Source organism: Candidatus Brocadia sp. (assembly GCA_021646415.1).
Taxonomy (GTDB): Bacteria; Planctomycetota; Brocadiia; order Brocadiales; family Brocadiaceae; genus Brocadia.
Map to the genome: position 1 here is coordinate 1 of SOEU01000008.1, position 57,671 is coordinate 57,671.

Annotated in this window: 47 protein-coding genes and 1 tRNA gene; 18 read left to right on the plus strand and 30 right to left on the minus strand. The window is 41.9% G+C overall.

Features of this window, described 5'->3' with window-relative positions:
* Positions 1–232: 232 nt before the first annotated feature.
* From E3K36_07980 to purD, 3 genes are all read right to left on the minus strand, one after another.
* On the minus strand, positions 233–2,428 hold the full coding sequence (locus E3K36_07980; protein MCF6155178.1) for an ATP-dependent DNA helicase PcrA: 2,196 nt from the start codon (positions 2,426–2,428) through the stop codon (positions 233–235).
* Between the two features lie 303 nt (positions 2,429–2,731).
* Entirely contained in the window at positions 2,732–3,343 is a 612-nt protein-coding gene (locus tag E3K36_07985) for a class I SAM-dependent methyltransferase (protein MCF6155179.1), read from the minus strand.
* A 58-nt stretch (positions 3,344–3,401) separates the two neighbouring features.
* Entirely contained in the window at positions 3,402–4,679 is a 1,278-nt protein-coding gene (gene purD / locus E3K36_07990) for a phosphoribosylamine--glycine ligase (GenBank protein ID MCF6155180.1), read from the minus strand.
* 251 nt (positions 4,680–4,930) lie between these two features.
* Here purD and E3K36_07995 point away from each other — a divergent pair.
* Positions 4,931–5,007: transfer RNA gene (locus E3K36_07995), tRNA-Met, on the plus strand.
* An 80-nt stretch (positions 5,008–5,087) separates the two neighbouring features.
* Here the strand turns inward: E3K36_07995 and E3K36_08000 are convergent.
* The 4 genes from E3K36_08000 to E3K36_08015 form a co-directional block, all read right to left on the minus strand.
* Positions 5,088–6,665, minus strand: a complete 1,578-nt coding sequence (locus E3K36_08000) for an HDOD domain-containing protein (GenBank protein MCF6155181.1) — start codon at positions 6,663–6,665, stop codon at positions 5,088–5,090.
* Positions 6,666–6,833: 168 nt separating this feature from the next.
* Positions 6,834–7,565 (minus strand): response regulator, encoded by a 732-nt coding sequence (locus E3K36_08005; protein MCF6155182.1) that lies wholly within the window; start codon positions 7,563–7,565, stop codon positions 6,834–6,836.
* 3 nt (positions 7,566–7,568) lie between these two features.
* Positions 7,569–7,940 (minus strand): response regulator, encoded by a 372-nt coding sequence (locus tag E3K36_08010; GenBank protein MCF6155183.1) that lies wholly within the window; start codon positions 7,938–7,940, stop codon positions 7,569–7,571.
* Between the two features lie 96 nt (positions 7,941–8,036).
* Complete coding sequence (locus tag E3K36_08015) at positions 8,037–10,478, minus strand: response regulator (protein MCF6155184.1); 2,442 nt, start codon at positions 10,476–10,478, stop codon at positions 8,037–8,039.
* Positions 10,479–10,930: 452 nt separating this feature from the next.
* Here E3K36_08015 and E3K36_08020 point away from each other — a divergent pair, with 452 nt between their 5' ends.
* The 3 genes from E3K36_08020 to E3K36_08030 all read left to right on the plus strand — a co-directional run bounded on the left by E3K36_08020 (position 10,931) and on the right by E3K36_08030 (position 12,622).
* The gene (locus tag E3K36_08020; protein ID MCF6155185.1) at positions 10,931–11,656 is read left to right on the plus strand and encodes a hypothetical protein; all 726 of its coding nucleotides are present in this window, start codon (positions 10,931–10,933) and stop codon (positions 11,654–11,656) included.
* Positions 11,657–11,659: 3 nt separating this feature from the next.
* Positions 11,660–11,893 carry a hypothetical protein gene (locus tag E3K36_08025; GenBank protein ID MCF6155186.1) on the plus strand — a complete coding sequence of 78 codons (234 nt, stop codon included), beginning with the start codon at positions 11,660–11,662 and terminating at the stop codon, positions 11,891–11,893.
* 84 nt (positions 11,894–11,977) lie between these two features.
* A complete protein-coding gene (locus tag E3K36_08030) occupies positions 11,978–12,622 on the plus strand; it encodes a transposase (protein ID MCF6155187.1) in 645 nt (214 codons plus the stop codon).
* 484 nt (positions 12,623–13,106) lie between these two features.
* On the opposite strand, the gene E3K36_08035 is transcribed toward E3K36_08030, so the two are convergent.
* From E3K36_08035 to mutL, 9 genes are all read right to left on the minus strand, one after another.
* Positions 13,107–14,645: a VanZ family protein gene (locus E3K36_08035; protein MCF6155188.1), complete on the minus strand. Its 1,539-nt coding sequence runs from the start codon at positions 14,643–14,645 to the stop codon at positions 13,107–13,109.
* A 393-nt stretch (positions 14,646–15,038) separates the two neighbouring features.
* The gene (locus tag E3K36_08040; protein MCF6155189.1) at positions 15,039–16,055 is read right to left on the minus strand and encodes an SHOCT domain-containing protein; all 1,017 of its coding nucleotides are present in this window, start codon (positions 16,053–16,055) and stop codon (positions 15,039–15,041) included.
* Positions 16,052–17,410, minus strand: a complete 1,359-nt coding sequence (gene radA, locus E3K36_08045) for a DNA repair protein RadA (GenBank protein ID MCF6155190.1) — start codon at positions 17,408–17,410, stop codon at positions 16,052–16,054. Before radA ends, E3K36_08040 begins: the two co-directional genes overlap by 4 nt.
* 102 nt (positions 17,411–17,512) lie before the next feature.
* Entirely contained in the window at positions 17,513–19,993 is a 2,481-nt protein-coding gene (locus E3K36_08050) for an ATP-dependent Clp protease ATP-binding subunit (protein ID MCF6155191.1), read from the minus strand.
* Positions 19,994–20,000: 7 nt separating this feature from the next.
* Positions 20,001–21,068 carry a protein arginine kinase gene (locus tag E3K36_08055; protein ID MCF6155192.1) on the minus strand — a complete coding sequence of 356 codons (1,068 nt, stop codon included), beginning with the start codon at positions 21,066–21,068 and terminating at the stop codon, positions 20,001–20,003.
* Positions 21,055–21,555 (minus strand): DNA helicase UvrBC, encoded by a 501-nt coding sequence (locus tag E3K36_08060; GenBank protein ID MCF6155193.1) that lies wholly within the window; start codon positions 21,553–21,555, stop codon positions 21,055–21,057. The genes E3K36_08055 and E3K36_08060 overlap by 14 nt, the downstream gene beginning before the upstream one ends.
* 40 nt (positions 21,556–21,595) lie before the next feature.
* Positions 21,596–22,885, minus strand: coding sequence for a bifunctional hexulose-6-phosphate synthase/ribonuclease regulator (locus E3K36_08065; protein MCF6155194.1), 1,290 nt, complete (start codon positions 22,883–22,885; stop codon positions 21,596–21,598).
* A 30-nt stretch (positions 22,886–22,915) separates the two neighbouring features.
* Positions 22,916–23,281, minus strand: coding sequence for a 6-carboxytetrahydropterin synthase QueD (queD, locus tag E3K36_08070; GenBank protein ID MCF6155195.1), 366 nt, complete (start codon positions 23,279–23,281; stop codon positions 22,916–22,918).
* 174 nt (positions 23,282–23,455) lie between these two features.
* Positions 23,456–25,348, minus strand: coding sequence for a DNA mismatch repair endonuclease MutL (mutL, locus tag E3K36_08075; GenBank protein MCF6155196.1), 1,893 nt, complete (start codon positions 25,346–25,348; stop codon positions 23,456–23,458).
* 408 nt (positions 25,349–25,756) lie between these two features.
* Here mutL and E3K36_08080 point away from each other — a divergent pair, with 408 nt between their 5' ends.
* Positions 25,757–26,734 carry a hypothetical protein gene (locus tag E3K36_08080; protein ID MCF6155197.1) on the plus strand — a complete coding sequence of 326 codons (978 nt, stop codon included), beginning with the start codon at positions 25,757–25,759 and terminating at the stop codon, positions 26,732–26,734.
* Between the two features lie 216 nt (positions 26,735–26,950).
* On the opposite strand, the gene E3K36_08085 is transcribed toward E3K36_08080, so the two are convergent.
* Entirely contained in the window at positions 26,951–27,130 is a 180-nt protein-coding gene (locus E3K36_08085) for a hypothetical protein (protein MCF6155198.1), read from the minus strand.
* A 371-nt stretch (positions 27,131–27,501) separates the two neighbouring features.
* Between E3K36_08085 and E3K36_08090 the strand changes: the two genes are divergently transcribed.
* Both E3K36_08090 and E3K36_08095 read left to right on the plus strand, forming a co-directional pair.
* A complete protein-coding gene (locus tag E3K36_08090) occupies positions 27,502–28,047 on the plus strand; it encodes a hypothetical protein (GenBank protein MCF6155199.1) in 546 nt (181 codons plus the stop codon).
* Between the two features lie 147 nt (positions 28,048–28,194).
* Positions 28,195–29,469 carry a (Fe-S)-binding protein gene (locus E3K36_08095; protein ID MCF6155200.1) on the plus strand — a complete coding sequence of 425 codons (1,275 nt, stop codon included), beginning with the start codon at positions 28,195–28,197 and terminating at the stop codon, positions 29,467–29,469.
* A 956-nt stretch (positions 29,470–30,425) separates the two neighbouring features.
* Here the strand turns inward: E3K36_08095 and E3K36_08100 are convergent.
* From E3K36_08100 to E3K36_08110, 3 genes are all read right to left on the minus strand, one after another.
* Entirely contained in the window at positions 30,426–31,433 is a 1,008-nt protein-coding gene (locus tag E3K36_08100) for an aspartate-semialdehyde dehydrogenase (GenBank protein ID MCF6155201.1), read from the minus strand.
* Between the two features lie 132 nt (positions 31,434–31,565).
* A complete protein-coding gene (locus E3K36_08105) occupies positions 31,566–32,525 on the minus strand; it encodes a hypothetical protein (GenBank protein ID MCF6155202.1) in 960 nt (319 codons plus the stop codon).
* Positions 32,526–32,616: 91 nt separating this feature from the next.
* On the minus strand, positions 32,617–33,834 hold the full coding sequence (locus E3K36_08110) for an RCC1 repeat- and reductase domain-containing protein (GenBank protein MCF6155203.1): 1,218 nt from the start codon (positions 33,832–33,834) through the stop codon (positions 32,617–32,619).
* Positions 33,835–34,499: 665 nt separating this feature from the next.
* On the opposite strand from E3K36_08110, the gene hisD reads away from it, so the two are divergent.
* The 4 genes from hisD to E3K36_08130 are packed head-to-tail and all read left to right on the plus strand — an operon-like array spanning position 34,500 to position 38,688.
* Positions 34,500–35,813 carry a histidinol dehydrogenase gene (gene hisD, locus E3K36_08115; protein MCF6155204.1) on the plus strand — a complete coding sequence of 438 codons (1,314 nt, stop codon included), beginning with the start codon at positions 34,500–34,502 and terminating at the stop codon, positions 35,811–35,813.
* Entirely contained in the window at positions 35,810–36,904 is a 1,095-nt protein-coding gene (gene hisC / locus E3K36_08120; GenBank protein ID MCF6155205.1) for a histidinol-phosphate transaminase, read from the plus strand. The genes hisD and hisC overlap by 4 nt, the downstream gene beginning before the upstream one ends.
* 25 nt (positions 36,905–36,929) lie before the next feature.
* Entirely contained in the window at positions 36,930–37,520 is a 591-nt protein-coding gene (gene hisB, locus E3K36_08125) for an imidazoleglycerol-phosphate dehydratase HisB (protein ID MCF6155206.1), read from the plus strand.
* Positions 37,521–37,548: 28 nt separating this feature from the next.
* A complete protein-coding gene (locus E3K36_08130) occupies positions 37,549–38,688 on the plus strand; it encodes a cell surface protein (protein ID MCF6155207.1) in 1,140 nt (379 codons plus the stop codon).
* Between the two features lie 183 nt (positions 38,689–38,871).
* On the opposite strand, the gene E3K36_08135 is transcribed toward E3K36_08130, so the two are convergent.
* From E3K36_08135 to E3K36_08175, 9 genes are all read right to left on the minus strand, one after another.
* The gene (locus E3K36_08135) at positions 38,872–39,765 is read right to left on the minus strand and encodes a formate/nitrite transporter family protein (GenBank protein MCF6155208.1); all 894 of its coding nucleotides are present in this window, start codon (positions 39,763–39,765) and stop codon (positions 38,872–38,874) included.
* A 200-nt stretch (positions 39,766–39,965) separates the two neighbouring features.
* Positions 39,966–40,454, minus strand: coding sequence for a response regulator (locus E3K36_08140; GenBank protein MCF6155209.1), 489 nt, complete (start codon positions 40,452–40,454; stop codon positions 39,966–39,968).
* Positions 40,433–40,963 carry a hypothetical protein gene (locus E3K36_08145; protein ID MCF6155210.1) on the minus strand — a complete coding sequence of 177 codons (531 nt, stop codon included), beginning with the start codon at positions 40,961–40,963 and terminating at the stop codon, positions 40,433–40,435. Before E3K36_08145 ends, E3K36_08140 begins: the two co-directional genes overlap by 22 nt.
* A 51-nt stretch (positions 40,964–41,014) precedes the next feature.
* Positions 41,015–43,303, minus strand: a complete 2,289-nt coding sequence (locus tag E3K36_08150; protein MCF6155211.1) for a PAS domain S-box protein — start codon at positions 43,301–43,303, stop codon at positions 41,015–41,017.
* A 79-nt stretch (positions 43,304–43,382) separates the two neighbouring features.
* On the minus strand, positions 43,383–44,168 hold the full coding sequence (locus tag E3K36_08155; protein ID MCF6155212.1) for an HPP family protein: 786 nt from the start codon (positions 44,166–44,168) through the stop codon (positions 43,383–43,385).
* 129 nt (positions 44,169–44,297) lie between these two features.
* Positions 44,298–45,704 (minus strand): sigma-54-dependent Fis family transcriptional regulator, encoded by a 1,407-nt coding sequence (locus E3K36_08160; GenBank protein MCF6155213.1) that lies wholly within the window; start codon positions 45,702–45,704, stop codon positions 44,298–44,300.
* 10 nt (positions 45,705–45,714) lie between these two features.
* Positions 45,715–48,912, minus strand: a complete 3,198-nt coding sequence (locus E3K36_08165; GenBank protein ID MCF6155214.1) for a PAS domain S-box protein — start codon at positions 48,910–48,912, stop codon at positions 45,715–45,717.
* Positions 48,900–50,654, minus strand: coding sequence for a radical SAM protein (locus E3K36_08170; protein ID MCF6155215.1), 1,755 nt, complete (start codon positions 50,652–50,654; stop codon positions 48,900–48,902). Before E3K36_08170 ends, E3K36_08165 begins: the two co-directional genes overlap by 13 nt.
* Positions 50,655–50,676: 22 nt before the next feature.
* A complete protein-coding gene (locus tag E3K36_08175) occupies positions 50,677–51,960 on the minus strand; it encodes an argininosuccinate synthase (protein MCF6155216.1) in 1,284 nt (427 codons plus the stop codon).
* A gap of 228 nt (positions 51,961–52,188) precedes the next feature.
* On the opposite strand from E3K36_08175, the gene E3K36_08180 reads away from it, so the two are divergent.
* From E3K36_08180 to E3K36_08200, 5 genes are all read left to right on the plus strand, one after another.
* Entirely contained in the window at positions 52,189–52,413 is a 225-nt protein-coding gene (locus E3K36_08180; GenBank protein MCF6155217.1) for a hypothetical protein, read from the plus strand.
* A 438-nt stretch (positions 52,414–52,851) separates the two neighbouring features.
* Positions 52,852–53,460 (plus strand): hypothetical protein, encoded by a 609-nt coding sequence (locus E3K36_08185; protein ID MCF6155218.1) that lies wholly within the window; start codon positions 52,852–52,854, stop codon positions 53,458–53,460.
* Positions 53,461–53,548: 88 nt separating this feature from the next.
* Complete coding sequence (locus E3K36_08190) at positions 53,549–53,752, plus strand: hypothetical protein (GenBank protein ID MCF6155219.1); 204 nt, start codon at positions 53,549–53,551, stop codon at positions 53,750–53,752.
* Positions 53,745–54,188 carry an SIR2 family protein gene (locus E3K36_08195; GenBank protein MCF6155220.1) on the plus strand — a complete coding sequence of 148 codons (444 nt, stop codon included), beginning with the start codon at positions 53,745–53,747 and terminating at the stop codon, positions 54,186–54,188. The genes E3K36_08190 and E3K36_08195 overlap by 8 nt, the downstream gene beginning before the upstream one ends.
* A gap of 97 nt (positions 54,189–54,285) precedes the next feature.
* The gene (locus tag E3K36_08200) at positions 54,286–54,570 is read left to right on the plus strand and encodes a tetratricopeptide repeat protein (protein ID MCF6155221.1); all 285 of its coding nucleotides are present in this window, start codon (positions 54,286–54,288) and stop codon (positions 54,568–54,570) included.
* A 727-nt stretch (positions 54,571–55,297) separates the two neighbouring features.
* Here the strand turns inward: E3K36_08200 and E3K36_08205 are convergent.
* Positions 55,298–55,579 carry a hypothetical protein gene (locus E3K36_08205; protein ID MCF6155222.1) on the minus strand — a complete coding sequence of 94 codons (282 nt, stop codon included), beginning with the start codon at positions 55,577–55,579 and terminating at the stop codon, positions 55,298–55,300.
* A gap of 1 nt (position 55,580) precedes the next feature.
* On the opposite strand from E3K36_08205, the gene E3K36_08210 reads away from it, so the two are divergent.
* Positions 55,581–56,390 carry a site-2 protease family protein gene (locus E3K36_08210; GenBank protein ID MCF6155223.1) on the plus strand — a complete coding sequence of 270 codons (810 nt, stop codon included), beginning with the start codon at positions 55,581–55,583 and terminating at the stop codon, positions 56,388–56,390.
* Positions 56,391–56,395: 5 nt separating this feature from the next.
* Positions 56,396–57,481 carry a tRNA 2-thiouridine(34) synthase MnmA gene (mnmA, locus tag E3K36_08215; protein ID MCF6155224.1) on the plus strand — a complete coding sequence of 362 codons (1,086 nt, stop codon included), beginning with the start codon at positions 56,396–56,398 and terminating at the stop codon, positions 57,479–57,481.
* Positions 57,482–57,671: the final 190 nt, after the last annotated feature.

Below are 57,671 nucleotides of genomic sequence, written 5' to 3' on the forward strand. Positions count from 1 at the left end.
ATGTGATATCGATAGTCACTTATCATATTATTTCAGCTTGAAACAACTCGCTTTTGAAAAATAGTGCCTGCTAGGGTTTCTTTTTCAAACTTTTTTGTCAAAGAACAGTTTCATTTGGCACAGTCTGGATGTTTATCCGTGCCACCCTTCCTGTATAAAATTCCCCGAATTTATTTCGGCATCTTGCCTTGGATGTAAGAAGACCTCACATGGCGAAATTTATCATTGGTTTTTATATTACCCGTTCTAATTTCGCATATGCCAGCATGAGATGCTTTGTCCCACCGACATTAAAACTCACCTTGACGCTTGCCTTTTCATTGCTGCCGGAGACTTCCAGTATCCTTCCAATACCAAAAAGGGGGTGTCTGACCACTTCCCCGCTCGAAAACGAAAGAGAATTTCCTCCCGGTGTTGCGCTTGCCGGATTGGCGGTGTCTAAATCAAATTCAGATGGTGTGTCATGAAATGACGGGCTTTTATTGTAATACGTGTTATAAGAATACTCACGATTTGTTTTATCAATCGCATCTACGATTTCATACGGTATCTCATCTAAAAACCGGGATGGCTTGCATACGTTCATTTGCCCGTATCGCATCCTGCGCTTGGCATGGGTAAGGAAGAGCTCCTTCATTGCCCGTGTGATGCCCACGTAACAAAGCCTTCGCTCTTCTTCAATTTCTTCATCTACGTCGTTTGATTCGGAATGGGGCAACAACCCCTCCTCCATGCCGGTAAGAAAGACAACGGGGAATTCCAGTCCCTTTGCCGTGTGAAGTGTCATGAGGGTCACTGCTTCAGCGGTATCTTCCAGTTCATCCACGTCGGAAACAAGCGCTACCTCCTCTAAAAACCCCTGTAAATCACCCTCTCCATAAGTTATGTCGTATTCATGAGCGGCATTGACCAGTTCTTCCACGTTGGCGATACGGTCCTCCGATTCCTTTTCCCCGGATTCCCTGAGAAATGCAAAATAGTTTGTCCTTTCAATCACTCGTTTAATAATATCTTCTGCGGGTGATCTGGGCAGTTGCTGTAAACCGGAGATGAGTTCAGAAAATCTCTTTATTGCTAAGGCCGATTTACCCGTAATTTCTGGTATGGAGCCAACGTGTTGTATGGCATGAAAAAGACCTGTGCCTTGTGCAGCAGCCCAGTCTTTCAGCTTTTTCACGGTGGTATTTCCTATACCACGGGTAGGGGTATTGATGGTACGTTCCAGGGCCACCTCGTCATGTGGATTGATGCACAATCTCAGATAGGAAAGGATATCCTTTATTTCCTTCCTTTGATAAAATTCAACACCACCAATAATTGTGTAAGCGATCCCGGAGTTTCTCAAAGAGATTTCCAGTACTCGGGACTGGGCATTGGTACGGTAAAATACCGCAATCTCAGAATATTTCATACCTCTGTTTTTCAGTTCTCTTATTAATCTGGCAATTTCATCTGCTTCACCGTGCTCGTCTTCACAGTAAACTACCTTGATCTTTTCTCCCAGGGTGTTTTCTGTCCACAGGGTCTTCTGTCTTCGGTATTTGTTCTGCTGAATCACACTGGAGGCCGCATGGAGGATGTGTTTCGTAGAGCGGTAATTCTGTTCTAACAACACCACTTTAGCATCGGGATAGTCCTTCTCAAAATCCATAATATTCCGGATATCCGCCCCGCGCCAGCCATAGATGGACTGGTCAGGGTCTCCCGTTACACAGATGTTTCTGTATCTGTTTGCCAGGAGACGGGTAATGGTATACTGGGAATAATTGGTGTCCTGATATTCGTCAATGAGGATAAACCTGAATTGGTCCTGGTACATCTCCAGAATATCGGGATGGGTCTTAAACAGCTCGATGGTTTTTATCAGGAGGTCGTCAAAATCCAGTGCATTATTGGCTTTAAGAAGAGCCTGATATTTTTTATAAATCTGGGAGACGTTGAGGTTGTAAAAGCCTGAAGCAGTCGAGCTAAAGGTTTCGGGGTCAACGAGTTTGTTTTTGGCATTGCTAATGGAGCTGATAACACTGCGGGGTTTCCACCGCGTGGTATCCAGTTGAAGCTCGGCCATAATGGACTTCACCCGGTTCAGTTGATCGGTCGTGTCGTAGATGCTAAAGTCCCTTGAATATCCGAGCCGGTCGATGTTGCGTCTCAGGATGCGTGAACACATCTTATGGAATGTAGAGACCCAGAGTCCTTTATGTGATGAAAATTGCTTTACCCGTTCATACATCTCGTCAGCCGCCTTGTTGGTAAAGGTAATAGCAAGGATGTTGTGAGGCCTTACACCCTGCGACATCAGATAGCCGATGCGGCGTGTAATCACGCGTGTTTTCCCGCTCCCGGCTCCTGCCACCACCAAAAGAGGTCCTTCGATGTGGGTAATTGCCTCACGTTGCTTGTCGGTAACGTCTTGTAATAGTGACATAGTATTTTCCAAAGATAATTTTGATATTTTCAGCAAAAAGATGAATAAAATTAACCCTGTCAGGGTTTAAAACCCTGACAGGGTTGACTCACGAATTTCGTGCTTCGGATTTTGTCTTTTCCGACTTGTTTGGGTTAGGAATTATTATAGTTATTCATTCGAAAATGACATACTGTGTAAAAGCATATTCCTGTTGGTGACTTAGTGTGGTGTCAGGAGTTAACTCCTGACACCACAAAATCTGTGAAATTTAATAATCCAAAAATCTGTGCAATCTGAGAAATCTGTGGTTCTAAACGTTTTTTATTTCTTTGCAATCAGGCTCGCAACGGCTTTTTTGTTGTTTAAAACCAGTTCCCGGTAATAAATAACTTTAAGGTCCTTGAAGAGGTTTAAAAGTTCATTCGGTTTCAATAAGTAATCCTTATTTTTCGGGCCTTCGAATCCGCGTTCCCAATTTTCTATGGTATAGGTCTCGTAAATAATCATCCCTCCCGGTTTTAGCGCCTCTTTCATCTGAGGAATGAGGTCGCGTTGCAGATAATAAAAACACGCTATCACATCATAGGTAGCTTTGGGCAATTGGTAAGTCTCTAAATCAGAGACAAAGGCATGGATCGCGACATTGTGTTCCCTTGCCAGTTCTTTGGCTTTTTTAACAGCTATTTCTGAGATATCACAACCATCCACCGCAAACCCGTTTTTTGCCAGGAACACAGCATTCCTTCCCTCACCCATGGCAATATCCAGTGCCTTTCCCCGGGGCAGGATGTCAATATGCTCTTTTAAGAATTCAACCGGTTCTTTACCAAAGATATAAGTCTCCGTTTCGTATTTCTTATCCCAAAAAAGTTTGTCCTGGTTATTTGCAAACAACGACAATAAAGTGCTTCCGATAAGAACGTAAAAAACCATTATATACAAAAAAAAGATGGAAGAAGGAATAGATTTTTTAATAATAAATTTCATTTCACTAAGTCTTTAGATAAATGGCCTTTGCGCCAATATCTCTTCGATAATGCGCCCCCTCGAAAGATAATTTTTGAATTGCACCATAAACGGTCTTCTGCGCCTCTGGTATATTTTTTCCCAAAGCCGTGACCGCCAGCACCCGCCCGCCATTGGTTATAACCTTGCCATATTTCATGGAGGTCCCAGCATGAAAGACCTGGACATTATCCAGTCCTCTTACTGTTTCCAGTCCCGAAATGGGAAACCCCTTTTCATATTTATCGGGGTAGCCCTTAGAGGCCATAACTACGCATATGGAGGCGCCGTTATCCCATTCAATTTCAGTATCTTCTAAAGTATTCTTTCCCGTTGATAACAGGAGCGGGACCAAATCACTCTTCATTCTCATGAGAAGTACCTGAGTCTCGGGGTCACCAAATCGGGCATTAAATTCAAGCACTTTTGGGCCGGTGCTTGTGATTATTAATCCTGCATAAATGACACCGCTATAAGGTCGGTTTTCTCTCTTCATGGCATGAATGATGGGTACCAGGATATTTTCCTCTATGGAAAGCTGCATATCTTCTGTAATCGATGGTACGGGTGTGTATGCTCCCATACCGCCGGTGTTAGGCCCCTTGTCACCATCATAAATGGCCTTGTGGTCTTGCACAGATGGAAGGGGTAAAATGGTATTTCCATCGGTAATTGCAAGCATGGAGACCTCTTCTCCTGAAAGAAACTCTTCGATGACGACCTTGTCACCCGCGCATCCAAAGATTTTTTCCTTCATGATATCGTCTATGTGTTTGCTGGCCTCTTCCAATGTCTTACAGATAAAAACACCTTTTCCCTTGGCCAAACCATCGGCTTTAACAACCAAAGGGAATTCGCATGCCGACAGATGTTTTTTTGCCTGCTTTAAATCTTCAAAGACCTTAAAATCGGCAGTAGGGATGCCGTGTTTTCTCATAAGGGTTTTTGCAAAGACCTTGCTTCCCTCGAGAATCGATGCTCTTTTATTGGGTCCAAATATATTCAGATGTCCATCCCTGAATCTGTCGACGATGCCGGCCATTAAAGCATCTTCTGGACCAACAATGGTCAGCTCTATTTTTTGTTTGACGGCGAAGTTGTAAAGACCATCAATATTTTCTGCCTCTATATCAATGCATTCAGCAACTTCTGCAATTCCCGGATTTCCCGGTGCGCAGAAAATTCGTTTTACCAGTGGCGATTGTGCAATTTTCCATGCAAGTGCGTGTTCTCGTCCTCCGCTTCCAATAATCAATATTTTCATTTGGTTTTCTACCTTAATTGTTTATCAAATAACAATGAGTCCCGAAGGGACGAAAGAGTATAGCCAGGGGTAAAGCCCTGGGGAAGAAATCATTGTGTTTTTATCTGGGCCGTCGCAACTATTGTATCAAAATAGGTGTGTAAAAAGGAAAGTTTTTTTATTCTTGACAGTTCGGCATGGACTGATATACTGATGAAAATACTACTTAGTGATGAATGGAATATCTGGTGAAGTAAATATTTGCACAATAACGCGGGGTAGAGCAGTCTGGTAGCTCGTCGGGCTCATAACCCGGAGGCCGTGGGTTCGAATCCCACCCCCGCTACCAATAAAATTAAGGGTTTGCGGTTACGCCGTACTCTTTTTTCATGTAGGTGTGATAATTAGATTATTGTACGAATTTTTTACCTATTCCTGCTTCTGGAAAACAACGCTGTATTTCTTTCCAAACCATCTTTTCTTCAGGGTATAAACGGTAACAGAGTTACGGCCTTTCTTCTTGGATTCAAATAAAGCTTTGTCTGCAAAGGTAATAAGATCATCTTTCGTAAAAGTATCTACAGCGGGCTTTATTTCTGCTACACCGAAACTTGCCGTAACATGATATTTTTTGTTATTGTTGATAAAGATGTGCATAGCAATTGATTCACGTAATTTTTCCGCCACGGACTGAGCTTCTTGCCCGGTCGTTTCAACAAGAACAATTGCGAATTCTTCGCCGCCATAACGAGCGATTATATCATAGTCCCGTAGTGATTTTTTCATTAATTTGCACAATTCTGTTAAAATAAAATCACCGGTTTGATGTCCATATTTATCATTAAAACTTTTGAAATAATCGACATCTGCCAGTATGATGCTGAGATTTGAGTTTTTGCGGGCTGCCAGGTTAATTTCCTTTTCAAGAAGGTTTTGGAAATAGGCGTGATTGTATACTTTTGTTAAGCTATCCAGGTGTGCAAGTCTTTCAAGGATTTTGTTTTTTTCCTGAAGCTCTTTGGTGAGTTTTTGCAATTGTACTTTGGCGGCAACGAGTTCTCTGTTCATTTGATCATATGTCATATTTATAATACTCAGGGCCGCATTGGCTTCCAGCAGGATTTCCTCAATTGATTTGTGATCTTTGGTATGAAAGCCAAATAAACTGGTAGCCTCTGTTATTTCTGAGACAACGTGTTCTAGTATCTTCCCGATGGTCTTATCAGTGAAGCCAAGCATTGTCTTGGATTCGTTCACAAATTTTTGGTGGTACATCTGGGGTTTATTCGAGTAGAGAATGTTGACAATCATTCCTGACAAATAGACAATATCAATGGCGAGCTTAAGCTTTTTATCGTTCCCTTTATAGTCTTTTGGACAATGGTGGTATTGAACAGGAGTAAACAATACAGGGGGGAACCCCCAATTTTTAGAGACCTCGTATCCAATGAATGTATGGTTTGCTCCGATCAATTGCTCTTCCAGTTCAGTGATGCCTTTTTTACTGTTGGATATCTCTGATAAGACCTGATTATATTGTTGCGGAAACGAAAGTGCCAGAATTAATATTCCGATATTTTGTAACAGTCCGGCAATGAAAATTTCTTCCCAATCGAATTTGGTAATCTCTGACATAATAAGTTTCGCAGCGACAGCACCAGACAGGGATTGTTCCCAAAATTGCTCATAGTTAAAAATATCTTTTTTCTCCCCTGATGTTATTGAAAAAAAAGAAAAGGAAAGAACAAGACTTCGAATTGCATTTATTCCAATTCTCGATACAGCCTGTTGTATCGTGCTTATCTTACAAGGAAAATTATAAAAAGCCGAATTAGCTATTTTGAGTACTTTTGCTGATAGTGAGGCATCCATGGAGATAAGTTCTGCAATATCTCTCATGCCAGTTTCTTCTTTCGAAGAGACTGAAATAAGTTTACACGCTACTGTTGGTAAGGTAGGCAAAGAAGGTGATTTCAAAACAATCTTTAAGACGTCATTCTTTGTCATAGTCCGATTCTTTGTAAAGCTAGAAAAATGGCAAATGGCACAACTGTAAGACCATGCATTTCTTTACAAAACAAGAAAGTTCTATGGTAATTAGTAATATTTCACATCCTTTTGTAAATAGTATTATCGGTTAAAAAAGGCGATATTTTATAAAAATTTTATTTGAATTCATGTATTTTCCTTTTTTACAATTAATGTAATACCGACGATATTTCCGTGCTCATCGAATATCTTTGTCATCCTGGCATTTGCAGGAAGGGGGTGTTGAGTATTTGAAGGCAATATCTGAAAATCTGTGGTTTTTTCTTGAATATTCCTGAGGGTATCCATGGATATGGACAATTTCATACGTGATAGATGAGCCAGGAGATCCATATCTTCGGTGTCGGCCTGGATATGTAAAAGTTCTTGTGCTGTCTGATTCATGTTCTTTATTTTCCATTGTCCATCGGTAACAACTACACCTTCCGCCAGACCAGATAAGATCGTGTCCAATACCGGCGTTTCATCCTTTTTTTTGGTTGGCTGTCTCATGCGGAGCAGCGATTTTACCCTGGCAAGGAGTTCTGTTTTATTAAAGGGTTTACTGATGAAGTCATCGGCGCCTGCTTCAATTCCCTTGATACGATCGTCCATTTCATGCAAGGCGGTAATCATTACGATAGGTATGTTTTTTGTTGTCCCATCAGCACGCAACTTCCGGCACACCTCGTATCCAGTTAACCTCGGCATCATAATATCCAGTAATATTAAGTCGGGATTTTCCGTTTTTGCTTTTTCTAATGCTTCTTCACCGTCATATGCCTCAATTACATCATACTCGGACGCTGTCAGAATCACTCTGAGCAGTTTTACATTTTGTTTGATATCATCAGCCACTAATATTTTTGCCTTGTCCATATCCTATTTTTTAATATATTTTTCTATGATGAGCGGCAGCTCCTGTGTGTTGATAGGTTTACTAACATAAGCATTACAGCCCGTATCTAAGATTTTTTGTTCGTCTCCTTTCATGGCATAAGCGGTTACGGCGATAATGGGGATGTCTTTTGTAATTGCGTCTGCCTTGATTTGTTTCACCAGGGTAAGGCCGTCTATTCCAGGAAGTTGGATATCCATAAGAATAATATCCGGTTTTTGATTCTTTAAAATGGCTAATGCTTCTTCACCGGTGATTGCCTCGATCACATTGTATCCCTTTGCCTTAAGTACTACACGCATGAGTTTTCGGTTTTTTTCATTGTCTTCTACAACCATTACATTTTTGCCAGACATATAATTTCCCTTATCGAATGACGGATTATTCAATATTTAACCACAGAGACACTGGTATGCACAGAAAAAAAATACTAATTTCGGGTTTAGAACTTATTATGAACTCTCTGCCTCTGTGGTTTCTTTTTTACCACGGAACTGTTCTATCTTCTTAATAGCCGCAAGAAGATCTTCCTTCGTGTGGCTACTCTTTTGAACGATAGCTAAAATATTGCCGTTTAATACTTTTTTCTCCTCAGGGGTAATATCTTTTGCAGAACAAATAATGATGGGAATCCCCTTTGCTGCTGGATGAACCCTGAGCCTTTCAATTACATCAAAACCGCTTACCTCCGGCATCATAAGGTCGAGTATTATGAGATCCGGATTACTGTTAACAGCGAGATTGATTCCTGCTTTACCGCTGTATGCCTTCAGTGCCTCAAAGCCTGCATTTTCAAGTATAGTGCTCATATACTTAACGGCCTTTTCATCATCATCCACGACCAATATTTTCATAGGTTTACCCTCAATCCTTTCAATAGGAATGCAGGCATTCACTGTAGTAATGAGTTTTTCCCTATCGATGGGTTTAATTAAATATTCTACTGCGCCCAGGCTGAAACCGAGTTCTTTATTATCTACAATCGACACGATAACTACCGGTATATCAGCGACGTCTTGAGAATTTTTCAGCTCAGAAAGGACGTCCCATCCATCTTTTTTTGGCAACATAATGTCCAGGGTAATCAAAAAAGGGTGGAATTCCTTTGACTTCTTAATAGCATCTTCTCCGTCAACAGCTACGATAACATTATAGCCGGCATTTGTTAAGTACAGGGTAAGAAGGTCAGCAGCCATACGGTCATCTTCAACAACCAAAACGGTTTTTGCCTCCTTTTCCCCGGTGGGTATTACATGGCGAGGCTTGGCCTCGCTCTCTTTAGGGGGTATTGTTCTGACCGGGGCATTTACAGGTAATGCAAAATAAAATATACTCCCTTTTCCGTATTCGCTTTCAAACCAGATTTTCCCCCCATGCATTTCGACAATCCTTTTTGTCAGGGCAAGCCCTAATCCCGTTCCTTCATACTTTCGGGCAAACGAGCTATCTGCCTGCCAGAACTCTTTAAACACCTTCTCCTGATCTTCTGATTTCATTCCAATTCCCGTGTCAGATACTGATACCTGCAGCATATCATCCACAAGGCCAGCCTCTAAGGTAATTTTACCATTCTCCGAAGTAAATTTTATGGCATTCGAGAGCAGGTTATACAAGATTTGTTTGAATTTGACCCGGTCCGCTTCGATGTTTTTTACATCCGTCAATATTTCTGTCTTTAATTCCAGATGTTTTTTACTGGCGAGTCCTTTTAGTATGGTATACACATCCGCAATGGCCTCTGGCACATGAAAGACTTCGTACTGTAACTCCATTTTGCCTGCTTCGATCTTAGATAAGTCTAATATGTCGTTGATCATTTGGAGGAGGTGGCGGCCACTACTGTGGATATCATTAACAAAGTCCATCTGTTCTTCATTTAAGTCGCCGGCAATCTTATCCCTGAGTACCTCTGCAAAGCCAATTATTGCGTTGAGTGGTGTACGCAGTTCGTGTGACATGTTGGCCAGAAACTCCGATTTCATTTTATTCGCTCGTTCTAAGGCCAAAACGGCCTGTTGCAAATGAGCGGTCTTTTCGGCAATTCGTTGCTCCAGCGTAACATATGTAGATTGCAATTTGGTAGACATATCATTAAATGCCCTACCCAGTTGTCCCACCTCATCCTTAGACGATATATCTACTTTTGTTGTAAGGTCACCTGTTTTCGTGATGGTAGCCACAGCAGCCGTTAACCTTTCTATCGGCTTCATAAATTTTCCTGTTGTCAGAAAGATAATAGCCACGAGCAGCAAGATACTAACAGAACTGGCAGTAATGAAGAAAACAACGTTCGCTGCAAACCGTTGTTCAGCGATTTCTTTTGGAATAATGACACTTATTGCCCCTCGCAATTCTCCTACTTTATAATCGTAACCTGCAGCGTAATTTTTTCGAATAAATTCCGGGGCTTTTTCTTCTGGTCCGTGGCAAAGGAGACAATCCTCTTTTACGTATAAGGCATACAGATAACGTTCCACCCTTTTCCCATCTATAACATCATCATTCCAATACTCAGTAAGGTTATGATCTTCTTCCATTTTCCTGAGTACCCTTTCCTCAAAGGGATCAGGTTTATTGAATAAATTCCGATACCTCATGCTGGTTTGCTTTATAATGTAGCCTGTCTTTTCGGCATATTTCATCCCGATGCCATGGCCAGAAACGGCAGGAATAAAAAGTTTTGTCTGTTCGTTGATTTCTATTTTGGATGTTTGCAGGGCAGAGGCAAGATAATTTCGGGTGGTTTCTAATTCCATGGCAATTAACTTGGCCTTTTCCCGGACCTCTTTGATAAATTCGTGGCGTGTTCGTTTATAAATTGAAAAGGCAATTACGCCGTTCAAAGTAACCAGCAACACGGCCAATAGTATTACGAGTTTGTGTCTAATCTTCATTTAATTGAATTTGCAATATCTTCAACTTTTAATTCGACCGTAATTTCGATGCTCATTTTCTTCTCCATATGATAATAATCATTTTATACATATTTTAACAATCTTAATCCCCTGCGTCCAATTCTTTACTTACACGTATTTAATATCATAGTTGTGAGCTACGTCGAAGGGATGAAATGCAGTCACGCATCTGTGTAATAAGATATTCATGCTTAAACAGTGAAACCCTACCCGGCAGCGGCATAATACGGCGATGGCACAATCGGATATGCCCGATAGACATGGTAAAAATGCTATGTCTCAGAATAAATGATTCTTAAACAACGTATAAGTCTCAAAATAGTTGAGTTTTGTAAGATTTCTTGAACCATAAAAAACTCAGGGCAGAAGGATCGATTGTTGTTGGTAGACATCATCCTCCTGCCCCTTTCCCCCCGTAAAGGAGGTATTGCGTGGTTATTGTAGAAAAAATCCGTGCGCATGAAAAGGATATTTTGACAAAACAGACACCTTGTCTCTGTCCAAACGGTAAAAGTACCCATCGCGTTTTTACTCTCCATGAGCGAAGACATCGATTGTTTCACGTTATTATTGACTCCCTTGTTCATACGATAGAGTCTTTCCCGGGGCAGTGGAAATGCTCCGTGTGCAAGATGACGTTTACTTTCTATCCGGAGTATGCACTCCCCTACAAGCGGTACGTAAAAGACCATTGTTTCTCCTTCAGTCAAGCTTATCTCGAAGATGATACAGAAACCTACCGGAGCGTCTCCTCTGCCATCGGATATACCACCCGCACACCTGTCTGCGTGCAGCCACGCACAGGCAGGCAGGAAATAGATGATCGCATGCTTGCAGGGCCAACCGTTTGGAGGTGGCTGAGCTTCTTCGGCTCACTCAAAAATACCCTCCGCAACGCCTTTGACCTCATCAGACAAACGTCAAGAGACTTCCGGGTCTTTCGCCAAATATCTCCCATCCATCCCAGAAAGTATCAAAGCAATGAACGAAAAACCCTCCTCCAGCATGCCCTTCGATTGCTTCACGCAGAGTCGGCATATCGCAACCTTTTTGGCTTTTCATTTTTCCCCGACCTGGCAACAAAAAACTCCTGGTCTTCAGTTACAATCACCTCCACATTCAACAAAGCATGTCCTCATGCAAATGGGGAGAGGTGAAAGATGAAATCAAAAGACAAAAAATGGGCTTTATTCTGGTGTAAACTTCTCCATCCGGTCATCTTCGGTGAGATTGAAAAGAGGCAGACCAATCAGTATCTGAAAAACCCTCTCTCAGCAGGAGGCCCTCTTTCCCAACGGAAAGCAGAAAAGACCCAGCATCTCTACCCTCAGGCGAAAACTCGACCAGTATCTCAAAGGCGGGTTTCGGTCTCCTGCACGAAAGACTCGATCTGACCGTGGCACACCAAGAAGTCTTTCAAGGGAAATTATCGACAAGGCCATCGAACTCAAAAAAGTACAACCCCTCCGCAGTGACGATTGCCTCAACAGATTCCTGCAGAGTACTACGGGAAAACCATACCCAAATCTACCCTCTATCGTCATCTCAGACTTGCAGGGGCAACACGCCTTAAGCTCGGCATCTCTCACCAAAAGGTGCGCATACGCTGGACTCGTGACCATACCCACGACCTCTGGATCGGAGACTTCCAGGAAGGACCCTACGTCCTCCTTGATGGTGAAGCCATTCCCACCAGCCTCTGCCTCTTTATCGACTGTTACAGCCGTTACGTAGTCGAAGGCCGGTACTATCTCAAACAAACCCTCCATATCCTTATCGATTCCCTCCTCAGGGCATGGGCTACTTACGGCTCTCCCAAAGAACTCTGCCTTGACAATGCAAAAGTCTACCACTCGGATGCCTTACGCTCTGCCTGTTATGCCATTGGCATGAAACTCATCCACAGAACCCCAGGCGACCCAGCCCCAGGCGGTCTGGTCGAACGATTCTTCGGCACCAGCCAAACCCAGTTCGAATCAGAAGTCCGCTCCGCTGATATCCTCACCCTTGAGAGTCTCAGCCAGGCATTCTCCGCTTACCTTGCCGTCGTCTATCACACAAGAACCCACTCTGAAACCAATCAATCCCTTCCAGTTTTTCCCGGACGTGGGTGGATTCCTTAAAGTTGAGAGTGCTTTACGTGAATATTTAGGGCTTGTTTGGGCAAAGCTGAGGGGGGCAGATATAAAAGATAAACTTTTGACAATATGTACAATCGTTTTCACTGGTCGTCTTTACTGATACAAAAACTTAAGGAAGTAAAAGACACCTTTTACTTTGACCACCACCAGGCCAGACATATTGGAATCCCGTTCGACTGAGCTCACGACGAAGTCTGCCTTATCAGATAGACACTTGTTTTACTGGATAAAACAAAATACCTGTCTTAATGAAACCCTTGAAACTACTCTTACTATCTTTAATAAACTCAAACTTGCTATTAATTCCTTGTTTGAATTCGCCTCAACTCATACTTTATCAAAGAACGATTCTTTTGCCCATGAATGCTTCAAAATCAAATCGAAACACACAAAGAAAAATTTGGTCGCTTAATTTAACTAAGTACTGTTAATATTTCCTTTTCCATGAATCTGCAGAAATAGTAACCTAATCAGACCGTTTTAACACAAAGCGGTATCTTAAAAGTTTAAAGATAACTATGGGACCGGCTGTAAATATCATACTAATAAATAAATTTTCTAATCTCGTAACTCTGCCGCTAATTCCTGCAGTAATGCCTTCCAATAAAAAAGGAGGTAATAGAATACCACTGCATAATATTAGTACCTGTATAACAAAATGTCTTTTTATTTTAATTGTGAAAGCCAGTAAAATACCAAAAGGGATAAACATAAGTGCGTAGTAAAAAATCTTAACGGACTTCATGCCAAACTCGTGTGAAGGGAATAAATAACTTATAAGATTTGATACAGGATTAAATTCAAAAATGTGAGAATTATGCACATCATCCACATATATCGTAAGAATCGACCCATCGTAAGTGATAACCAACTTGTGAGGCTTTGTGGTCGAAAAGACATTGTGGACTATTGATTCAGGGTTGGTTCCATTTCTTCCGGTAAGAGGCGTACGGAGTCGAAAGACTAAGTCACTGCCCTGTTGTGCCAAGGTAAAATTGCGACATGAGGGATCCGCTGAAAGCGAAACGATTCGAGCAGGGCCACTCTGCGTCGTGTCGGCTGTGGTCACCGTTACGATTAAAGTAAATTGAGAATGCTTCATTATCCTTTCTGTCAAATATTCCGCTGGGGCTGCTGTTGTCAACCAATGATCAGCCCCAAGGAATACCTCTCCGCTATGTTGAACATCCAGCGGTTCCCCACACCAGACTAAATCAGGGAGATGCCCCATTTTATCGCGATAGCATCCTCTATCTGTCAATTGATACAAGGCTACAAGAGAATCTCTGATTGGATCAAATAAACCTTTTCCGGAAAAGGCGTATGCCGCCTCTGTCTCTGGAATCGCTTGATCGGCAATATATATTTCAGAAATGTAACCACGCCATGGTCGGTTCCCAGTCCTCTCGTTACCAAAAATAAGATGGAATGTCTTATCCCAATTGACAAGACTCGTGGACAGTGACAAGAAGACAGAAATGAGAATTGCTAAAGCTGAGTAACCTAAAAATGCGTGTAGTAAATTTATTTCCACAAAGTCCAATGTAAAGCGCGTGACCTTACCTTTACTCTTCAATAGATAAAAGCAAAAAAACCCGAATAATGCACCTATACTGTTTGAAAAAACATCGGCTAAAGAGGAAAACCTAGATTGCAGGAAACCTTGCAGAAATTCAATGAAGTATGATAATCCGAAGCTAATCAAAATGGTTATCGCAAGAGACGCAACCGCATCCAGACATAGCCTCTGGTGTAAGTAACCAGCAAGACCAAAGCCTAAAGGGAAAAACAACAAAATGTTGCAGATAACATCAAAAAAGCCTAGATTTCGCAGTTCCAAAATAATGAGGAAATAATGAATTAAGCCGGTGTCCTTTTCTTTAAAGGAGAAATTGTAAGGATAGAGGGTTATAACCAAAATAAGTACAAGGTTGAAGAAAATTATCTTTATGCTGGCTCTCGCCCATTTTTCGAACAGGCCTTCGCGAAATAGTTTGGTTATCATGTTAATTTCAGGAGGGGCTTATCTTCCCATTACAATTTGAATTTAAGTAAACTTTGCAAAATAAACTTGGCGTAATTTTTAACAAAGTACGATATAAAAGGATGGCAATTTGGTATATTTTGAAAAAAACTTATTTTTTAGCAAGTATTTGCATTCTGCTGTAAGGCGAACTTAAGTCCGCCCTATTTTCAACCCGTTTCACAGGGAGAGAAAGAGAGGGTTAATTTGGTTGCGGTGGAGCTTCTCTCAGTTGCTATTGCGTACAATTAATGAAGATGTGCGGCTTAGAAATTTAGATGTATTTATTTTTACGGTCCTTAAGACAAAATGAATATTTTGTCGAACTCTGACTTTCCGTAAAAAAACAGGTGAGAGTCAATCTTGTCTTGGCAATTAAAATTGGTCCAATAATTCCTTCTTCTTTTCGTTATAATCATCTTCTGAAATCAGCCCTTCAGATTTCAGGTCTTTTATCTCTTGCAACTGTTCCTTTATACTCATATCGCCCATGGCTTCCCTGAGCATTTTTGCCTTTTTGTAATCATAATCCTCTTCAGAAATAATCCCATCGTTGACCATCTCACGCAGAACGATTAGCTTGCTTTTTATTTTGCTTTCAGTGCGGATTGCTCTTGCAGGCGTGGTTGATTCAAGCTCACTCGTTTCTCCGGCAGTCCCCATCTTTTCTTCCAATTTCCTTAGGCGGGCATCCAGTTCAGAGGTACCAACTTTGATCTTTTCATCAACCGTCCCTATCCTTTGCGCTACCGGTTGTTGGTACATTTCGTTGGACAAGTCTATAACAAGCCAGTTTTCATGACTTGGTTCTAACCTTTGTCCTGCTGACGGAATCAACTTCCAAAAGCGGCTGTGACTTATCCGCGAAGGATTCTCTTTTGCCGTTGTATATCTTTTTTTCTCTGACATAGCATCATTATATGACTGAAACATATGAATGCGGCTGAAGGCAATGTTAAGATTACGCTCTGAAATGAATACGGCACAATAATTCTGCTGGTCGGTCAAAAGCATGCGCTCAGAATAGGACGAAACAGTAACAACCTGCGTCGGCGTTGCAACGGAAAGCGCCTGTATAATCAGGGGAACTAATTTCCTTATTTCATCGTCCTGAAAGACCCTCAAGGTTCCTTTCTTTTTCAACAGGCCCTTCTCTTCAAAATAGATATAAGACAATGCATTGGTAATAACATTCCCAGCCAGTTCATAGGGATGATTAAATTGAATACGACGGCCATTCTTTTTAACGGGTAATTCCTCGTGTTTTACCACAATCCTATCGTCTGTATAAGTATCTGCACAGGCATCAAAAAATCTACAAAAGAATATCATGCAGACAATGCCCAGAAACAAAAGTGTGTGCTTCAATCTTTGATTTCTCACGAAATTCATCCTATGATTTCTACAGCCTCAGAAAGATAGCATACTTCGCTCAGTTCTATTCCCGGGTCCTTAGCAATCCCCTTTGTATTATCCTTAGGAACAACTGCCCTTTTAAAACCCAATCTCTGTGCCTCTTTTAATCGGATCTCAATTTGGTTTACACTCCGCACCTCTCCTCCCAACCCTACCTCTCCAACAAATACGATATCGGAAGGAATTACTTTTTCTTTAAAGCTCGACGCAATTGTCATGGCGATACCAAGATCAGCTGCGGGCTCATCCACCTGAACTCCTCCCACGATATTCACAAAGACGTCCTGTCCCCCGAGCTTTAGTCCTATCCGTTTTTCAAGAATGGCAAGGATCATTGAAACCCGATTATAGTCTACTCCGCTGACTTTTCGTTCAGGCATACCAAAGTTCGCCCTGGTTACAAGCGCCTGTATCTCGACTAGTAAGGCACGAGTCCCTTCCATGCAGGAAATAATAGCGGAACCGGCTGTGATCCTTCGACCTTGTGAAATAAATATCTCAGATGGATTATCCACCGGTCTCAATCCATTCTTTCTCATCTCAAATATTCCAATCTCATCGGTAGAACCGAACCTGTTTTTTACCACTCGCAAGATGCGATAACACTGAAATTTTTCTCCCTCAAAATACAAAACCGTATCCGCCATATGTTCCAATACTTTAGGACCGGCAATAATGCCCTGTTTGGTGACATGCCCTACCAGGAAAATGGCAGAACCCGTAGATTTAGCCACGGAAATGAGATCATTGGCACATTGACGTACTTGAGCAACCGTACCGGGTGCGGATTCTATTTGTGGCTTGTAAATCATTTGAATCGAATCGATTACAACAAGGGTTGGACGGATATTGTGGATGTTTTCCAGTATGAAATCCAGATTTGTTTCCGCAACGACAAATAAACTATCCGACAAAATGGACAACCTCTCTGCGCGAAGTTTTGTCTGAGCAACCGATTCTTCCCCCGTCACATAAAGGGTGGTATACCCTTTTTTGCTAATATACTGACATACCTGTAAAAGGAGCGTGGATTTACCTATTCCCGGTGTCCCTCCGATCAATACAGCCGAACCAGCAATCAATCCACCGCCAAGAATCCTGTCAAATTCTTCCATCCCTGTTTCAATACTAGGACATTCCAGCAGTTTTACCTGTGTTATTGGTTGTGGCAATTCACGACTGATGGTAAATGATTTATGACCCGAACCAGCGGGCGTGATCAGCTCTTCTATCGTCGAATCCCATTCCCCGCAACCTCCACAGCGTCCTACCCATTTCAGACTTTTCCAGCCGCAATGTTGGCAAACATACACCACGCTTGTTTTTGTCATACCTACACTAGCTAATCTGTATACTACAACGGATTTCATGAAAATAAAAAAAGGGAAGAGTTTTACTCTCCCCTTTTGTTCGTCTTTTTGTCACATTTCATCCTATAGGCTACTTTCGGCATTTGCCAGTGCAGGTTCCGGGGTTTCAATTACTTCGTCAAAGACCAGTTTACCATCCTGTACCCTCGCCTTCACAAGTTTCTTCCCCTCGAATCTGCCCTGTAAGATTTCTTCTGAAAGGGGATCCTCTAAATAACTTTCTATCGCCCTTCGAAGTGGACGTGCCCCAAAATTTTGATTGTACCCTTTTTCTATCAAAAAGTCTAAAACCTCGTCGGTCAGCGTAATGCTGATGTTGAAGTTATACAGCCTCTTTTTAACACCGATTAATTCTATTTCAATGATCTTTTTCAAATCTTCCTTATCCAATGGCTTGAAGACAATTATATTATCCACCCTGTTTAAAAACTCCGGACGGAAGTGTTTTTCGACTTCTTTCTTTAATTGCTCTTTCATCATTTCGTAAGTATGTGCATCCGTTACTTTTTTGAAACCTAAAGATGCCTGGTTCTTGATAACATCTGCTCCAATGTTTGAAGTCATAATAATAACCACATTACGAAAATCCACGTGACGTCCGAAGCTATCCGTTAATTTCCCATCCTCCATAATTTGCAGTAACATGTTAAATACATCCGGATGAGCCTTTTCAATTTCGTCAAGCAGTACAACGGCATACGGGCGACGTCGGATTTTTTCTGTAAGCTGCCCGCCCTCTTCATAGCCTACATAACCGGGAGGAGCGCCAATCAATCTGGAAATGTTATGTTTTTCCATATACTCAGACATGTCAATCTGAACAAGGGCTTCCTCTTCACCAAACAGGAATTTCGCCAGTGACCTGGCAAGGTGCGTCTTCCCAACGCCGGATGGCCCTACAAATATAAAAGAAGCCACAGGACGATTTGGATTCTTCAACCCTGCACGGGAACGGCGTATCGCTTTAGCAACCGCTTTTGTAGCCTCTTCCTGGCTAATCACCATCTTGTGAAGTTCTTCTTCCATGCGCAGCAATCTTTTGGCCTCGGCAGATTCGATACGTGTCATGGGAATTCCTGTCATTTTGGAAACGACTTCGGCAACTATTTCGCTATTCACGACACCTTCAACCTCAGCGCGGGTCTCCCGCCATTCTTTCTCAATGGTTTCCTTTTTCTTTTTCAGCTTATCAGCCTTGTCTCTTAACCGGGCCGCCCTTTCAAAATCCTGTATTGCCACAGACTCGTCTTTATCTTTTTCCAGCTTATTGATCTCTTCCTCTATATGTCTTAAATCTGGTGGCTGGGTGGTTGCCTTAAGCCGTACCCTTGCACATGCTTCATCAAGCACATCAATTGCTTTATCAGGGAGATATCTTCCCGTAATGTAACGAATGGATAGTTCGGTTGCGGCTTCTAAAGCATCGTCCGTAATTTGAACTTTGTGATGCGCTTCATAACGGTCACGAAGTCCTTTTAATATTTCAATCGTTTCCGGTTTTGAGGGAGGCTCGACAATAATCGTCTGAAACCTTCTTTCTAAGGCACCGTCTTTTTCAATATATTTTCTATATTCATCCAGGGTAGTAGCGCCAACGCACTGGATTTCCCCCCGCGACAATGCAGGTTTTAATACATTGGAAGCATCGATAGCACCCTCTGCACCGCCTGCCCCCACCAGGGTATGTAACTCATCAATAAACAGAATAATATTCTTCGCCCTTTTTACTTCGGACATTACGGCCTTTATACGCTCTTCAAACTGACCTCTGTATTTCGTGCCGGCCACCATCATTGCAAGATCCAAGGCCACAATCCGGCGATCCCGTAATAGTTCAGGGATATTCCCCTGCACCACAGCCTGCGCAAGACCTTCAACAATAGCCGTCTTCCCAACCCCTGCCTCGCCTAACAACACGGGGTTATTCTTGGTTCTACGGCACAAGACTTGAATTACACGCTCAATCACATCTTGTCGTCCGATAACCGGGTCGAGTTCATGTTCGCGGGCCTGCTGTGTAAGGTCGCGGCCAAAAGAATCCAATGCCGGAGTTTTTGATTTCCCCTTCTTTTCCTCTTTTTCCTGATTCACACCGCCCTGCACCGCTTCCGAACCCAAAAGCCCAATAACTTCCTCCCGAACATCTTCGAGTTTTACTCCCAGATTTAACAATACTTGCGCAGCAACACCTTCCTGTTCCCTGAGCAAACCCAATAACAAATGCTCTGTTCCTATATAATTATGCCCTAACGCCCGCGCTTCCTCCATCGCATATTCCAGCACCTTCTTTACGCGCGGGGTGAAAGGTAACTGCCCCACAGAAACAAGATCCGACCCACTTTGGACAATTTTTTCTATCTCCAGACGTATCTTTTTTAGTTCAATATCCAGGTTTTGTAAAACATTGGCAGCAACCCCGCTACCTTCTTTCACAAGCCCTAACAAGATATGCTCTGTACCAATATATTCGTGATTAAATCGCCTGGCCTCTTCTCGTGCAAGCGCCATAACCTTTCGAGCACGGTCAGTAAATCGATCAAACATAATACACCTATCCTTTCAAACTTTCTGCTTTTCCCAGGCGTTTTCTTACATACGTTGCTCGAATAATATTCCTTTGAAGAGAAGTAAGTTCTCGCCCTTCTAACTTTTGTAAGTGCCCCGGTAATGTGAAAATGAAAAGCTCATTTAAAGTTTTCATTTCAATATCATTAATTATTCCTAAATTAACCCCCATACGGACCTGAGATAGTAGATGCATAATCTCCTCAGAAGTAATCATCCGCGCCACCTTCAGCATACCATAAGAACGCCACACACGATCTTCTAATTGTTCACGGCTCTCAGAAATCAATGCCTTCCGTGCCATCCGCTCATAACTGGTAATTCTGGGAATTACACTTTCTATAATTTCAATAATTTCTGACTCAGACTTTCCGAGGGTGAATTGATTTGATATCTGATACAGGTCTCCGGAGACCTGCGTCCCTTCACCATATAATCCCCTTACCACCAAACCCAGCTTCATTACCGCATTAAAAACCTTTTCAATATGGTGCGTCATCCCCAATGCTGGCAGATGCAACATAACTGATGCCCTCATTCCCGTACCAACATTGGTAGGACAGGCAGTCAAATAACCAAAACGTGAAGAATATGCATAATTTAACTTTTTCTCTAACTTATTATCGACCTCGTTAATTGTTTTCCATGCCTCTTTTAGTTCAAACCCGGAACGAATTACCTGAATCCTTAAATGATCTTCTTCATTGACCATCAGGCTGATGGTCTCGGACTTCCCAAAGGCCACACCTCTTTCACCTTCTCCCCCTGCATGTTCTCGGCTGATGAGATGTCGTTCTACAAGAAAAAGTCTGTCTACGGGATTGATTTCTGCAAGGTTTATGTAACGAAGATCCGAAGTAATCTCTGCTTCTCTGATTTTATCTCTGACAATCTCTTCCAGTTCCTTTTTTTGCTTTACATTAGCCCTTGAAAGAAAAGGGAATCTCGCCACATTCCTAGCCAAACGAATCCTGCTGCTGATAACAATGTCCGACTCAGGTCCTGTACCTCTCAGCCATTCCCCTGTATTATCAGCCAGATCACTGATCTTCACTGGTGTCGCCTGAAAGTTCATAAATCCTATCCCTTAACTCTGCTGCCTTTTCGTAATCCTCTTTTTCGACTGCCTTGTTCAGCTCATTTCGCAATTGCATGAGTTCATTTTTCTTAATTAATTCTTTCCCAGCCCTCGAAGGCACCTTTCCCACATGCTGGACACTGCCATGCATCTTTTCTAATAATGGAATTAATCCTTTTCTAAAAATCGTATAATCCATCGGACAACCTAGCCGACCGTGGGAGCGAAATTCCAGATAAGTTAATCCACATACAGGACAAACAATCTTAGACATCTCACTAATTTCTGGCGCTACCTGATTGATGAGGCTTGTTAATATCTCAGTAGGTGAGGGTATTTTTGTGAGCTGTGTATTGATACTCTGTGCACATTCTTCGCAGAGATGCCGTTCTTTTTTCACCGCGCCGACAATCTCTGTTAAATGGACTGTCGCATGCTTTTTATTACAAGATTCACATTTCATTTATTCAGTTGCCTCAAACAAATCTCAGATCCAACTCTGTTTATCGCTTTTCCCATTTTAACACATCTATAACTTTTCCTAAAGAACTTTTTTCAGACAATATCTCTTCCCGTATCCTATTTTCTTTTTCCAAACAATCCATCCCGTAATTGACCCAGGCATCGGCCACTGAAGTGGGGATTACCATCAACCCATCGTCATCCCCTATAATCCAATCTCCCGGATTGATGTGGATTCCCGAGATATTGATTGGTATATTAATCTCCCCAAATCCTTTTGGCTCCCCGGCAGTTGGCATTACGATTTTTGTAAAGATGGGGAAATTTAATTTTCTAACCTCCGCAAGATCACGCATTGCGCCATTGATAACGACCCCACTTATTTTTTTCTGCAATGCGCTATGGGTTGCCAATTCCCCCCACACGGCAGGCCCAACACCCCCTGCATTTATTACAATCACGTCCCCTTCTTTTGCAATATCTATAGCTTCAACAGGCTTTGCCCAATCACCCGGATACGTCCGAACGGTAACAGCATTCCCTATTAATTTAATACTTGAATATATCGGATATAATCCAGTAATACCTTCAGCACGGTGACTGCCATCCGATATATTTGCCGTAGAAAGTTGCTTTAACGATTCACGGATACCTTTACCCGTCACCCTTTTGAATAGCGTAGTAGAAATCCTTCGGTTTTCTCTGATTGCATTTTTAATAGTCTCTGTCGCAATTTTTACATCTTTTGATTTACTAATATATCCGCCAACTATGACAACGCTCGCCCCAGCGCTTACAGCATCTACTACATTTTCAGAATTTATACCACCTGCTACGGCAACCGGTATCTTTATTTTACTGCAAACATGTCGCAACGTGTCAAACGGCGTCTTACCATGCATTTGATCATCTATGGCAGTGTGAACGGCAATATAATCAGCACCCCATTTTTCTATATCGGCAACACGACCCTCAATGTCAGTATCGTTAATGCAGTCTACACAGATTTTTATACCATAATTTTTCCCTGCCTGTATACACTCCCTGATAGTTGAGGCCGGGGCATTTCCCATCACAACAGCGATGTCAGCGCCGGCTTTGGCGGCTATTTCCATTTCTGCACGACCCGCGTCCATAGTCTTCATATCCGCAATCAACGTTCTGCCGGGGAACAATTTTCTCAAGTGGCGTACCGCATTCATCCCTTCGCTTTTAATAAGCGGAGTACCTATCTCCAGCCAATCCGCGCCGCCTTCAATTGCCGCTTCAGCAACCTTTACGGCCCTGTGAAGATCCACGAAGTCCAGGGCTACTTGTAATATTACCGTCATACTATCTACACTCAAGTTGTAAAAGAGCCCTTATTCGGAATATGCGGCCCCGCAACGGTCGGACTCCCAGGTTGTGACCTTTGATACCTTTACCCCTATCGGTAAGACATTCTTTAATCCATCATAAAGTATTTTGGACAGATTCTCGGTAGTAGGGTTTAAAACCTCAAAATCCGGGAGTTCGTTCAAATAAACATGATCAAATCTATTGATAATTTCCCCAATAACCTTTTTCGCATCTCTAAAGTCCATTACCATACCCAATTTATCCAGCTTTTCAGCCTTTAAGATGACCTGTACCTTCCAATTGTGACCGTGAAGCCTTTCGCATTGCCCTTTATATTCTCGCAAGTTATGCGCTGCGGAAAAATCAGTTTCAACGACAAGTTCAAACACCATTGAAGCACCAAAAATGCCTTGTTTTTGCCCTAGTTACAGAAACCCGTAACTAAATACATGCAAAAAATCTTATCACTCGTAAAAATAAAAGTCAAGGGATTTCTCATTGTTTACATAGGCCTAAACACTCATCATAAAAAAACATAGGATAATTCAAATTTATCGAACTACCTATTTTCTCTTAAATTGTTTTTGCAACTCATCCAGTGAAAAATACAGAGTTGTGGGCCTGCCATGGGGACAGTTATTTGTATATGCATTTATCCTCTTTTTCATTTTCAGAAGCTCCTCTATTTCTTGCGGTTCTAATCTCTGGCCTGCCTTAACGGCGCCCTTGCACGCCATAATGCTGATCAATTTATCCAAAATGATATCTTTCCCCTTCAGATAATCTTCATCGCTCAACCCGGCCAGCAAGCTTTCTATAAATTCCTTGCCATGTAATCGCCTCAGAACTTGCGGGAAGGAGCGAATTGCAATTGTACGCAGCCCAAACTCCTCAACCTCAACCCCCAGCCCCCTCAGATTTTCTTTTAAGCTGATAATGTTGAAAAAATCCTTTGGACTTAATTCTACCAGTTCCGGGATCAACAAACGCTGACTTGGTGATTGGGAAGTGCGCATGCCCCTTTCTATTTCATGGTATAAAATTATTTCATGCAATGCGTGTTGATCGATAATATTTAACCCGCCATCTGTCTCCTCAACAATGAAAGCATCATGTATTTGAAAGCAGGTTTTCTTTTTTCCAGTACCCTCAGAAGGAAATGCTTTTTCTTTTCTCTCTGCTTCATCACCTGCTTGAACAGTATTGCAACCCCCTGATTTTCCTTCATTCGGAAATCCTTCTCCATCCACTTCCCTGCCCTCCTCCTTCATCAACTTTTCCTTTTTACAGGGGGAATTAAGGGGGATTTCCATCCTCTTTTGGAAGTCAAGACCAGTGAGGTTTGGGTCCGTTTTTCTAAAGGAAAACTGTTCCCAGAGAGATTTTTTTACAAGGTCAGCCTCTTCCGCCGCTACTGATTCCTTTTCCAATCCCGGAAGCGGAGACGACACCGCAATCGTCTTCGCTGTTGATTTGCTCAGTCCCTCTTTTAACGCAGAGAGGACATAATTATAGATTGCGTTGGTATTCCGGAAGCGCACCTCGGTCTTTGTTGGATGGACATTCACATCTACTTCAGTCGGCTCTACCTGTAAAAACAGAAACAAAATCGGATATCTCTTATGCATTAATTTCCCGCGATAGGATTCGCTAATGGCACGGAAGATTGCGCCATCTTTGATATAGCGGCCGTTCAAAAATATGAACTGCATCCTCGCATTGGCTTTGTCAAAAAAGGGTGGCACAATGAATCCCGAAAGGACAAATTGCTCTTCCCGAAGAAACACGGGAATGAGTTGTTTTTTCATCTCATCTCCAAAACATATTGCAATTCGTTCAGCCGTATCCCGGACAGGAGGAAGATTAAATACCGTCCTGTTGTTGTGCATGAGGGTAAAATGAATCGCCGGATAGGAGAGGGCAAACCTCGTGAGTACTTCGGAAATGTAAGCCATTTCTGTGGGTATCGTCCTTAAAAATTTCTTGCGGACAGGGACATTAAAAAACAGATCGCGTACCTCAACTTGTGTGCCTTCAGGCGCACCACATTCCTTAATTTTGCCCAAAATTCCTCCATCAATCGTTACTTCCGCACCATGCAAAGACCCTTTTACCCTGGAGATAATGCTGGCATGCGAAACGGCTCCGATGCTCGACAATGCCTCTCCGCGAAAACCCAGGGTATGGATTGCAAACAGTTCGTCTGCATTGCGAAGTTTACTGGTAGCATGGCTTTGAAATGCAAGGGCAAGGTCTTCTGCATCCATTCCAATACCGTCATCCGATATTTGTATCAACTTTCTTCCTCCATCCTCCAGATGGGTATCAATCCTTGATGCGCCCGCATCAATTGCATTTTCAATTACCTCTTTTACGACAGCCGCCGGACGATCAATCACCTCACCTGCTGCAATTTTGTTTATAACGGCTACGGGAAGAATCTTAATCTGTGACATATACCAACATTCCATAAAAAGCAAGCGCCCATTCCCGAACCTGCCAGGAATGGTGCTTGCAGATCTACAATAAACAAAAACCCTTTAAGTATACATCAAATAATAACACTTAATTTATTTAAATCATAATAAATTTGTATTCCATATATTTTCATACGTCAGCTGCAAAAAACAAATCGTGTGTTATATACACAAAATTATTGTACATCAAACAAACAACAATCTACAGAGCCGGATTAAAGGATCATACAGGCGGTGCAAAACTTCATGAAAGAGTATAAGCTACCAACAAAATAAAAAAGATTAAATTTTTTCAGGGACATTCCGATAATATCGTTAATGCATACTGTTCTTTATAAGTTACTGCTGTTAAGTTAAACAGTCATTTTACTAAGGAGGAAGAAGACGATGAAAAAACATCTTACATTAGTAGGTTGGTTTTCTTTTGTAACAATTCTATCATTAATATTTGGAACAAAAGGATATAGCAACAACTTATATGAAACCAGCCTGACCGTCGCATCTTCAAGCTCCTATTCCGCTGGGGCAGAAGCAAAGATTAGTATAAGTGATACCGGCAAAGTAAAATTATTTATAGAAGGATTACGATCTGCTGATGATCAACTCATCAATCAGGATAGTATACTTGTTACCGAAACAGAGATTAATGACAGCCCAAAAACGTATTCAGAATCATTTACCATTACGGATGGAAGAGCTGAATTAGAATTTACTCTTGATAACCTTGACAAAGGCGATAAACTAGAGATTCTCAATGTCGTAATCAATAAAGCAACGTCTCCAACGCCTACTCCAATTATAACCGCTTCACCGACGCCAACCAGTTCTCCAATAGCGACGCCTGTAGCAACGCCTACACCATCTCTTACACGCACAAGTTCAATCCTGGCAATCCTGGTACCAGGCGGCATAATCTCAGAATTTACGGCAGCAACACCTACACCCATTACCACGCCTTCAGCTACTCCAGTGGCATCCCCCACGGCCACACCCGCAGTTATACAGGCAGACGTTGACATAAAGCCCGAAACCATCAACCTCAAGAGCCACGGCAAATTTAAGGCATTTATCAAGTTTGATTCTGATTCTCCTTACGATGTAAATAATATTGTAACTAAAACGGTTGAATGCGAGGGGGCAGAAGCCATTGATGGGAAGGTGGATGAAAAACGGTTTATCGCAACATTTAACAGACAAGACTTGGATCTAGATTCCGAAACAAACTTTTACGGAGTTCAGAAAAGAGATGAAAAAGAAAAGCAGGAACTCACCGTTACCGGTGAATTAGAAGACGGTACAAGATTCGAGGGGAGTGATACAGTAAAAATAAAGGACCGGGGAACGAATGATGATAATGATGATTGATGATCATGGGAAAAAGAGGCATCGTTAAACGAAATACTTTTAAAATAAAAAAGGGAGGCCTAAAAAGCCTCCCTTTTTTATTTTCTCTTTGCTACAATTATTCTTAGTAACAAACCAAAAATCTTTTCATACGAAAAACTATTGTGGCGGGGAAAATACTGGTAGCATGGCTTTGAAATGCAAGGGCAAGGGTCTTCGGCATCCATCCCAATACCATCATTCGATATTCGTATCGATTTTCTTCCCCCCATCCTCCAGATGAGTATCAATCCTTGATGCGCTGGCATCAATTACATTTTCAATTACCTCTTTTACGACAGCCACCGAACGATCAATCACCTCGCCTGCTGCAATTTTGTTAATGACAGTTATGGGAAGAATCTTAATTTGGGACATACACCACATTCCATGAAAAGCAAGCGCCAATTTCTGAACCTACCATGAGCAGTGATTATAGATTCTACAGTGAACAAAAGACCCTTGAAGTTATGCGTTAAATAATAGCACTTAATTTATTAAATCATAATAAATTAGTGTTATATTGCGAAACGACTCAGTTGTAAAAAACAAAATCTGTGTTATTTATCAACAAAAGGGCAATAATATGCTTGACAAATTTATACATATATAAAATAATTAAATTTATTCAGGAATGTGCCGATTATTTAAAACAAGCACTAATGTTGTCTTATTGAATAATATTTTTTTCTTAAGTTTTTACTTGTTGTTTAAGTGAAAAAGATTTTCCTAACACAGGAGGAAGAAAAATGATAAAAAAATATTTTACTTTAATAGGATGGTTTTCTTCTGTAACAATTCTATCGTTGATAATTGTTACAGAAGGATATAGTGTTGAAACTCCAACGCCCACTTCAACGCCAACACCTACACCAGTTACCACTCCGTCGCCTACTCCAGTAGCGTCTCCTACGGCCACACCCGCAGTTATACCTGCAGAGGTTAAGATAAAACCAAGAACCATCAACCTTAAGAGTAAAGGCAAGTTTAAGGCATTTATTAAACTTCCTTCTCCCTTTGATGTTAACGATATAGTAACAGATACCGTTGAATGCGAAGGGGCAGAAGCCATTAAGGGAAAAGTAGACAAAAAACGGTTTATCGCAACATTTAACAGACAAGACTTGGATCTAGATTCCGAAACAAACTTTTACAGAGTTCAGAAAAGAGATGAAAAAGAAAAGCAGGAACTCACCGTTACCGGTGAATTAGAAGACGGTACAAGATTCGAGGGGAGTGATACAGTAAAAATAAAGGACCGGGGAAAGAATGATGATGATGACGATGACGATTGATGAAAGAGACTTCATCAATCGAAATACTTTTAAAATAAAAAAGGGAGGCCTAAAAAGCCTCCCTTTTTTATTTTCTCTTTGCTACAATTATCCTTAGTAACAAACCAAAAACTTTTCACAAGAAAACTATCGTCGTGGGGAAAATACATGATTACTAAGGAGTGGGAAATAGAAATTAACAAGTGCGCCAAATGTGGTAAATGTCGCTCTGTCTGCCCCGTTTTTATCGAGACGGGTAACGAATCCATGGTAGCACGCGGACGTATCAGTCTGGCCGATGCATTACAAAATGGTGAAATTTTTTACACGGAACTCTTGAGGGATTATCTCCTTTCCTGCAAGAAATGCCTCCGATGCTCCAGTATCTGCCCATCGGGTGTTGATTATGACTTCATCATCCAAACCATGCTTGACGATCTGGCAAATCACCTCGGAATATGGCTTATACCACGGATTGTATTCAGACTGTTCCTGACCCGAAGATGGCTCTTTAATCTGCTTTTGAAAACTGCCAGTACCTTTCAAAATCTTGTTCCACTAAAGCGACACGGTACCATGCGGCATCTGCCCTTCATGTTTATGGGTGGCAGGTGGATTCCTCCTTTGGCGAAAGAGACTGTACTTAAAAAATATCGAAATGCGAAAAAGATAAAATCTCCTAAAATGAAAGTGGGGTTTTATGTAGGCTGTCTTATCAATTACGTCTATACCGATATTGCTGATGCAGTAATTGAGGTATTAAACCATTTTGAGGTAGAGGTTGTTGTCCCCCCAGCACAATTGTGCTGTGGCATTCCTGCAAGATCGTTGGGGGACGTCAAAACAGCACGAAGACTGGCAGAAGTAAACGTGGAGGTATTTAAGAAGGCCAACGTCGATTTTATTATCACTGCATGTGCCACCTGCGGGAGGACATTGAAAAGAGATTATCCCCATATCCTGGGGAATCGTGCCTTAAAATTCACGGACAAGTTATACGACATATCCGAGTTTATTGAAAAATATTTTGCATACGAAACAAAGACATTAAATACAAAGATTACCTACCATGATCCGTGTCATCTCTACTGGGGTCAAAACATCTCAAAACAACCCAGAGATATTTTGAGACGTTCTTCCACGTTTCAGGAGATGGAAACCCCTGAACGATGCTGCGGCGGTGGTGGCGTATTTAATTTAATACATTATGACCTCTCCACAAAGATTGGTGAACATAAGGCACGAGCCATTGAAAAAAGCGGTGCGGAAGTTGTGGCAACGGGTTGCCCGGGATGTCGGCTTCAGATTGAAGACCTCCTTGCTGCAAGGGGTTCTCAAGTGAAATGTACACACACTGTACAGATATTACGAGACGCATTATCAAAAGCTTCCCAGTTAAAAGATTGTGCAAGGCTAAGAGAGATAGAAGGAACCATATCTTAAAAAATAAAATTGATTACATCGTCTCTTTTTGTCAGGACGATTTCTGCATTAGCCAGAACGCGTGCCCCATAGTCAACCGCCTTAATAAAAACTTTATTAGGGATATTGATATCAGCACAAAAAAAACCGCAGCAGGTTTTAGTGGCCTGATAGTAAACATTGTTTTCCGAATATCAACTGTTACATAAAATCTATAATCTCTTTGGGTTATCATGCGTGAAACCCGTTGCTGTAACTCCTGCAAAGCCACCACCTGCCGTAATCTTCATTATGAGTCCAGATTCGGAATTGGCAGTATAAAAATTTTGTATATGAGATCACTCCCTCCTCCTGAGTCCTGATACTATTGATGATTAGAGACAAATTTTCTCCACTATTGCCATGAAGAATTTCAGAAGCAGATGGATTATTAACTAAAATTGAACCTTTACCTCCAGATTTTATGGGATGGTTAGTGTAAATCTCAATAGAATTACGATTACCTGTAATTTCCTTTATTAATCCTTTTACAAAATCTTCATAACGATATACAACCCCCGGTATTATATTGATAAGATTTTGTTGACCTGCATTCAAAAATGATTTACTTTCACCAGTAAGTTTGATTTTTTTTCTCTCAGTAATCCATCCATCTTTATGTTCAGAACCGACTAAAGAAAATCAAGTGATGCTAAAAACCAAAAACTTTGATTGATAAAATTCCAGAATCAGAGTTCGAACTTTCAGAACAAGGAAAGGCAAAAGTCAGGGAAGCCTTAGAGGATTAAGAAAAGAAGAATATGAGCGAACCTTTCCGTTCGGCAAAAGAAATGAAAAAAGGATACGGCACTAGAAACAAAAATCAAAAACCTTTAACTCTTGCCATTCCACATCCATTTTTACAAAGTAGAACCACAGATTACCTTAAAATTATTCAGGGAAAGCTTTTCTATATAGTGTGCTATATTAGAAGTCTATTACAACAGTTTCTCTGCAATCTGGATTGCGTTCAGGGCCGCACCTTTTCGGAGATTATCGCTCACAATCCAGAGATTGATCCCATTTGCAACGGATTCGTCTTCGCGGATACGACCTACAAAGACATCGTCTTTCCCCACCGCATGTATAGCGAGGGGATACATTTGATTAGCAGGGTCGTCCACCAGGGTAACGCCTGGCGCACTTGAAAGAAGCCTTTTTACTTCAGCTACGGTGATTTTTTTCTCTGTTTCTACATTCACAGACTCGCTATGACCACGAATAACAGGTACACGCACGGTAGTTGCAGTTACCTTGATGCTATGATCACCCATAATTTTTTTTGTCTCGTCCACCATCTTCAGTTCTTCGGATGTGTAACCATTAGCGAGAAATGCATTACTCTGGGGAATCTGAGGCAATACATTAAAGGCAATCTGGTGGGGAAACAAATTTCTCTTAAAATCTTCCTTGCCACCGAGAATACTCGCAGTCTCCTTTAAGAGCTCGTTAACGGCTTTCAAACCAGCACCAGATACAGCCTGGTATGTCGATACAACAATCCTCTTTATCCGCGCAACATCATGGATCGGTTTTAAAGCAACTACCATCTGAATCGTGGAGCAATTGGGATTAGCAATTACCCCATGATGCCTGGCAATTTCTTGAGGATTTACCTCCAGCACCACCAGGGGCACGTCATCGTCCATCCTGAATGCGCTGGAATTATCTACACAAACGGCGCCACTTTCGATAGCGTAAGGTACATATTCCCTGCTGATGCTTGCCCCTGCACTAAAAAGGGCAATCTTTATCCCCTGGAATGAATGCTTTGTTAATTCCTGTACTGTATATTCAGCCCCGCAAAACCGCATCTTTTTCCCGGCAGAACGCCTCGAGGCTAATAATCTCAATTCTTCAACCGGAAATTTCCTGCTTTCCAGTATTCGGAGAAATTCCTCACCCACTGCGCCTGTTGCACCTACCACAGCCACATTTACAGCCATCTCTTCCAAAAACTCCTTTCGTTGTTAAGGCCTTTAACCACAGAGACCACCGAGGAAAGAACCCTTACAAATTCCTTTTATTCCGCGTTTAAATGCTCTTTTCTTTCTCTATGTCCCCTAGGCTTAAGCCATTTACTTAATACGTATTAAAAGATCATCCGGAATCGCTTCTTTTTTCCGAACATCCGCTATCTGTGACAAAAATCGCTGCGCATCACTATAATAGCCGGCAGTTGGTTTTAAACCAGGGAGAAGTTGAACCCAATATTGATTTTCCAACCGCATGAACAACTCCCGAATATATTTACTAAACATTGATGCAAGGGCTACCGACATGCAGATATCTTCACCCTTTTCCACAAAGGATATCTTCATTCTCTTGCCGGTATCGAACACCTCGTATGTTGAAACCCTGGCACTTTCGCTTAAAATTCTTATATCTGCCATAGGCAATTGGGCTTTCAACAGGCTGGTATACGTATTTCTGCCACCCTGCTTGTCAACAATCAAACGTATATTGCCATCACATAAATTCCACAGTCTGGAGATAAGTACTGCGCAATTATTAAATAGGACAACAGACTTATTTCCAAACGACCTTACCTGTTCATTAAACTCCTGAACAGTTACAACACAACTCTTTGCATAGGAAAACCGTACATTGTGCTTCTGAAAAACATACGTTAATAAATCTGTATAATTTAACAGAACAGAAATACTCGTAGTTACCGGTAGGGAATAATCCTTATTCTTATACCATGGATACCAAGCAATAACATCTGTATTGCAACATGATAAGCTGCCCAGCAGTTGAAAAAACGATGTAATCTGTAAACCTTTGGACAACAAAAATGAAAGAACAGCATCCTCCAACGGTTTCAAGCCATTGTGTGCGTTGTATAATTTTTTACTATCCCGAACGACAAGTCGTTGTTTCCGTGCTTTACGCTCAGTTGATACGGCTTCCTTCAAAAGCTCCCACAAGGAACAATCTGCCTTCTCATCCGGCACATCAATCGCAACGACGGTAACTACCATTGGCCCAAGCGTTGGACCGTATCCAGCCTCATCTATACCTGCTATTACCGCCATAACAAATTATTTTAAAGAAGGCAATTATATCACTTTACAAGAAAATGTCAAAACGAAACCAACCGGTAATGCCACCAATCTGAGTAATATCTCAATTCTGAAAATGGTAACTACTGATTACCTCAGCCGGGGTATTTCTATTTGAGGTAGAACCATCTCCCAGTTGACCGTTTTTGTTTAATCCCCATGCCCATATGGTACCATCGGCTTTTAAGGCAATGCTGTGTTGTCCTCCACCAGAAACAGAAATGACATTGTCGAGTTTTTTTACAAGAACGGGGATGTCTCTCTTTGTAGTAGTTCCTTCCCCCAACTGACCTGAACTATTACTCCCCCAAGCCCATACGGTTCCGTCTGATTTCAGGGCAAGGGTGTGGTCTCCTCCACCGGCAATTGCAGTGACTTTTCTAAGCTCCTCTATGGAGAATGGAGTACTTCCGTTATCAGTCGAACCGTTTCCCAACTGTCCATATTGATTAAATCCCCATGTCCACACGTTACCGTTGTTCTTCAGGGCAATACTGTGGTCTCCCCCACCATTAATAATACTGACGTCCGCAAGTCCGCACACCGGAACAGGGATTGCCCTGTCAGTGGTGGAACCGTCTCCCAACTGATTATTTCTGTTGAGACCCCAAGCCCAGATGGTGCCATCTTTCTCCTTGGCAAGGCAGTGGTACCCACCTCCGGCAATGGAGACAATGTTGCTAAGCCCTCTTACCTGTACGGGTATATTTTTATCTGTAGTGGTTCCGTCTCCCAATTGTCCGTATGCGTTTCTCCCCCAGGCCAAAACGGTTCCATCAGACCTCAGCACAATACTGTGTTGTCCTTTCGTGGCAATCGCCAAGATACCACTAAGGCCATTTATCTGTACTGGTATGTTTCTGCTCTTAGTCGTTCCTTCTCCCAGCTGCCCCGCCCAGTTGCCTCCCCATACCCAGACTGTACCATCTGTTTTCAAAGCAATACTGTGCCACACTCCTCCTGCGATTGCAGCAACATTGTCCAGCCCCTTTACCTGTACCGGTATCTTCCTATCTGTATTTGTTCCATCACCAAGCTGACCGTACATATTTAATCCCCATGCCCAAACAGTGCCGTCTGATTTCAAAACCAAGCTATGAAAACCACCACCCGACACCTGCACAATTGTTGAGGCAGAAGCCACCATATTAAAGGGCAAAAACAGAGAAAACAAGATTACAATCCAGCATAAAATGATACGTTTGTTGTACATCACGGTATTACACACTCCTCCCGAACAGGAATACTTGATATCGATATGATTAAAAAGTGCTTTTCCCATAAACAGTTTAAGGATTTTTACTTATTATTTCTTTTTTCTCACGGGATGCGTCTTTGGAAATTCCCCGGGAATTCTGGCTGTTTCCGGGGAACATTGCGAATGGTCACAGTCACTGGAGCTAATACCATTGATAATATCATAAACAATATTGTTATCTTTGCGGGACTAACCCAGCAAGAATATATTCCAGATTCAGTCTATGCCGCACATTTTCCATGTGACGTTGTGGTCAGCATACGGGCTATCGCCGCTGACGTCTAAAACACCAACAATTTTTCCCTCTCAAATCTATCGTCGTTCTCAGGTGGTCAACCTTGCCATGAACATACATTATCATATACGTAGACTATGTACCGATACTGTGCAATTGTCAAGAAATTTCTGATGATTTTCACAAGACAACAGGCAATCAAATTTCTTTCATTTATGACATACAGACTACTCACTTGTGATGGTTTTGCACGATGCTTACCATTTTTAGTTTTCCTCACAGACACCGTTTTGCTGAAGACAGGTGGTACTATAAACCGTTTTCATTTTCCTTGACAACAATATCAGCAGAAAATATAATTTTTAACCATATATTGCGTTAACAGATAGATAACCGATTTGTATTAATATGACAAACGAGGCATAAGGCCTCGTTAATTTTTGAGAATGCGATGATGAGGATACTCAGGACTTGGGAATGTAAGATTGATAAGGAAATCGAAAAACTCAAACAGCAATTAAACATTTTAGATAGCATATCCGCGAATAGAACAACGGTACTTAAGATTATCCAGGACGTCAAAAAGCGAAAAGATAAATCACTTGCGAAATATAGCAAACTCTATGATAAGGCACATCTTTCACCGAAGGATTTTCGGGTAAAAGATAACGAAATCGAGGAGGCCTACAGGAAAATATCGTCCCCCTTTGTAAAGTCCATACAACATGCTATCACTAATATATGGACATATCAGGAACATATACGAATCCGCAACGTTAGCCCGTTAAAGACGAACGGCATTGTACTTGACACCTTGTATTCTCCTTTAGAAAGTGTGGGAGTGTACGTTCCAGGTGGTGCCGCTTCTTATCCATCTACGGTATTGATGAATGCGATACCAGCACGCGTAGCAGGCGTAAACAAGATAATTATGACTACACCTCCTTCGAAGGATGGAACTATTCCACCCGAAAGACTGGTCGCGGCAAAGGAGGTAGGTATTCATGAGATATATAAGGTTGGTGGCGCACAGGCTATAGCTGCCCTTGCATTTGGTACGGAGACCATTCCAAAGGCAGACAAAATCGTAGGACCTGGGAATATTTTTGTAACGCTTGCAAAAAAAGAAATCTTTGGATATGCTGGCATCGATATGCTTGCGGGACCCAGCGAAGTATTGATTATAGCGGACGACCATGCAAACCCGTCGTTTGTAGCATCTGACTTACTATCACAAGCAGAACATGCACCCGGTATCTCAATACTGGTCACTTTCTCCGAATTGCTGGTGAAACAAGTTACATCAGAGTTAAATCAACAAATAACGAAACTCAGGCGGTGCGCAGACACAAAAAAATGCCTTAAAAAATTTGGTGTTATTATATTGGCAAAAAACATTGATGAATGTGTCGAAACAGCCAACACATTGGCCCCGGAGCATTTACAAATTATGACACAAAACCCCAGGACCCTGCTGTCGGGTATCAAACATGCCGGGGCGATCTTTTTGGGACCGTATACCCCGGTTGCGTTGGGAGATTATATTGCGGGACCCTCACATGTACTTCCAACAAGCGGGACGGCACGCTTTTCATCCGGATTATCAGTGAATGATTTCCTGAAGAGATCCAGCGTAATAACCTATTCAAAGTCGGCGCTCAAGGCCGCTTATACTGATTTAGCTGAAATTTCAGGGGCCGAGGGTTTGGATGCACATACACGGTCTGTTCAAATCAGACTAAAGCCAAAAAAAGGAGTATCCTATTGAGCTATTTTCGGGACAACATCGAAAGAATGTCAGGATATACGCCAGGTGAGCAACCAAAAGACGGCATCTACATAAAGCTCAATACAAACGAAAATCCATACCCGCCTTCCCCAAAGATATTACATGCCATTAAAGAGGCGGTGAACGAAAACCTTCGCCTTTACCCTGACCCGATTGCAACGGCAGCCAGAATAAAAATTGCCGAAATAGTAGGCACAAAGCCGGAACGCGTTATGGCAGGAAACGGTTCCGACGACCTGCTGTCTATAATTATACGGAGCTTTGCAGGCCAGGGGGATAAGGTTGTTTTCCCTTACCCGTCTTATATGCTCTACAAGACACTTGCAGAACTGCAAGATGGGGTTGCGTGCGCCATAGATTTTACAGAAGATTATTCTCTTCCCAAAGATTTCATTGTAAAAGGGGCAAAGGTTACATTTGTCGCAAATCCGAATTCACCTTCCGGGACAATGATATCACCGGGAGAAATATCAAAGATTGCTTCTAAGATAGATGGTGTACTCGTTGTTGACGAGGCATATGCTGATTTTGCAGACGATAATTGCCTCTCTCTGGTCGAAAAACACACCAACATCCTTATCCTGCGCACACTTTCAAAGTCATATTCGCTGGCAGGCATCAGACTTGGGTTTTGTATTGCCCAGGAATCTCTTATTCAGGGAATGATGAAGGTAAAGGATTCATATAATGTTGACCGACTCAGCATCGCTGCAGTAGTTGCAGCTCTGGATGACCAAAAAAGCATGAAGACTCACACTGAAATGATAAAGGAAACGAAACACTATCTCACGAAATCCTTACAGGAGATGGGATTTTTCGTATATCCTTCACAAACCAACTTTGTACTGGCACGGTGCATGAATGGAGTCCATGCACACACTTTATACCAAGCTTTGAAATCACGAAAGATATTGGTACGATACTTCAATATGAGACGACTGGATGACTGCCTGCGCATTACGATTGGCACAAGAGAAGAAATTGATATTTTACTGAAACATCTAAAAGAACTTGCAAGTATAACGACACATGCGAATGCGACGACGCATTCGCCTGTTATCCTTAGATGAGGGCACCTGTATCCATGCAATTCAGATGACAAAAAGGACAGCTACAATCTGCAGAAAAACCCGAGAAACACAGGTCGAATTAACCCTTACGATTGATGGGGATGGAAATAGCAATATTTCTACTGGTGTTGGCTTCCTGGATCATATGCTTGATATACTCACCAAACATGGTCTGTTCGACTTAACTATTAAAGCAAGCGGAGACCGCATTGTGGACGACCACCACACAGTAGAAGATGTGGGGATATGTTTCGGTCTGGGAATTAAAGAGGCATTAGGCAACAAAAGGGGAATTCGGCGCTTCTCAAGTTCAAGCATCCCTATGCAGGAAGCCCTTGCCAATATCGCGATCGACATCAGTGGCAGACCTGCGTTGGTCTTTAACGTTACATTCCATACAGAAAAAATAGGAAATTTTGATGTGGAACTTATTGAAGAATTCTTGGAGGCCTTTAGCACAAATGCGGGCATTAACCTGCACGTGAATGTTCCGTATGGCAGCAACGCTCATCACATAGCAGAAGCAATATTTAAAGGACTGGCCAAGGCGTTAGAAGATGCTGTTCAGGTTGATAAACGCATAAAAGATATCCCATCAACGAAAGGGGTACTTTAAAAACTTTACAGACAAAAGGAAATTTTGTATGTTGAAAAAATATATCCAGTTTTGTGTCCCACCGATATTTGTTTTTTTCCTACTTACTGTCTTTTTATCTTTCGCGCTTTATGCGCAGCTTGCTGACACACCTTGGCCCATGTTCAGGCACGACATACAACACACAGGAAGAAGCCCTTATGTGAGCATTCAAAAGCCAGTTCTAAAGTGGACATTCCAAACCCAAGGACCTATTGCTTCTTCTCCAGCTATTGGGGAAGATGGCACAATTTACTTTGGCTCGAAAGATAAAAAACTCTATGCCGTTACACGAAATGGTAAACTTAAATGGGTATTCGAAACACAGGATGAGGTTGATTCATCACCTGCCGTCAGAAAGGACGGCACGATTCTCTTTGGTTCCTGGGATAGCCATCTCTATGCGTTGAATCCTGATGGGAGTATCCTTTGGAAATATAAATCCGAAGGCGGTATTATTTCTTCCCCGACCATTGCGCCCGACGGAACGATCTATGTCGGATCCTGGGATAAAAAACTTCACGCTATTACTAAAGATGGCAAATTAAAGTGGACGCAAAAGACCGCCGATCACGTGGCCTCATCACCAGCCATTGCACCTGATGGTATGATCTATTTTGGTTCCGGGGACTATTATTTATTTGCCATGAAACCAGAAGGCAAGGCTGTATGGAGTTTTGGCACCAGGTACCTCTTAGATGCCTCTCCCCTCATCGCTCCCAACGGGAACATTTACATAGGTTCTGAGGATGCCAGATTTTATGCCTTTCGTGCAGACGGACATACAGAATGGACGTTTGACACCAAGTACGATATCGATTCTTCTGCAGCTATCGACACAGACGGAACTATATACTTTGGCTCGGGAGACAACAATCTCTATGCATTTACTTCCTCAGGAAGGCTAAAGTGGTGTTTTGAAACTGACTCCTCTGTTCATTCATCTCCCGCTATTGGCGCAGACGGTACCATTTATGTTGGTTCCAGAGATAAAAAATTGTATGCCCTCAATTCCGATGGAAATGTGAAGTGGATTTTTGAAACGGGAAGCGCAATAGAATCGTCACCTGCTATTGATGCCGATGGCACCATTTATATCGGTTCTAATGACGGGAAACTTTACGCTATAGGGGAAGCTTTCCAACAATAATTAGCGTAAAGCCTCCGAACAAGAATAAAATTTTTATACCTTCTTTGTTTTATTTGTTTTCTGTAACAATCATAAGAAAAGGCCAGCATTTTATGCTGGCCTTTTCGTTTAGTTGTGTCTGAAACTTTTTCTGAACAATCTTCTATCAGTTTATCGTCCAACCTTGACGGTTTCATTACGAATTTATGACTTCATCTTCACCTTAACATCTTTAATTTCTTCTGGAGACCCACCAGCTCGCGGTAACCCAGCGCTTCCAGAACCTCCTTTTATGGCCTCCATCTTCCTGGCGCCCTTTTCATCCATGGCATTTGCAAACCAATACAGGAATGTAACAAAAAATGTACCGCCCACAATGTTACCAAGGGTAACAGCGACAAGATTCCAACCAAACATCTTACCCCATGAAATTGCCGCTGGATCATGCGGTAATAAGTTCGCAATTGTTAATATTGTCATATTCGCAACGCTGTGTTCCATGCCTGTCGTAATGAAAGCAAATAAACACCACCAGATCATAATCAACTTGCCGGAATCGCTCGTACATCTAAAGCAAGACCATATTGCCAGACAGACCAGCCAGTTACAGAAGATACCCCTGAAGAATAGCTCCCACCATGGTGCAGTAGACTTATAGGTAGCCACCTTGAGTATAAATGACTTCCAGGGATCAGGGGCAAAGATACCGGCGACAATAATCATAAGTGCAAAGAGCATTGATCCACCCAGGTTCCCTAAGTATGTCCAAAACCAACCCAGCATGGAATCGGCGAGCGTTATAGTGCCCCTCAGTGTTCCTTTAAATACAAGCAGGTTATACCCGGTAAACAACTCGGCTCCACCAATAATTACTAATGACAATGCAATACCAAAGGTTGCACCCGCAACTATCTTACCAATTCCTGGATTTAGTGCCGCAACAGGCGCCGCACAAATAAATGCAAGGATGACGCCAAACCCAATATAAAAACCAGCCATCACAGAAAGTGTCAAGAAACCCGTTAGACTATGTTTCATTGCAGTGGCTTTCTTGAGAGACACCGCTGCAATTGCATCTACGTTCGCAGTATATAACATTAATTGTTCTCCTCTAAAATGTTGTTGTGAATATCAACTTCAAAACAACACCCCTTTTTTAACATATCTCTCCTCTTAGTACAAACTTCTAACATCCAACATTCAAAAACTTTTTTAACAATTTTTATTTTTTATCATACCTCCTTTCCCTTATTTCTTAACAACCAGTCAAACAAATACCTCATCATTTGAACCACGCTTTAACTCTTTTCCTTGAGAATCATTTTGTTCATATCCATGATTTGTTCCAGGTTGCGTACCTTGTCTGCCAATTGTTTTTTTTCCAACGCTTTCTTTCCTATATCGATTACATCTTTTTGTCTGAACGGCTTCAGTATGCAATCATACACTCCACAGCTAGCCATCCGGTCTGTATCGTAGATATTCGGGGAAATAATTGCTACAAGCTCTGCATCAGGGTTAGAAAATTTGATCTTCTTTAACATTTCGCAACCTTCGGAAGGCCTTACACCTAAATCGACAATAATCAGATCGTAGGCATTTCTCCCGAATAACTCTGCCGCACCACTCCATCCAGTGCCATCGCATGTTCCGAAACCTTCTCGCCTAAAGGCACTTACCAATGACATTCTAACCTTCTCCTGCTCTTCTATAATTAAAACCTTTGACATAAAGATCTTTTCGATTTTAACACAAATATAATGTTTTATTGTTTGGGAAGACTCCATTCTGGGGTTTTCGCGTGCTCTTCAATCTGTTTTTTGAGCATCGCATTTTCTTTTTCAACTTGCTCCAAATTCCCCATAAGTTCCCGAATAGTCACATCCTTGTTACTCAATGTCTTCTTTGCAAGGGACAGCGAGTCTTCTAATTCCCATATCTCTCTTTGCAACCGGGCCTTTTCCTCCTCCAGTTTTGCTTTTGCATCTTCGAGCTTTATGTTCACAACCTTCAGTTGTTCACCCTGCGTCTTAAAAGAAGCTGCTATTTTTTCTGCATCTTCTTTTTGCCGTGTAATATCACTAACCATCTTATTCAGCTCTTCCATAGAACCAAAGGCCTTCATCACTCTTTGTTCGAGTTGTTCGTGGAAGGTTTTTTCTCTGACATAGCCAGCTTCCTTCATGGCATAGTATTTATTTATCATCTTGGATGCGAACCCCACATTCACAAACAGCAGTATTATAATAAGGGTTTTCGCATTGACGGATAAGCCCTTTACAGTTTCATTTCCCATAATTTTCTACTCCTCGTTCAGCGTATTTAAATTCTTCTAAAAATAATCGCCTTATCTTTCCGTAATATCCCTAAATACACCTTCAATTCGTACCGGTTTACCGTTTTCGTCACGCACAAGATTGCACGTCCTTTCTGAAATGAATCGTTCACCATTTTTTCTCTTGCAATATGATGTAAAATCCCGCCATACCCCCTCTTTTTCCAGCTTCTCGACCAACTCTTTCCGATCTTCGGGATTTACATATACATCTTTAACCCGTGTACCAATTACTTCTTCCGGTGAACTGTAACCAAGTATCTCGGCACCCGCCTGGTTGATCCATGTAAATACCCCATCTTCAGTGGGTTCACACTGATATATCCCTTCTTTCAACGAATTCAGTAATTGCCTATGATGTCTTTCAGATTCTTGCAATTCCTCCTCGAGTTTCTTTCGTTCGGTAATATCTCTGAATATTCCATCAATACGAATAGATTTACCCTTCTCATCGGTGACCAGATTGGATGTCCGTTCCATATAGAAGCGTTCACCATTTTTCCTCTTACAAAAAGACTCAAAACCCTTCCAAACGCCTTCTTTGGAAAGCTTTTCAACAACTTTCATACGGTCATCCGGATTTACATAAATATTCTTTACCTTCATTCCGATTACTTCTTCAGGAGATTCATAACCCAGAACTTCGGCTCCGGCTCGATTAATCCATATAAACGTCCCGTCCACTTCGGGTTCAGATTGATAAACACCTTCTTTTAGGGAATCAAATAACAAACGATATCTCTTTTCTGACTCGGTGATTTCTTGCTCTGCCTTCTTTCTCTCTGAGATATCCCTGAATACTCCATAGATAGCCACGGGATTTCCCTTTTCATCCCTCAACATATTACTTGTACGTTCTGCATAAAAATTCTCACCATTCTTCCTTTTGCAAAGGGACACAAATTCCCTCCACACCCCGTCTTTTTCGAGTTTATCACAGAGGCGTCTCCTGTCCTCTGAATCTACATAAATATTTTTTACCTTTGTCCCTATCACTTCTTCCGGGGTGCTATATCCAAGTATTTCTGCACCGGCCTTATTGATAAATGTAAATACACCCTCAACACCAGGCTCAGATTGATAAACACCTTCTTTTATGGAGTTAAATAATTCTCTATACCGCTTTTCAGACTCCACTACCTCTCTCGTTTTCTCATCCAGAGATTTCGCCATTGCATTAAAGGAATTCGCTAATTCACCAATCTCGTCTTCCCTCTTTATGTCAACCCTTTGGGACAAATCCCCGGAGGCCATTTTTTTCGTTACTTCAGTCAGCTTAAGAATCGGTATTGAAGTCTTTCTGCCAATAAAGTATGCAACCATCACAATAGGAAATGCAATCGCCAATAACACAGAACTCACGATATAATTAAGATTATAAGCCGCACCGTAACCTTCATCCCTGTCGATTTCAGCAACAACCCCCCAATTATACTCTGGCAACCAGCGCCATACCCCCAGTACCGTTAAACCGCTGTAGTCCTTATAACCTTTTGCATCAAAACCGCTATTCCCTGCAATACACTGCTGAACACCGCTGGTTAATTCACCGGTTTCCGGATTAACCAGCTTTAATTCCAATGCGCACCTTTTTTTCACCAATCCCATCTCTCTTAAATGTGCAGCAAATCTCGATTCGGTGATCATATACCCATCTTTATTCACCAGATACGTCTCTCCCGTCTTCCCCAAATGAAGACTTAACATCAGATCGTTCAGGGTATTTGTATCAATTCTCAGCGAAACAACACCAACTACAACCCCATCCCTATCTTTTAATGGTGTTGAAACAAACATAGTGGGCAAACCTAGTTCTTTCTCACCCAATTCATTGATAAGTGGAATTTCAGACGGAATAACGCTAGATATGAAGGTGTTCCCTTGCATCGACTGTTTGAAGTAATCCATTTGTGAAATATCGATTCCTACGCCTTCTTCTACAGTAGCAACTGTTACCAGCCCCTTATCGTTGCTTACAAGAACACCCTTATAACCATACTCATCCCTCACTACCTCAAGATACTGTACGATATCCGGATAATCTTTATCATCTTTTGTGATCTTTGCACATTTCACCATCAACGGATTATTTGCAATTACGCGGGCATTCTTCATCCTTTCCTGTACCCAGGTAGTTACCAATTCTGCCTGTTTATGCCCAATACCATCGAGGTTTCGTATGAGTACTTCTTGAAGGTCTGCCTGGACCCTTGGATATGCTATGATCCTTAATAAAACAAACGGGAGTAGCGTAAATACAATGAGTAAAAAAATAAGCCGGTTTTTAATCGAGATATACATAATTTTCTCCGTAATTTAACAATTACTTCTCCAAATCCGTGAATAATTCCCCCCTCTACCATCGTGTCGCACAAACACATTACCACCAATGTGTCGGATAATCCCTTTTCCCCATTTTATTAAAAATGACACCAATTAATACCAAAATAAAAGCGCCCAAAATAACAGGATTTAAGATGTACATATATCCAACACCTAATCCCCCGGTCTGAACAGCCACATATGCCGTTGCACCTGCCGGTGGATGGATCGAATAAGTAACCGTCATAAGCACAAGCGCAAGGGCAACACCAAGCGCTATAGACCAAAATGCTGTACCAAAAAAGTCATGTATCGTTACACCAATACATGCTGCAAGAAAGTGCCCGAGTAAAACATTTCTCGGCTGTGCGAGTGGTGCCTTATAAGCGCCATAAATCAACACGGCGCTTGCGCCAAATGGCCCCAACAGCGTGGGACACTTCCAGAGATACGCAAGCAACGCTGTAAATCCTACCCCCAAAAATGCACCCCACAAAGAAAGCCATACCTCCCGTGCAGGGATCGCAGGTTGGGGCGATCTGGGTAACTTTTTTATAAACGTACTAATCTTACTTATCTCGTCCATTATCGGCATGTTTCTATTCTCCCTATTTGAATACCCTCTAAAAACGCCTTTTAAACGCGATGAAAAACCCTCTTTAGCTTCTTCAAAATCCTCTTTTACCTCAAACTTAACGTCTATAACTTTTTTAACCTCGGTAGTTTTTCTCCTCTTAAACATCTGCAGTACCTGATTATCCTCCACAACTGGAGACTGAAATTTCCATTGTCCTAATAGAATAACGAAAGATATACCAACTTCTGACGAAAAACAAAATGCCACCTATATTTCATATAAGTGGCATTAAATCAACAGCTTATTACAATAACAACATTCTTTTGTGTCTCTAGTACCCAGGGTTTACTTGTTCACAAATACATTCCATTATGCAACGATAGTTTCATGATGAAATTATATACCGATCGTGTCCGAGATTTCGTGCTGTGGTTTAATCCGGTATTTTTTAATCTTCCGCCAAAGGGTCGTTGTTGATATTCCAAGTACCTGAGAAACCTTTGTTTGATTACCACCATATTTGTTCAGGGCCTCAACAATTGCATTTTTTTCCTGTTCTGCGAGCGTTGTCACAATAAACGATTTCCTCTTCTGGTCCTCCAGGGGCTCCCGGCTAAGTATTGCAAATTCTTCCACAGGGAGCGGAAGTTCGTCTACATTTATTATCTCGCTCTTAGACAAAGTAACAGCCCGCTCTATTATGTTCTGAAGCTCTCTGATGTTACCAGGCCAATCATAGTTCACTAACGTCCGCATTGATTCTTTGGAAAAGACCCTTTTCCCTTTTTTCAGTTTTTCTAAAATTTTTTCCAAAAAATATTCCACCAAAAGCGGAATATCTTCCCTCCGTTCTCTCAGCGGTGGAAGATGAATGCGTATCACGTTAATCCGATAAAAAAGATCCTTTCTGAATTTCCCCAACTCAACAGCTTTTTCTAAATTTTCATTGGTAGCCGCAATGATTCTCGCATCCACATACATGGCTTTGTTTCCGCCAACCGGTCGTATCTCACCATCTTGCAAAAACCGCAAGAGTTTTACCTGTGTAGAAGGTGAAGTCTCACCAATCTCATCTAATAAAATCGTCCCCCTTTGCGCCTGAAGAAATAACCCAACCTTATCTTTAACAGCCCCCGTAAATGCTCCCCTCATATGTCCAAACAGTTCGCTTTCCTGTAAATTTTCCGGTAACGCACCACAATTAATTACGACAAATGGGCCGTCTTTCCGAAGACTATTGTAATGGATAGCCCTTGCAATCAGCTCTTTTCCCGTCCCACTCTCCCCCGTAATCAGGACTGTACTTTCTGTACGACATACATGTGAAGTTATTTTTAATACCTCCAGCATGGCGTTAGAATTACCCACAATACCCTCGAATTTATATTTATCTCTAATTTCTCCTTCGAGATACCTGACCCGGTCTTTCAAGCTCTTCTTTTCGATCGCTTTTTTTGCAACTTTCAAGATTTCCTGGTGACGAAATGGCTTCGTCACATAATCGTATGCCCCATCCCGAATCGCTTGAACTGCCGTGCTAATGGTACCATAAGCAGTAATCAGCACCACTTCCGTGGATGGATTTGCAGCTTTTACAGCCTTGAGCACTTCCAGACCGTCAACTTTTTTCATCTTTAAGTCGGTGACTACCAGGTCATATACATTATGACTATCCAGTTTTTGAATGGCCTCTTCCCCGCTTGCAGCACCTTCAACCTGATATCCCTCATCTCTAAAAGCAATCACGAGGGATTCTCTCATGGCATCTTGATCTTCCACAACAAGGATTTTACCGTTTTCCATAGCTCTTACATCATCCCATTAAAAAGTTACTCTGGATTGCCAATTTTTCATTTCCCACAGGCAACTTGACATAGAAGGTTGTCCCCTTGTTCTCTTTACTCTTCGCGTCAATGGTTCCCCCGTGGTCATCAATAATACGCTGGACCACTGAGAGACCCAAACCTGTACCTTCTGATTTCGTCGTATAAAAAGGTTCAAATATTTTGTCCAACTCATGGGCAGGTATACCGGCCCCGGTATCTGATATCACAATCTCCACAGCATCTCTTAAAAAAAGATTTGTTTTTCTTACCATTATCTTGATCTGCCCACCATTAGGCATAGCCTCCAGAGAATTTACAAACAAGTTCCACAATACCTGGTGGATTAAATCCGTATCAATGTAGACCTTCGGTAATATGCTTTCATAAATCTCCTTTATCTCTATCTGGTCTGTAAATCGACTATCCTGCTCTAACAGGAAAATGGTATTTTTAATTACTTCCCGGATATCCTGCAGGGAAAAGGAAGGTTCTCGCGGATGAGCAAAAGTCAAGAAATCACTGATGATCCTATCCAATCTTTCGGATTGTCCTACAATCATCTCCAATAAATCCTTATCCTGACCTGTCAGTTTCAAATGGGTATCCAGAATTCCCACAGAGTTACAGATCGCCCCCAGAGGATTTCTGATCTCATGTGCAATCGCTGCAGCAAGCTCACCCATTGAGGCTAATTTTTCTGATCTCCGTACTTGCTCCTCCATCTTTTTTCTTTCTGTAATATCCCTTACAAATGCCCTCACGCAAATACTTTCGCCCGTTTTGGTATTATAAAGGCTTGTTCCATTAATCTCGACATTGATTTCCTTTCCTGATTTTGTCAGGAACACAGTTTCTAATTCATTGCTTCCAGTTTCTTTGATCCGTTTCATATGTCTCTTTATTTCCTCGCGGCATTCATCTGGTACAATGCCTTCGAGTGTCATCTGCCTCATTTCTTCTATTGAATATCCCAGTTTATTCAATTCCGTCTTATTTACGTTTATAAATTTCCCTTCGAGACTAATTTCATGAATCATTTCCGGTGCGTTTTCTACCAGATCCCGATATTTTTTCTCTGACTCCTTTATCGACAGAAAAAGCCTTTTATTTTCGATGGCAATAGCCAATTGTGGAGTAATTTGATTTAATAAGCCAAAATGTACCTCCGTAAAAGCATCTTTCCTTCTGCTCCCCAGCGTAATAGCACCGGTGGTAATTCCTTTCAATTTCAACGGAAAACATAAATAAGAATGTATACCCTTCTCGTACAATTTCCGATCAAACAGATACTCTCCTTCGGTCGTATCCGCAACAACAACTGGGACGCCCTTTTCCATAGCGATACCCTGCGCCGTTGCATGAAATGGATACTGACAGTCCATAAACCAATCAGTGGATAATAATACACCTTCAACAATATTGGAATTTTCCGTAATTTCTGTCCCATCGATGAGGTGCGCAACACCGAACCAGGTAAAATCGATCATGCGTTTCAGCTCAAGATAAATATTTTTGTAAACCTCTTTAATATCTAAACCCGATGCAATTACCTTATTGACATTATTTATAATTTCTTTTTCAAGCGCCACCAATTTCTCTTTTGTAATATCCTTTGATATTACTACAAATCCAATCGGATACCCATTTTCATTGCGTCGTAATGTAAAAGTGACATGAACAGGAAAGATCTCGCCGTTTTTCCTCCTTCTTATTACCTCACCCTCATATCGACCCGTTCTCCGCGCCACATCTAAAATACAATCCACCTTCCCCGATTTCACATCTTCGGCAGTATGAAGATCCCTCACATTGGCTATTCCAATCACTTCTTCAGGTCTATAACCATAAATCAGGCTTGCTCCCGCGTTAAACGCAAGAATATTTCCATTCAAATCTTGTGCAATGATGGAATATTCTGTTGAACCAGCCAAAATACTATTTAAGAAATTCGTTGTCTCCTGCAGCTTAAGGGTTCTCTCCTTTACGGTATTTTCCAGGTCAGTCGTATAATTTTTTAATTTGACCGTTTTTTCCTCTAGAGATTCTGCCATAACGTTGAACGCCTGCGACAGTTCACTAATTTCATCTTTTTTGCCACTGTCTTTTACCCGTTGTCCCAGGTCGCCACCGGTGATTCTTTTCGTTACTTCTGTTATATTGAGAATGGGGGCTGAAATCCGTTTACCAAGGTAAAATGCCGCCAGAAGCAATGGGAAAGCCAACACCAGCAGCATTGAAAGAACAAATCTTTTCAAGCTGTAAGCCGCCCCATACCCTTCCTTGATATCGATCTGCGCAAGCAAACCACAGTTATGCTCGGGAATCCAACACCATGCCCCCAGGACATTCCTGCCATCGTAATTCATATAACCTTCCATATCGTATCCGTCTCTACCATTCAGGCATTTTTGAGCCCCATCGGTAAGCTTTCCCGTATGAGGATTTACCACCCTCAATTCTAATGCTGTCCTTTGGTGAATTAAACCCGCTTTTTTTATCACATCAGCAAACCTCGACTCCGTTAGCATAAAGCCCTCTCGGTTGACAAGAAAAGTTTCTCCTGTTTTTCCCAGCTTCGCACTTTTCATGATTTCGCTGAGTGGTAATGTTGTTATTTTGAGAACGACCGCCCCGAACATAAGATTGTCAGAACCAATGAGCGGAGCCGATATAAACATCATCGGTTCATCACTATCACCCTTTTTGTTCTCGCCTTCACCCGGAAGAAGACGTTGAATTCTGGATATAAAAATACGTCCATTCAATGCCTCTCTGCAATAATCGTAACTTATCATGTTGGAGCCTACCTGTTCCCTTTCCGTGGACACAAGCACTGTTCCGTCCCGCGAGGTAATATATACGGATTTATACCCGTACTCTGTTTTAACCATCTCGATATACTCATAGAGCTTTGAAAAGTCCCGGTTCCTGCCATCTACACTACGTTCCCATACGGCAGAGACATTTTTACTGACAACCTTTGCGTCATGCTTCCTTTCGCCAAACCACATTTTTACAATTTCTGCCTGTTTTTGCTTTACCCCCTCCAGATTTCGTATCAAAGCCGCTTCCAAATCCTTTTGTGCCTTGGGAAAAGCCATAAAACGCAATAACAATAATGGCGCAAATGAACATACTAAAAGTATCAGTATGAGCTTGTTTTTAATAGACTTTAATGAAAACATTTTCCCTTACTATGAGTAATATATAACAGACCATCGGACATTGAATAATTATATGGAAAGGGACAAAGCCTCTCACTTAATTGGCTGATAACGTATTGATACATCCCCTCGGCTTCTTCCGGCGACATACCCTGCTCTGCCTCGTAAAAATAACCTAATCCCAAATCCTCGCCTCTGGGTGCCATTATACTCCTTAATCCATATTCTAAAGGGTTTTGAGTAATCGGAGAATCCTTTTCCATTCCAAAAAGAGACGGCAAACAGGAATAGCCCAGCGATTCGAGATATTCTTTTTTGAGTACGAAGTCAAGTGTTTCCAATGCTTCTTTTTCCGTTTCTGTTGGAAACCCAATAATTATATAGAGGTGGAATGCTATGCCTATTTTCAAACATTCATCTAATATCCTTTTTACGACGTCCACTTTTATTCCCTTTTTCATTAAATTCAACACACGCTGATGGTACGATTCCAGGCCAAAAACCAATTTTTGACATCCGGATTCATACATCTTCCCCAGCACATCACCATTAAGGGCATTCTCAAATCGTACCCCTCCCATCCATTTTATATCCCATTTGTTTTCGAGCAGGCCTTGAGATATCTCCCGTAACTGATTAACGGGAACGGATTCATCCGTAAAGAAAAAATATGGCGTATTGTATTTTCGCGAGAGTTCATGGATATCTTCCAGGAGTAAATCCGCTTTCCGCAACCGAAAGTTCCTATGGTCCAGATGCAGGTTACAAAAGGCACATTTCCTGTAATAACATCCTCTAGATGTTTGCACAGGCAGGACGGATGCAGGGGCGTGATAAAGCCTCAGGGGAAACCCATCAAAGTCGGGTGTAGGAAGCTTATTCAGGTCTTCCGCATAAAATGGCTCATTGATCCGGGTAACGTTGTTTTCCCGATAAATCAGATTGGGTACCTTTTTAAAATCCCTCTTGCCATCAAGCTGTGCTGCGAGTTCCAATAAGGCATGCTCGCCCTCAAAAACAACAAAGCTATCCACAATCGAAAAGAGACTATCCACCTTTTTCAAATTTTCAATGAGCTTCGTAAAAACACTTCCACCTATGGTAATGTGCACCTCTTTGTTCCGATCCTTTACCAGTTTTGCAAGGGTGAGCCCCGGAATAATCTGAGAAGTGCTGGTAATGGAAATCCCCAACAATTTTGGAGAAAAGTCCAGGATGGAAGAAAGAAGATGATCCTTATAAAGGTTGAGGAATATGTTTTCTTCCTCATCATCCAGTGCCTTAAAAATTTCCAGGGAGGAATAGACGGAATACCGCATATCGTTGTTGAACGCGGTCAGCGATGAAGGATAATACAGGGTTGACATGATCCTAAGGGATTCATTAACGACATTGACACTTTCAATATACCTTTCGAGGTCATAAAAACCCTCAGACCTTAAGGTATGTTTCGCGGGTTCCACCTTTTTCATTATATCAGGAAGGGTTTCCATCGCATGAATCAGGGCCTGGCGTTTTTCGTGTTCACCAGGAGCGGCACCCCAGTGGGGTGCCGCTCTCATAGTATCCATGTGCCTTAATTTATCTATAAGCCTCTGATAAAATTCACCGCAGGTCTTTTCGCTAAGGAGTATATCCAGCAACTCGATATTAACATCTCTCTGGACGACATCATGAACACCGTTTTGTCTTAAAAAAGCCGTTAAAGAGGGTAAGCTGAGGTAAGGCTGTGAAGGATGCCACGACGGTGGGAATATAAGCAGTATTTTCATTACTTCACCTTTTTTATCCCCCCTCTGCCTTGCCAAGGGATTTAACCTTTGGCGGCATGATCGAATCCAGATGCAACGCCTCCCTCCCTGCCAGAACGTCCATTTGCTTTTGGGCCTGTATTTTTACCGGTAAACCATATATCTTGATGAATCCAAGAGATGCACTATGATCGAAGGTATCTTCTTTCTGATACGTAGCCAATTTTTCGCTGTAAAGGGACAGCGGTGATTTACGCCCCACCACGATACATGTCCCTTTCGATAATTTCACACGGATCGTCCCCGTCATAAGACGCTGACTGCTCAGCACGTATGCTACCAGGTCCTGGTGAAATGCAGAAAACCAGAGTCCATTATAAATCAAATCCGCATAGTGCGCAGAAACAATATCCTTAAACCGCAAGGCATCCTTTGTCATGATCATACCTTCCAGCGCCTTATGCGCCGTATGCAGGATAACAGCTGCAGGTGACTCATAGATCTCCCTTGACTTGATGCCTACCAGTCGATTCTCAAGGTGATCAATACGGCCAACACCGTGCTTTCCTCCCCTCGCATTCAAGGTATTGATAAGAGTAACCCCATCCATTTCTACATCGTTAATAGCCACGGGAGTCCCCTTTTCAAAAAGAACCTCTATATATTCCGGTTCATCGGGAGCATCCTGTGCACCTTTTGTCCACTTGTAGACATCCTCCGGAGGCTCAGCCCACGGGTCTTCCAATATTCCACACTCAATACTTCTCCCCCAGAGATTTTCGTCCGTACTGTAAGGACTCTTGATCTTTGCCTCTACCGGGATATTATGTTCCTCAGCATATCGAATCTCCTCATCACGCGTCATCTTCCACTCACGTACGGGGGCAATAATCTGCAACTTAGGATTCAATACCTGCAGGGATACATCCAGGCGTACCTGGTCATTCCCTTTACCAGTGCAGCCATGGGCCACGGCATCTGCCTTCTCCTCCTGTGCTACATCTGCCAGTAATTTTGCAATGAGCGGTCTCCCTAAGGCCGTCGCCAATGGATAAACCCCTTCGTATAGTGCCCCAGCCTGTAAAGCCGGAAAGATAAAATATTTGACAAAGGTATCCTTTGCATCAATGACAATTGCCTTCTTTGCACCAATTTTCAATGCCTTTTCCCGAATGGCATCAAGATCCTTTACCGCACCAAGGTCAATAGTCACCGTAATAACATCCATATTATATTTTTCGGGAATCCACTTGATCGCCACGGAGGTATCCAAACCGCCCGAATAGGCCAGTACTACCTTCTTCCGTTGTTCAGACATGTATTAAAATCTCCCAATGTTTATTTCGGATTTAGATATTCGAATTTCGTATTTATGCCTATAGCAGCACCATTTCAAAATGAAATTATAGCACACCTGGGGTAAGAATCAAATCATTTTCAATATGAAATAGTTAACCATAGCACACTTACTCAAAATAAATATCCATTTGACAAACCTTGAAGGAAGTGCTGAAATGGCAAATGTCTTTTTGTGGAACAGTTTATCATGGCAAAGAAAATACCTGACCGATTTCAAAAATGGATTGAAGCAAGGAAACGTTTTCGCCTCTCCCATGCTCATATTCAGATGGCCAGAGAACTAGGAATGGAACCGGGGAAATTTGGGAAGTTGGCAAATCACAAACAAGAACCCTGGAAAGCCCCTTTACCAATATTTATTGAAAACCTTTACTTTAAGAGATTCGGCAAAAAATGCCCGGATGCGGATTGAGCAATCCGGAACTGAATCGGAAGAAATTTAGTAAATCTGCTGTAAGGAGCGCGTGTGATAAAATCCCTCTGTTCATCATAGTCATTTTAATGAAATGAGTGGGAAAGGTTCCGCCAAAACTAGTGTAGTAAAGGTATTATATAGAAATCGGGACAAAAAAGAGGCAAAATATTTTATGTTGACAACCACAGAAAACTTATTTAAAAGTAAATTTATTCTGAAAACTTTGCTCTTTGTGATGCCTAAGTCTCTTAATAAAATATTCTGACTATTTTGGCAAAAATTGATAGGGGAAGGGTTTCTCCTCCCCTCCAAACCGCACAGGCAGGCGGTAGATAAACCCTGCGTTACGAGTTTCTACTTACTCCGCTCAGGATATAATTTTTTATTCGACTGAATAAAAAAACTCTTCGAACACTCGCAAAATGAAGAAATAAAATGGCAGAAAGACCAAATAAAACCACTGAAGAGCAGAGACCTAAAAGGATGGGTGAAAGACCAGTTGGTATAGCAGGTATTATCCCAATTACAGCATACCTCATCATCTTCTCCGGCTTTCTCCTTTATAGCATCATTCAATTCTGGCCAATTTTACCTCCATCAGAAGGAACAAATCCTGATCAGTTAGTAACCTTCCTTTTTTCAACCTTTTCAATTTCAGATGAAATACGTTCCATCCTCATTGTAATGCTTTCAGGCGCTCTGGGTAGCCTGGTTCATGCCCTCAGGTCATTTTATAAATACGTCGGTAATCGGGAATTGGTGTGGAGTTGGCTTGCTATGTATATCATGTTACCTTTTGTCGGTGCAACCCTCGGATTTGTTTTTTACCTTATCATTCGCGGTGGTTTTTTCCCGCAGACGGCAGCCAAGGATACAAGTCCCTATGGTTTCATGGCAATGGCCGCGCTGGCTGGTCTATTTTCAGAACAGGCAATTCTTAAACTGAAAGAAGTAGCGGAGACCTTACTTGCCAAACCTGAAAAAGGGAAAAATCGCATATCTGAAAAACAAGAGCAAGGTGCAGAGGAAAACAAGAAGATGTAAAGCGAAAAACACAATAATATTTTCATAAAAACGGGTTTTTCCGTTGGTCTTATACCCGGCTATAACTAATTCAATGGGAGATTTTTAAATGCCAAATACACTTGAAGATAAAGATTGGAATAATCTTCTTGATAGAATCAAAGCTGGAAAATGCACTCCCTTTCTTGGAGCAGGCGCATCTTATGGATTACTTCCGCTGGGGAAAGATATTGCACAAAAGTGGTCAAAGGAGCATGACTATCCATTAGAAGATTGCAGCAATTTAGCCCGAGTAGCTCAATTCCTTGGATAAAGTTAGTCCCGATATAGCAAATCCAATAGTATTCCACCTTCATGGTTCTGTCGAAATGACAGAATCTCTTGTACTTACCGAAGATGATTATTTAGATTTTCTTATGAGTTTCTCACAGGATCAACAGCTACTTCCACCAATAATCCGGGCGGCATTTACGGGTACATCGCTTCTTTTTATAGGTTATCAAATATCAGATTGGAATTTTCGGGTTCTTTTCCGCAGTCTTGTAAGTTATATGAAAAAAAGTCTTCAACGATCTCATATATCTGTACAGATAGCGCCTGGAAAAGAGACGGATCCAAAGGATCAAAAGAAAAAAGTGCATGAATATCTTGATCATTATTATAAAGGGCTTAATATAAAAGTATATTGGGGAACAGTTGATCAATTTACCACAGAATTGAGAAGCCGATGGGAGGCATTTAAAAAATGACGCGAGTATTCCAACCTTACATTGGTCCACGCCCATTCGAGGAAAATGATCGTAATATCTTTTTGGACGAGATCATGAAGCAAATGAACTCCTTTCTCTGATTATTGCTCAAAGAGAAGTACTTCTTTGTGCCCAATCAGGTGCAGGAAAGACAGCACTTCTGAATGCCAAACTAATTCCCATACTATTATATATCCAATTAGGAGATTGTTATAGGTTAAGCGGAAATTATGACAAGGCAATGCAAAACATCGAGAGGGCAATAGAATTGTCTCCAAAAGATGCCTATGCTTATGGAGTTCTGGGAAGAGTTCAATTTGCCCGGAATGATCATGAGAATGCAATTGATAGTGCAAAGAGAGCAATTAGAGTACAACCCTGATTATGGGAATGCTTATTCTTTATTAACAGATGTATATTGTGAACAAAATCAGAAAGAGTTCGCGGAAGAATTACTGAAGGAATATCTTAAGAAATATCCGGAATGAATTAATTTCATCAATAATACTTCTGAGATTTTCTAACAAGTTCATAAGCAGCTTAAAAGTTACTTTTCACATTCGTACATCATTTTGCCCGCAACAGTCTTATTTCCTCATAGGCGCTTAGCGCCTCATGATCGACAAAATTTTGTCGATGTTTTGTTATATAGTTCAGTTCATGGAGGGGGTTTCGTGGCATAGATAACCCCCTGACTCCCTTTTTTTAAGGGGGACTTAAGGAACTTGCACTTTGTTAAAGGGGATAAGCCACCTCATACCCTGCCAGCGGGGACAGAGAAGTCCCCCTTAGCAAACTATGGGGCAAGGGGTTGTAATGCTGCTGGTATTTCGGGTTTGGTTTAATTGTTCAAGGTTGCTGTAGTTATACCTGCCCTTTAGGGCCACCTTTCCCAAGCAGAGTCTTGGGAAAGGCGTAGTATCTTATAAAAAATATTTTGACATTTTTAGCAAAAATATGAATAAAACTAACCCTGTCAGGGTTTAAAACCCTGACAGGGTTGACTCACAAATTTCGTGCTTCGGTTTTTGTCTTTTTCCGACTCGTTCGAGTCAGGAATAATCATTTCTAACTTTCCCTCTTGGTTCGCGGGTGTCCCTCAGTTCGTTTCAGTGAAACCGGCATTGAAAATTTTGCTCAGGCACCACTTCGGCTAATGCCTCTCCTATGCGCCAGTTAGGAACATCTACATCATCGTTTTCCAATGACTGAATATCTACCATTAATCCGTCAGAAGAAAATCCGGTTTCTTTCTGAAGGGCCCGCAAAACATCTAATAAAGACTCCCGTTGCCCCCTATCAAGAAGATTACCCTTTACCGAACCCTCTAAATTCAGAAGGCATTCAAATACCGTTTGAATTTCATGCCGTTTTTTGATAACATTTCCCATTATGGAATCGCTTACTCCAGTAAACTTCCTCGGCAAGGCGCGCATACATGTCTTGCTCTTTATTGCAACGTTTTTGACCACGTATTATGTTAATGGTTTATGGTACTCCATTACCATAATGACCATCCTGCTTTCGCATGAATTAGGACACTTTTTCATGTGCAGGAAGTATCGTGTTGCAGCCACGATGCCTTATTTTTTGCCCCTTCCGTTTCCGCCCTTTGGCACCTTCGGCGCTGTGATCAAGATGAAGGGGCTTATACCTGATAAAAGGGCTTTGTTCGACATTGGTGCAGCTGGCCCTTTGATTGGACTTTTATTTTCCATCCCTGCTATCATTATCGGGCTCATCCTTTCTGATGTACGCCCTGTACCCAGCGATACCTCCCAATATCTCGGACTTGGAGAACCGATCCTGTTCTCATTTATCGCCAAACTCGTACTGGGAAATCTCGCCGATGGTATGGATATTTATCTTCACCCGGTTGCCTTTGCCGGTTGGGCAGGACTGTTTGTTACAGCACTCAACCTATTGCCAATCGGACAACTTGACGGCGGACATGTCATGTATGCATTGTTGGGCAAAAAAAGTAAAATTGTTTATACGATAGGTATTCTTATTTTTTGCGTAATCGCCATATTGCTGTATCCGGGATGGATGGTCTTTGCCGTACTGCTCCTGCTTTTTGGATTCCGACACCCCGCCCCAATAGACGAGAACTCCGCACTCGACCCTAAACGTAGGATACTCGGCGTTATCCTGTTTATCATATTTTTCGTATCCTTTACCCCAGTGCCACTTAAACTTTAATTGATATGAAGACAAAAGTAGTTATTGCCATGAGCGGCGGCGTTGATAGCAGTGTTGCCGCACATTTTCTGGTAGAACAGGGCTATGAGGTCATCGGCTTGTTCATGCGTCTGGGTATTGACAAACTTGATGCGATAACAAAGACAAAGGTCTGCTGCAGCCTTGAAGATGCCAACGATGCCAGAAGTGTAGCAGATCAGCTGGGTATCCAATTCCATGTCTTAAACTTTAAGGATGCCTTTGATCGCATCATTGACACCTTTTGCACCGAATACCTCAACGGAAGGACGCCCAACCCATGTATTCTCTGCAATCAGGAACTCAAATTTGGCCGGTTGTTGGATTTCTCCAGGATGCTGAATGCCGATTTTGTCGCCACCGGACACTATGCAAGGACAGAAATGTATAATGACAGATATCTCCTAAAAAAAGGTATTGATGCCCGTAAAGACCAATCATACGTGCTGTTCTCATTGACTCAGGGTCAACTCTCGAGAACCCTCTTTCCATTAGGTACGATAAACAAAGAGTCTGTTCGTGAAGTGGCCAGAAACTTAAATTTAAAAACCAAGGATAAACCAGAAAGCCAGGATATCTGTTTCGTCATGGACAATAACTACCATACCCTTTTATACGAAAGGTTCGGAAATTGTATAACTTCCGGAGTTCTCAAGGATACGCAGGGAAATATTCTGGGAAGGCATCCTGGGGCACCTTTCTTCACTATTGGACAGCGTAAGGGACTTGGCGTTGCCCTGGGAACACCACGATATGTCGTTGATATTAATCCACGGGAGAATACCGTTGTGATTGGTACCGATGACGAACTTCTGGAAGATGAATTAGTGGCATCAACTCTCAATTGGGTATCTCTTGATGAACTTGATACACCTATGAAAGTACAGGCGAAGATACGATACAATCACGTCCCGGCACATGCTACCGTGTATCCTTACGGACCAGATAAGGTACGTGTCGTGTTCAAAGAGCCACAGAGGGCCATTACCCCAGGGCAGGCAGTTGTTTTTTATGATAATGATACGGTCGTCGGGGGGGGATGGATTGGGAGGAAAAACAGGGAAACTGCTTAGCCATGTCGGGCTTTAGACTCAATGGCCATATCGCAAGCGGCTCCCGTGAGAGCTTATTGTAGCAGCGACAATAATATAAAGAAACAAATCCCCTTGGCCCCTCCTTTACTAAAGGGGAATTTATGGGAATTAATTTACGTTGTTCACTATAGATGTTTTGATGAGCTCTCTCGCCGAAAACAAAGCAGTA

Bases quoted from the DNA above. Each gene is read 5' to 3' on its own strand.
- E3K36_08130 (MCF6155207.1), top strand. From the start codon at position 37,549: ATGTTGAAAAAATATATCCAGTTTTGTGTCCCACCGATATTTGTTTTT.
- E3K36_08140 (MCF6155209.1), bottom strand. From the start codon at position 40,454: ATGGAGTCTTCCCAAACAATAAAACATTATATTTGTGTTAAAATCGAA.
- E3K36_08090 (MCF6155199.1), top strand. From the start codon at position 27,502: ATGATAAAAAAATATTTTACTTTAATAGGATGGTTTTCTTCTGTAACA.
- E3K36_08060 (MCF6155193.1), bottom strand. From the start codon at position 21,555: ATGAAATGTGAATCTTGTAATAAAAAGCATGCGACAGTCCATTTAACA.
- E3K36_08210 (MCF6155223.1), top strand. From the start codon at position 55,581: ATGGAATCGCTTACTCCAGTAAACTTCCTCGGCAAGGCGCGCATACAT.
- E3K36_08010 (MCF6155183.1), bottom strand. From the start codon at position 7,940: ATGTCTGGCAAAAATGTAATGGTTGTAGAAGACAATGAAAAAAACCGA.
- purD (MCF6155180.1), bottom strand. From the start codon at position 4,679: ATGAAAATATTGATTATTGGAAGCGGAGGACGAGAACACGCACTTGCA.
- E3K36_08190 (MCF6155219.1), top strand. From the start codon at position 53,549: ATGCCAAATACACTTGAAGATAAAGATTGGAATAATCTTCTTGATAGA.
- hisD (MCF6155204.1), top strand. From the start codon at position 34,500: ATGAGGATACTCAGGACTTGGGAATGTAAGATTGATAAGGAAATCGAA.
- E3K36_08135 (MCF6155208.1), bottom strand. From the start codon at position 39,765: ATGTTATATACTGCGAACGTAGATGCAATTGCAGCGGTGTCTCTCAAG.
- E3K36_08100 (MCF6155201.1), bottom strand. From the start codon at position 31,433: ATGGCTGTAAATGTGGCTGTGGTAGGTGCAACAGGCGCAGTGGGTGAG.
- E3K36_08165 (MCF6155214.1), bottom strand. From the start codon at position 48,912: ATGTTTTCATTAAAGTCTATTAAAAACAAGCTCATACTGATACTTTTA.
- E3K36_08050 (MCF6155191.1), bottom strand. From the start codon at position 19,993: ATGTTTGATCGATTTACTGACCGTGCTCGAAAGGTTATGGCGCTTGCA.
- E3K36_08110 (MCF6155203.1), bottom strand. From the start codon at position 33,834: ATGGGAAAAGCACTTTTTAATCATATCGATATCAAGTATTCCTGTTCG.
- E3K36_07985 (MCF6155179.1), bottom strand. From the start codon at position 3,343: ATGGTTTTTTACGTTCTTATCGGAAGCACTTTATTGTCGTTGTTTGCA.
- E3K36_08095 (MCF6155200.1), top strand. From the start codon at position 28,195: ATGATTACTAAGGAGTGGGAAATAGAAATTAACAAGTGCGCCAAATGT.
- E3K36_08000 (MCF6155181.1), bottom strand. From the start codon at position 6,665: ATGACAAAGAATGACGTCTTAAAGATTGTTTTGAAATCACCTTCTTTG.
- E3K36_08175 (MCF6155216.1), bottom strand. From the start codon at position 51,960: ATGTCTGAACAACGGAAGAAGGTAGTACTGGCCTATTCGGGCGGTTTG.
- E3K36_08080 (MCF6155197.1), top strand. From the start codon at position 25,757: ATGAAAAAACATCTTACATTAGTAGGTTGGTTTTCTTTTGTAACAATT.
- E3K36_08180 (MCF6155217.1), top strand. From the start codon at position 52,189: ATGGCAAAGAAAATACCTGACCGATTTCAAAAATGGATTGAAGCAAGG.
- E3K36_08005 (MCF6155182.1), bottom strand. From the start codon at position 7,565: ATGGACAAGGCAAAAATATTAGTGGCTGATGATATCAAACAAAATGTA.
- E3K36_08105 (MCF6155202.1), bottom strand. From the start codon at position 32,525: ATGGCGGTAATAGCAGGTATAGATGAGGCTGGATACGGTCCAACGCTT.
- E3K36_08150 (MCF6155211.1), bottom strand. From the start codon at position 43,303: ATGTATATCTCGATTAAAAACCGGCTTATTTTTTTACTCATTGTATTT.
- E3K36_08205 (MCF6155222.1), bottom strand. From the start codon at position 55,579: ATGGGAAATGTTATCAAAAAACGGCATGAAATTCAAACGGTATTTGAA.
- E3K36_08160 (MCF6155213.1), bottom strand. From the start codon at position 45,704: ATGGAAAACGGTAAAATCCTTGTTGTGGAAGATCAAGATGCCATGAGA.
- E3K36_08040 (MCF6155189.1), bottom strand. From the start codon at position 16,055: ATGAATTTCGTGAGAAATCAAAGATTGAAGCACACACTTTTGTTTCTG.
- hisB (MCF6155206.1), top strand. From the start codon at position 36,930: ATGACAAAAAGGACAGCTACAATCTGCAGAAAAACCCGAGAAACACAG.
- E3K36_08065 (MCF6155194.1), bottom strand. From the start codon at position 22,885: ATGACGGTAATATTACAAGTAGCCCTGGACTTCGTGGATCTTCACAGG.
- radA (MCF6155190.1), bottom strand. From the start codon at position 17,410: ATGACAAAAACAAGCGTGGTGTATGTTTGCCAACATTGCGGCTGGAAA.
- E3K36_08015 (MCF6155184.1), bottom strand. From the start codon at position 10,478: ATGAAGATTAGACACAAACTCGTAATACTATTGGCCGTGTTGCTGGTT.
- E3K36_08035 (MCF6155188.1), bottom strand. From the start codon at position 14,645: ATGATAACCAAACTATTTCGCGAAGGCCTGTTCGAAAAATGGGCGAGA.
- mutL (MCF6155196.1), bottom strand. From the start codon at position 25,348: ATGTCACAGATTAAGATTCTTCCCGTAGCCGTTATAAACAAAATTGCA.
- E3K36_08185 (MCF6155218.1), top strand. From the start codon at position 52,852: ATGGCAGAAAGACCAAATAAAACCACTGAAGAGCAGAGACCTAAAAGG.
- mnmA (MCF6155224.1), top strand. From the start codon at position 56,396: ATGAAGACAAAAGTAGTTATTGCCATGAGCGGCGGCGTTGATAGCAGT.
- E3K36_08025 (MCF6155186.1), top strand. From the start codon at position 11,660: ATGAAATCAAAAGACAAAAAATGGGCTTTATTCTGGTGTAAACTTCTC.
- E3K36_08145 (MCF6155210.1), bottom strand. From the start codon at position 40,963: ATGGGAAATGAAACTGTAAAGGGCTTATCCGTCAATGCGAAAACCCTT.
- E3K36_07980 (MCF6155178.1), bottom strand. From the start codon at position 2,428: ATGTCACTATTACAAGACGTTACCGACAAGCAACGTGAGGCAATTACC.
- E3K36_08085 (MCF6155198.1), bottom strand. From the start codon at position 27,130: ATGTCCCAAATTAAGATTCTTCCCATAACTGTCATTAACAAAATTGCA.